Source organism: Nocardia sp. NPDC004568 (genome assembly GCF_040609955.1).
GTDB lineage: Bacteria > Actinomycetota > Actinomycetes > Mycobacteriales > Mycobacteriaceae > Nocardia.
Map to the genome: position 1 here is coordinate 1 of NZ_JBEXLL010000063.1, position 43,922 is coordinate 43,922.

Annotated in this window: 39 protein-coding genes, 1 tRNA gene, 3 pseudogenes and 1 riboswitch; of the genes and pseudogenes, 17 read left to right on the forward strand and 26 right to left on the reverse strand. The window is 67.9% G+C overall.

Translation table 11 applies throughout. The annotated features are described in order from the left end of the window. Positions 1–146: 146 nt before the first annotated feature. From ABZV91_RS24390 to ABZV91_RS24400, 3 genes and pseudogenes are all read right to left on the reverse strand, one after another. Positions 147–1,033, reverse strand: a pseudogene (locus ABZV91_RS24390) (IS5 family transposase). A gap of 464 nt (positions 1,034–1,497) precedes the next feature. Beyond that, complete coding sequence (locus ABZV91_RS24395) at positions 1,498–1,680, reverse strand: hypothetical protein (protein WP_355245938.1); 183 nt, start codon at positions 1,678–1,680, stop codon at positions 1,498–1,500. A 374-nt stretch (positions 1,681–2,054) separates the two neighbouring features. Then, a complete protein-coding gene (locus tag ABZV91_RS24400; protein ID WP_355245941.1) occupies positions 2,055–2,894 on the reverse strand; it encodes an exodeoxyribonuclease III in 840 nt (279 codons plus the stop codon). Between the two features lie 57 nt (positions 2,895–2,951). Here ABZV91_RS24400 and ABZV91_RS24405 point away from each other — a divergent pair, with 57 nt between their 5' ends. Continuing rightward, positions 2,952–3,800 (forward strand): alpha/beta fold hydrolase, encoded by an 849-nt coding sequence (locus ABZV91_RS24405; RefSeq protein WP_355245944.1) that lies wholly within the window; start codon positions 2,952–2,954, stop codon positions 3,798–3,800. Positions 3,801–3,863: 63 nt separating this feature from the next. Here the strand turns inward: ABZV91_RS24405 and ABZV91_RS24410 are convergent, their stop codons facing one another. Further along, entirely contained in the window at positions 3,864–5,111 is a 1,248-nt protein-coding gene (locus ABZV91_RS24410; protein WP_355245947.1) for an acyl-CoA dehydrogenase family protein, read from the reverse strand. Positions 5,112–5,798: 687 nt separating this feature from the next. Between ABZV91_RS24410 and ABZV91_RS24415 the strand changes: the two genes are divergently transcribed. Then, positions 5,799–6,788, forward strand: coding sequence for a hypothetical protein (locus ABZV91_RS24415; RefSeq protein ID WP_355245950.1), 990 nt, complete (start codon positions 5,799–5,801; stop codon positions 6,786–6,788). Between the two features lie 624 nt (positions 6,789–7,412). Here the strand turns inward: ABZV91_RS24415 and ABZV91_RS24420 are convergent. Then, positions 7,413–8,630 (reverse strand): NADP-dependent isocitrate dehydrogenase, encoded by a 1,218-nt coding sequence (locus tag ABZV91_RS24420; RefSeq protein WP_063060460.1) that lies wholly within the window; start codon positions 8,628–8,630, stop codon positions 7,413–7,415. Between the two features lie 275 nt (positions 8,631–8,905). Beyond that, positions 8,906–9,016: riboswitch (SAM riboswitch) on the forward strand. Between the two features lie 251 nt (positions 9,017–9,267). Between ABZV91_RS24420 and ABZV91_RS24425 the strand changes: the two genes are divergently transcribed. Next, a complete protein-coding gene (locus tag ABZV91_RS24425) occupies positions 9,268–10,413 on the forward strand; it encodes a homoserine O-acetyltransferase (protein ID WP_355245954.1) in 1,146 nt (381 codons plus the stop codon). A gap of 30 nt (positions 10,414–10,443) precedes the next feature. On the opposite strand, the gene ABZV91_RS24430 is transcribed toward ABZV91_RS24425, so the two are convergent. Then, positions 10,444–10,689 carry a DUF3017 domain-containing protein gene (locus ABZV91_RS24430; protein ID WP_084487403.1) on the reverse strand — a complete coding sequence of 82 codons (246 nt, stop codon included), beginning with the start codon at positions 10,687–10,689 and terminating at the stop codon, positions 10,444–10,446. 181 nt (positions 10,690–10,870) lie between these two features. On the opposite strand from ABZV91_RS24430, the gene ABZV91_RS24435 reads away from it, so the two are divergent. Beyond that, complete coding sequence (locus ABZV91_RS24435) at positions 10,871–11,461, forward strand: hypothetical protein (protein ID WP_355245957.1); 591 nt, start codon at positions 10,871–10,873, stop codon at positions 11,459–11,461. 130 nt (positions 11,462–11,591) lie between these two features. On the opposite strand, the gene cycA is transcribed toward ABZV91_RS24435, so the two are convergent. Next, positions 11,592–13,073 carry a D-serine/D-alanine/glycine transporter gene (cycA, locus tag ABZV91_RS24440; RefSeq protein ID WP_355245960.1) on the reverse strand — a complete coding sequence of 494 codons (1,482 nt, stop codon included), beginning with the start codon at positions 13,071–13,073 and terminating at the stop codon, positions 11,592–11,594. A 226-nt stretch (positions 13,074–13,299) separates the two neighbouring features. On the opposite strand from cycA, the gene ABZV91_RS24445 reads away from it, so the two are divergent. Then, positions 13,300–13,764, forward strand: coding sequence for a tRNA (cytidine(34)-2'-O)-methyltransferase (locus ABZV91_RS24445; protein ID WP_355245963.1), 465 nt, complete (start codon positions 13,300–13,302; stop codon positions 13,762–13,764). A 16-nt stretch (positions 13,765–13,780) separates the two neighbouring features. Here the strand turns inward: ABZV91_RS24445 and ABZV91_RS24450 are convergent, their stop codons facing one another. The 4 genes from ABZV91_RS24450 to ABZV91_RS24465 all read right to left on the reverse strand — a co-directional run bounded on the left by ABZV91_RS24450 (position 13,781) and on the right by ABZV91_RS24465 (position 19,029). After that, positions 13,781–13,999 carry a DUF167 family protein gene (locus ABZV91_RS24450; RefSeq protein ID WP_355246038.1) on the reverse strand — a complete coding sequence of 73 codons (219 nt, stop codon included), beginning with the start codon at positions 13,997–13,999 and terminating at the stop codon, positions 13,781–13,783. Between the two features lie 15 nt (positions 14,000–14,014). Continuing rightward, on the reverse strand, positions 14,015–15,160 hold the full coding sequence (locus ABZV91_RS24455; RefSeq protein ID WP_355245966.1) for a DUF4349 domain-containing protein: 1,146 nt from the start codon (positions 15,158–15,160) through the stop codon (positions 14,015–14,017). A 95-nt stretch (positions 15,161–15,255) separates the two neighbouring features. After that, a complete protein-coding gene (locus ABZV91_RS24460) occupies positions 15,256–18,570 on the reverse strand; it encodes an error-prone DNA polymerase (RefSeq protein WP_355245969.1) in 3,315 nt (1,104 codons plus the stop codon). A gap of 6 nt (positions 18,571–18,576) precedes the next feature. Then, on the reverse strand, positions 18,577–19,029 hold the full coding sequence (locus ABZV91_RS24465; RefSeq protein ID WP_355245972.1) for a hypothetical protein: 453 nt from the start codon (positions 19,027–19,029) through the stop codon (positions 18,577–18,579). A gap of 173 nt (positions 19,030–19,202) precedes the next feature. On the opposite strand from ABZV91_RS24465, the pseudogene ABZV91_RS24470 reads away from it, so the two are divergent. Then, positions 19,203–19,997, forward strand: a pseudogene (locus ABZV91_RS24470) (SDR family NAD(P)-dependent oxidoreductase); the annotation flags it as partial. A gap of 237 nt (positions 19,998–20,234) precedes the next feature. Continuing rightward, a complete protein-coding gene (locus tag ABZV91_RS24475) occupies positions 20,235–20,798 on the forward strand; it encodes a TetR family transcriptional regulator C-terminal domain-containing protein (protein WP_355245974.1) in 564 nt (187 codons plus the stop codon). An 18-nt stretch (positions 20,799–20,816) separates the two neighbouring features. On the opposite strand, the gene ABZV91_RS24480 is transcribed toward ABZV91_RS24475, so the two are convergent. Next, complete coding sequence (locus ABZV91_RS24480; protein WP_355245977.1) at positions 20,817–22,073, reverse strand: serine hydrolase domain-containing protein; 1,257 nt, start codon at positions 22,071–22,073, stop codon at positions 20,817–20,819. Between the two features lie 228 nt (positions 22,074–22,301). Here ABZV91_RS24480 and ABZV91_RS24485 point away from each other — a divergent pair, with 228 nt between their 5' ends. Then, positions 22,302–23,849, forward strand: a complete 1,548-nt coding sequence (locus tag ABZV91_RS24485; protein ID WP_355245979.1) for an MFS transporter — start codon at positions 22,302–22,304, stop codon at positions 23,847–23,849. Here ABZV91_RS24485 and ABZV91_RS24490 read toward each other — a convergent pair. Then, a complete protein-coding gene (locus ABZV91_RS24490) occupies positions 23,814–24,425 on the reverse strand; it encodes an SIS domain-containing protein (RefSeq protein WP_355245982.1) in 612 nt (203 codons plus the stop codon). The genes ABZV91_RS24485 and ABZV91_RS24490 overlap by 36 nt on opposite strands. Further along, entirely contained in the window at positions 24,422–25,144 is a 723-nt protein-coding gene (locus ABZV91_RS24495) for a hydrogenase assembly protein HupF (RefSeq protein WP_355245985.1), read from the reverse strand. The genes ABZV91_RS24490 and ABZV91_RS24495 overlap by 4 nt, the downstream gene beginning before the upstream one ends. Positions 25,145–25,579: 435 nt before the next feature. On the opposite strand from ABZV91_RS24495, the gene ABZV91_RS24500 reads away from it, so the two are divergent. Then, on the forward strand, positions 25,580–26,041 hold the full coding sequence (locus ABZV91_RS24500) for a nuclear transport factor 2 family protein (protein WP_355245988.1): 462 nt from the start codon (positions 25,580–25,582) through the stop codon (positions 26,039–26,041). Between the two features lie 220 nt (positions 26,042–26,261). Here the strand turns inward: ABZV91_RS24500 and ABZV91_RS24505 are convergent, their stop codons facing one another. Next, positions 26,262–27,233, reverse strand: a complete 972-nt coding sequence (locus tag ABZV91_RS24505; RefSeq protein ID WP_355245991.1) for a sulfite exporter TauE/SafE family protein — start codon at positions 27,231–27,233, stop codon at positions 26,262–26,264. Positions 27,234–27,417: 184 nt separating this feature from the next. Here ABZV91_RS24505 and ABZV91_RS24510 point away from each other — a divergent pair, with 184 nt between their 5' ends. Then, on the forward strand, positions 27,418–28,455 hold the full coding sequence (locus ABZV91_RS24510; protein ID WP_355245993.1) for an NADP-dependent oxidoreductase: 1,038 nt from the start codon (positions 27,418–27,420) through the stop codon (positions 28,453–28,455). A 77-nt stretch (positions 28,456–28,532) separates the two neighbouring features. Here ABZV91_RS24510 and ABZV91_RS24515 read toward each other — a convergent pair whose 3' ends face one another. Next, the gene (locus ABZV91_RS24515) at positions 28,533–29,156 is read right to left on the reverse strand and encodes a DUF6069 family protein (protein ID WP_355245996.1); all 624 of its coding nucleotides are present in this window, start codon (positions 29,154–29,156) and stop codon (positions 28,533–28,535) included. A gap of 122 nt (positions 29,157–29,278) precedes the next feature. Here ABZV91_RS24515 and ABZV91_RS24520 point away from each other — a divergent pair. Beyond that, positions 29,279–29,428: pseudogene (locus ABZV91_RS24520) on the forward strand (alkyl sulfatase C-terminal domain-containing protein); the annotation flags it as partial. A 63-nt stretch (positions 29,429–29,491) separates the two neighbouring features. Continuing rightward, complete coding sequence (locus tag ABZV91_RS24525) at positions 29,492–29,818, forward strand: helix-turn-helix domain-containing protein (protein WP_355245998.1); 327 nt, start codon at positions 29,492–29,494, stop codon at positions 29,816–29,818. Positions 29,819–29,910: 92 nt separating this feature from the next. Here ABZV91_RS24525 and ABZV91_RS24530 read toward each other — a convergent pair whose 3' ends face one another. Then, complete coding sequence (locus ABZV91_RS24530) at positions 29,911–30,666, reverse strand: helix-turn-helix transcriptional regulator (RefSeq protein ID WP_355246001.1); 756 nt, start codon at positions 30,664–30,666, stop codon at positions 29,911–29,913. A gap of 220 nt (positions 30,667–30,886) precedes the next feature. Between ABZV91_RS24530 and ABZV91_RS24535 the strand changes: the two genes are divergently transcribed. Together ABZV91_RS24535 and ABZV91_RS24540 are read left to right on the forward strand one after the other, a co-directional pair. Then, on the forward strand, positions 30,887–31,228 hold the full coding sequence (locus ABZV91_RS24535; RefSeq protein WP_355246004.1) for a hypothetical protein: 342 nt from the start codon (positions 30,887–30,889) through the stop codon (positions 31,226–31,228). A 288-nt stretch (positions 31,229–31,516) separates the two neighbouring features. Continuing rightward, positions 31,517–32,221, forward strand: a complete 705-nt coding sequence (locus ABZV91_RS24540; RefSeq protein ID WP_355246006.1) for a hypothetical protein — start codon at positions 31,517–31,519, stop codon at positions 32,219–32,221. Between the two features lie 376 nt (positions 32,222–32,597). Here ABZV91_RS24540 and ABZV91_RS24545 read toward each other — a convergent pair. From ABZV91_RS24545 to ABZV91_RS24585, 9 genes are all read right to left on the reverse strand, one after another. Beyond that, positions 32,598–32,671 (reverse strand) — tRNA-Leu (locus ABZV91_RS24545). Positions 32,672–32,728: 57 nt separating this feature from the next. Then, entirely contained in the window at positions 32,729–33,283 is a 555-nt protein-coding gene (locus tag ABZV91_RS24550) for a hypothetical protein (protein WP_355246009.1), read from the reverse strand. 5 nt (positions 33,284–33,288) lie between these two features. Continuing rightward, positions 33,289–34,767 carry an amino acid permease gene (locus ABZV91_RS24555; RefSeq protein WP_355246011.1) on the reverse strand — a complete coding sequence of 493 codons (1,479 nt, stop codon included), beginning with the start codon at positions 34,765–34,767 and terminating at the stop codon, positions 33,289–33,291. 39 nt (positions 34,768–34,806) lie between these two features. Beyond that, a complete protein-coding gene (locus ABZV91_RS24560) occupies positions 34,807–36,261 on the reverse strand; it encodes a peptide MFS transporter (protein ID WP_355246014.1) in 1,455 nt (484 codons plus the stop codon). A gap of 101 nt (positions 36,262–36,362) precedes the next feature. Continuing rightward, entirely contained in the window at positions 36,363–37,310 is a 948-nt protein-coding gene (locus tag ABZV91_RS24565) for a Ppx/GppA phosphatase family protein (protein WP_355246017.1), read from the reverse strand. Between the two features lie 120 nt (positions 37,311–37,430). Further along, positions 37,431–37,949: a DUF501 domain-containing protein gene (locus ABZV91_RS24570; RefSeq protein WP_355246020.1), complete on the reverse strand. Its 519-nt coding sequence runs from the start codon at positions 37,947–37,949 to the stop codon at positions 37,431–37,433. After that, positions 37,946–38,533 carry a septum formation initiator family protein gene (locus ABZV91_RS24575; protein WP_355246023.1) on the reverse strand — a complete coding sequence of 196 codons (588 nt, stop codon included), beginning with the start codon at positions 38,531–38,533 and terminating at the stop codon, positions 37,946–37,948. Before ABZV91_RS24575 ends, ABZV91_RS24570 begins: the two co-directional genes overlap by 4 nt. Positions 38,534–38,538: 5 nt before the next feature. Then, on the reverse strand, positions 38,539–39,822 hold the full coding sequence (eno, locus tag ABZV91_RS24580) for a phosphopyruvate hydratase (protein ID WP_355246025.1): 1,284 nt from the start codon (positions 39,820–39,822) through the stop codon (positions 38,539–38,541). A 129-nt stretch (positions 39,823–39,951) separates the two neighbouring features. Continuing rightward, on the reverse strand, positions 39,952–40,686 hold the full coding sequence (locus ABZV91_RS24585) for a lytic murein transglycosylase (protein ID WP_355246040.1): 735 nt from the start codon (positions 40,684–40,686) through the stop codon (positions 39,952–39,954). A gap of 238 nt (positions 40,687–40,924) precedes the next feature. Between ABZV91_RS24585 and ABZV91_RS24590 the strand changes: the two genes are divergently transcribed. The 3 genes from ABZV91_RS24590 to ABZV91_RS24600 all read left to right on the forward strand — a co-directional run bounded on the left by ABZV91_RS24590 (position 40,925) and on the right by ABZV91_RS24600 (position 43,832). After that, positions 40,925–42,112: a hypothetical protein gene (locus ABZV91_RS24590; RefSeq protein ID WP_355246028.1), complete on the forward strand. Its 1,188-nt coding sequence runs from the start codon at positions 40,925–40,927 to the stop codon at positions 42,110–42,112. Positions 42,113–42,127: 15 nt separating this feature from the next. Further along, on the forward strand, positions 42,128–43,351 hold the full coding sequence (locus ABZV91_RS24595) for a hypothetical protein (protein ID WP_355246031.1): 1,224 nt from the start codon (positions 42,128–42,130) through the stop codon (positions 43,349–43,351). 109 nt (positions 43,352–43,460) lie between these two features. After that, complete coding sequence (locus ABZV91_RS24600; protein WP_355246034.1) at positions 43,461–43,832, forward strand: protein kinase; 372 nt, start codon at positions 43,461–43,463, stop codon at positions 43,830–43,832. Positions 43,833–43,922: the final 90 nt, after the last annotated feature.

Genomic DNA, 43,922 nt, shown 5'->3' on the forward strand with positions numbered 1-43,922 from the left:
GCTCCGCACGATAGAAACGCCCCGCAACCAGCCCGAACAGATCATCCAGCCCAGCCACCCACGCAGCCAGGTCCTCGCCCATCGACACGACGAAATAACATACCGCACAACATAACCAAGTGCGGCTGGAGTACTAGAGAGTGTCCTCAAAGCCACATGAGCAGGGTGGCCAGGTCGAGCATCCCGCGGTAAGACGTGGCGGTCTTGTCGTAGCGGGTGGCGATCGCTCGATACTGTTTGAGCCGGTTGAAGCAGCGTTCGACCACGTTGCGACGCCGATAGGCCACCGGATCGAATACCGGTGGCCGGCCACCGGCACTGCCCCGACGACGCCGGTTGGCCTGCTGATCGACGCGTTCGGGGATTCGTTGCGGCGATACCACGACTTCGCAGATGGGCTCGGATCGCGCGGGTGGAGTATCCCTTGTCTGCCAGGACCCGCCGCGGTCGCTTCCACGACTGGCCTCGGCCGGGTTTCGGCATCCAGATCCCGGTCAAGACCTGGGTGAACATGGTGCAGTCGTTGATGTTGCCCGCGGTCAGCAGCAGCGTGAGCGGCCGACCGTGCCCGTCGCACGCGAGATGGATTTTCGTAGTCGGACCACCACGAGAACGCCCGATGGCATGATCAACTGGTTCGCTGTGCCCGCACCCGGATCCGTTGTCCCCCTGTGTGAACCACACGAGTGCGGGCACCGGCGGCGTGCTGATGAACGCGCACCAGCGAGGAATCCACCGACACCTCGCGATCGAGTTCATCGATCGCTTCGGCGATCACCTGCACTCGCTGCACGAGCATCGCCAGGGTGCCGCTGCGTGACCACCGCCAGAATCGGTTGTAGACCGTTTTCCAGGGCCCGTACCGTTCGGGCAGATCTCGCCACGCCACACCGGTCTTGGCCTTGTAGAGCATTGCGTTCAGGATCCGCCGGTCATCCACCCGCGGGCGGCCTTTTGCCCCCGAGACCGGCAACAACGGCTCGATCGTGCGCCACTGGTCCTCGGTCAACTCATGCCTACGCGCCACGACCACACATCAAATCAAATCGGCACCTCGACCGCCCAGGCTTTGAGGACGCTCTCTAGTGCTCCTTCGTCCAAACGCCGGCCAGGTTACGTACCGCTTGCGGCACGGCGTGCCCCTCCGCTCTCTCCGCTTCACTCTCTCCCAGCGTGAGAGCGCCGGTAATGTACGAGCGTCGAGAGATGACTGTGCAGGAACCGATTGAGGCTCATATGGCCAAGCCGGAAGCCGACACCGCCGGACCGGACGCGGAACGCACTGCCGAAGCTCCGCACCAAGAGGTCACGGCCGAGTTCGCCAAGGTGCGGGCTGGATTGTCCGGATGCAGGTCAGATATGTCGGACTTCCGATCCGGAGTCATGGACCGGCATTTCGAGGCCGTAATCCTGGCGCGAAATACTCGAGCGGCTGCCGCACGAGTAGACCGGCATGCAGACCGCCGAGCGAGGGTGGTCAGCACGCAAGTCGCACCGCTACTTCCGTCGCCAGCTGAACATCTTGTTCAGCTCTGCAAGGATGTCCTTCCGCTTCGCGGCGTCTACTCCATCCTCCCGCAAGGCCAGCCAGGCAACCGTGATCTTGGTTAGGGCAGCGAGCATCGCAGCGACGATCAGCCCGATGGCGGTCGGCTGCACATAGTCGATGAAGGTCGACACCTGGAGAATTCCTCTCTGACTTGGGTCGAGAGAGGGGGCGTGCGTGAACCTCAGCTCGACCAGTAGTACTGGTGAACCAAGGTCCCGCTCCGGCGGGCAGGAACTTGAATTACTCGACCGAAGCCGAAATGCGTTCATGCTCCTTGATCTACGCTGGTACCCGCTTGAGCGGGAGGGGCGCGCCGGGGCACCTTCCGCCTTGTCCCGCTCTGCTGCGAGACGCAGATGTACGGCAGGAACCGTACATGCCGACGGGTATCCAAGCAACCTTTGCAAGGCGTCCTACTCGACAACGGAGTACACGAGCGAAACTCTTGCTGTCGTGGAAGCAGTTGCCCCGCGACCAACACCCAGGCCGCCCCGCGCGGGGACATCTACTCGGCGCCGACGTCCACCAGAGCGACCGGGGCCGAGTCGGGTACCCGGCAGGGCCAGTCGAAGCCTACCGTTACCGGAGCATGATCCGACCAACGTTCGGCGTAGGTAGCTGCCTTCTCCGTCACGGCAGACACCACCGTGGATGCGATATCCTTCGTTGTGTAAACCGCGTCGATCCGCCAGCCGGTGTCGTTGTCGAACGCGCGCCCACGATACGACCACCAGCTGAACGGACCGTCACCCTCCGGGTGGAGTTCCCGGACGACATCGACGTATCCGGCCGCCAGTTGCCGGTCCAGCCAGGCCCGTTCGGCGGGGAGGAAACCGGACTTCTTCAGGTTCCCCTTCCAGTTCTTCAGGTCTCGTTCGGTATGCGCGATATTCCAGTCGCCGGCGATGACGAAAGCCCCGGCGCGGGTGGACATCCGGGCGGCGAGCTCGTCGAGGAAACGGTACTTCTCCTCCTGCCGGGGCGTATCGGCCTCTCCGGTATGGACGTACACGCTCGCGACGGTCACCTCGTCGAAGTCGACCTCGAGGTAGCGGCCGGTGGCGGCGAACTCGCTGTCGGGTTCGATCCCTACCCGCACCGCTCGCATCGGCCGCCGCGCCAGCACCCCCACCCCGGCCCGCCCCTTGGCGCCGGGCTCGGCGTGGGCGAGCGACCAGCCGTCGTCCAGCGCGGGCGCGAGCGCGGCGGCCACCTGGGCATCGTCGGCCCGCGTTTCCTGCAGGCAGACGATATCGGCCTCGGTCCGGGCCAGCCAGGCCAGCAGCCCCTTGCCCGCGGCCGCCCGGACCCCGTTGACATTGACAGTGGAAAGGATGTACGGCACCGATCGACCGTACAATGACAAGTCACCGCTACTTGCCAGGAAGGGGTGACGACATCGATGTCAGGCACCTCCGCAACCGCACTGCCCGAGCCGGTCGGGGCTCTGCACCTGGGTTCAGGCGCGCCGCTGCTGCTCCTCCACGGAGTCCTGCTCTCACCGCACTGCTGGGAGCGGACAGCCACCCTCCTGGCCGCCCGCTGTGAGGTCCTCGCCCCCGCCCTGGCCGGCCACTGGGGCGGGCCGGAATTCCCGGACGGCCGGTACGCCGCCGCCACCCTCGCCGACCGGGTGGAAGCGCAACTGGACGACGTCGGCTGGCGGACCTGCCATATCGCCGGCAATTCCCTGGGCGGCTGGGTGGGGTTCGAACTGGCCCGGCGCGGCCGGGCCCGCACACTCACCGCGATCGCCCCGGCCGGCGGCTGGAAAACTCCGTCGCCGCTCCAGCTCCGCGCCGCCGCCAAGATCGCGCCGATGATCCCGGCCGCCGAAATACTCCGGCGCCTGGGCGATTTCCCGACCGAGAGCCGAATCCTGCGGTGGGCCATAGCGCACCTGCTGACCAAGAACACCCGGGCGGTTTCCCGCGCGGACATCACGGCGGTGATCCTGGCCGCGCTGCACTGCCCGGCACTGCCCGCACTCACCCTCGGCACGCTGCGCGGGCCGGCACTGGCGGATATGTCCGATATCACGACCCCGGTCCGGCTGATCCTCGCCGATTCCGACCGGGTCCTGCCGGCCCGGGCCCACGGTGGCCGGTTCCTCCGCGAGCTGCCGCCGGCCGCGGACCGGATCATGCTCGACCGGGCAGGTCATGTGCCCATGCTGGAGGCTCCCGACCGGATCGCGAATCTCATCGCGGAACATATCTACGCCAGCCGCGACCACCTGCGCGCTGTGTAATCGGCGGCGCGGGGTCGAAGCCCCCTCAGTGCCGCCGCTCCGGGAGGCGGCGGCGGTCGAGTCTCAGTTTCCGAGCAGCCCTTTCGCCACGTGGGTCACCTGGATCTCGTTGCTGCCCGCGTAGATCATGAGTGATTTCGCGTCGCGGGCCAGCTGCTCCACCCGGTATTCCGACATGTAACCGTTGCCGCCGAACAACTGTACCGCCTCCATCGCGACCTCGGTCGCGACCTCCGACGAGTACAGCTTCACGGCCGAGGCCTCCGAAAGACTCAGGGGTTTACCGGCCCTCCCGCGCTCGATGATGTTGAACACCATGTTCTGCACATTGATCCGGGCGATCTCCATCTTCGCCAGCTTGAGCTGGATGAGCTGGAACCGGCCGATCTCCTGGCCCCACAGTTTCCGGTCGCGGGCGTAGTCGGTGCACAGCCGAAGGCATTCGTTGATCACGCCCAGCGCCATGAACCCGATTCCGACCCGTTCGGCCACAAAACTGGATTTGGCGCTCTCCCGGCCGTCGCCGCCGCGATGTTCCTCGGTCTCGCCGAGCAGCCGATCCCGGCCGAGGCGGACGTTGTCGAAGAACAGTTCCCCGGTGGGCGAGGCATGCAGACCCATCTTCTTGAACGGTTTGCCCTGGGTGAGTCCCTCCATCCCCGCGTCGAGCACAAAGGTGAGCACTTTGCGGTCGCGGGACGGGGTGCCGTCGCCCTCGTCCAGTTTCGCGTAGACGACCAGGGTGGCGGCGAAGGGACCGTTGGTGATGAACGTCTTCTGACCATTGAGGATGTAGTCCTCACCGTCGCGTCGCACAGAGGTCTTCATCCCACCGAAGGCGTCCGATCCGGAATCGGGTTCGGTGATGGCCCAGCAGGCGATCTTGCGGAGGCTGACGATGTCGGGCACCCACCGTTGCTGCTGGGCGAGCGTGCCCCGGGACAGGATGGTGGCGCCGCCGAGGCCGGTACTCACCCCGAGCGAGCTACACAGACCCATACAGACGCCGGAGAGTTCGCTGGTCAGCACCGCCATCATCGTCTGCTGATCGAAACCGCCGCCGGACCCGTCCTTGTCCGCCGCCGCCGGCTTCTCCGTCCCGTCGGCCGCCGCCCGCTTCGCCGCCAGCTGCTTGTTCAGCGCCTCTTCCGCCATGGCGCCGATACCGAAATCCGCGTACAGCTTCCGCAGGATCGGATAGGGCAGCATCTCCCCGCTGTCCAATGCGTCCACGTGGGGTCGCACTTCCTTATCGATGAACTTCCGCACCGCGTCGCGGACCATCAGGTCGGTTTCGGACCATTCGAACATCGTCGTTCCTCCGGTATTCCAGCTCACTGAATCGGCCGACCCCCGCACCGCGTGTGGGCCGCCTTGTTGACAGCCTGCCAGTTCTCGGGGCGCAGCGCTGCGAACCGCGGAATCCAGCCCTCCCGGCACAGGGCCTCGCAACAGGCGGCACCTATCCGGATTCCAGTCGGGCGCGTAACCGAACACTCAGCCGACAAGTCCGGACTCCCCCGGGCGAGCGGGCCGGCCACCGAACCCCCATGGGGCCGGGGTCCCTGGCCACAGACGAGCACCGGCGTCCCGACGCAGCGATTCGGGTAACCGCCCACCTCGCGGCGAACGCCCCGCGCCGACAGCGATCCGTCGACTTCTCACTGGCAGTCGACGCAACGGGCTCCGACCCGGCCGGACAGTATGATCCGTGGACGGCCCGATCGTTCTATCGCATTTCCGGCGTGGTCGATCATCGGGTCGTCGGCTTGCGGCTCCGAAGAGATTTCCGAGAGGGGTACCCGCCCGACCGGGAATGTGGTCGGGCGGGTACCCGATATGGTCCCCGACAGAGCCGCTGCCCCAGATCTGTCCGAGGCCGGCAATACTCGGCGGACCAGCGACACAGCGCGCGTGCGCGGGTCTGCGCCCCTCCCCCATGACTCGGGCGGTGCGGCGACAGGGCGACGTGCGTATTCGAAAGCGGAGTACATCGCCATGTTCGAAGCCCGGCGCTGTCAGCCGCTGTCGTGGTCGGAGAAGAAACTGCTCGATCTGGGTTGCATCGGCGCGACAATGGTGCGGTTGGGCCGCACCGGTATCGATCCACCTCCACTGCATCTCGCGTTCGCAGACGCTGGTGCCCACCGAGCGATCTCGGCGGCGGAGAAAATCCTGGGGCCGGGCGAGGTGAATACCGCCGCGGTCAACGGTATCGCGCGGGAACTCAGGAGTTATCGGGCAGCACTGAAGGCGGCCGACCCCGCCGCATCGGGCGAACTTCGAAAAAAGATCACGGATCTGGAACAAGTCTTCGACCGAGCCAAGGCGATCACACGAAGTTACTGGTCCGATGCGATGAAGTCATACGACATCACCGATCTGCAGAACAGACGTGATGCCGCGAAGGCCGAGGGCAACCGCCTTGCGTTCGAGAGAGCGGCCGGCATCGCCGACAAGTTCAACGAAATTCTTGCGGGCAAACCGAACAACGCCACCGAATTCGAGCGCATCGCAAGGCAGGACGAACAGCTGGCGGGCCTGCACGGGATCGCGGAGTCACTGCCCTCCGGCGATCTGACGGATGTCCGCGCGACGGTATTCAGCAAATACTTCTGGTCCGGCCAGATCGAGACTCTCGACGCGGCGGGCCAGGTGGCGCGAGATATATTCGGCAACCCGCAGGGACGGGCCGGCGACCTACCGGATCCGGACAGATTCGCTCCGAACGCGGACACCGGCCAAGTGGATATGTCCCGAGACCTCTACAAGGGAAAACCGGGATTCATCAAATTCGACTACGGATGGTACGACGAGCAGAACGGAAGCTGGTGGAATGCGAATCATGCCGAACATTCCGACGCGGCTCGCCGAGCCGCAGACCCGATGCGGTTCTACCAATGCGCGCCGGAGGTGTTCTTCGCCGGACTGGATGACTTCGATAGTTCTGTGATGTGTGTTGCTTTTACGCGAACCACGTTGACCTGATATCCCGAAGCCGGCACAGGTAGAGAATGGAAGCAATGGATCTAGCCGATTATCTCAACGAGGAAGTCGTACTCTACGGCATGGCGGAAACGCCATGTCGGGCGCTGTCCTGCGCTGCGGAACCAATTCCTACGTCTACACCGATGGGCAGACACCGAAAAGTACGGTGCGTTCGAAGTCACCGGAGTACTCGGCGAGGAGATCGACACCACGCCCGATATTCCCGCACACTTCGCGCATGCCCGCGAGCGATATTACGTGGTGAAGAATCCGGTGTGGAAACGCATAGGGTGAGCAGGCACCCCTGGTCAGCCGGGACTCCCCCAGGGGGAGCCGCGGAACGAACCCGCACCACCCCCGGCACGCACGGGAGCCCAGGACACGCACCCGAGCACGATCGGCGCCTGCGTCCCGGCGGCAGTGGCCGAACGGTCGGCACGGTGGTTCGGGGAATCCGATCCGGGCAGCCCTGTCTCCGGCGGTCCGCGTCGGGAGACCGAACTCCCGTTCCAGCCGGAAGTGGGCCGACGCCGTCCCACAACGGCGGGAGCCGCCGGTAACGACCACGCGATCCGCGGGATCGGCGATCGGCGTCCGCCTCGCCGGTCCCGCGGAGTCGGTCTGTCAGCGCAATGCGCGGGCCAGGTTGGCGTCCAGCGCGGCCAGGAACTCCTCGGTGGTGAGGTAGCCCTGGTCCCCGCCGACCAGCAGCGCGAGGTCCTTGGTCATCTGACCGCCCTCGACGGTCTTGATGACCACGTCCTCGAGGGTCTGGGCGAAACCGATGACCTCGGGGGTGTTGTCCAGTTTGCCGCGGTGTTCGAGGCCGCGGGTCCAGGCGAAGATCGACGCGATCGGGTTGGTCGAGGTCGGCTTGCCCTGCTGGTGCTGGCGGTAGTGCCGGGTGACCGTGCCGTGCGCGGCCTCGGCCTCGCAGGTCCGGCCGTCCGGGGTCAGCAGCACCGAGGTCATCAGGCCGAGCGACCCGAAGCCCTGCGCGACCGTATCGGACTGGACGTCGCCGTCGTAGTTCTTGCAGGCCCAGACGTAGCCGCCCTCCCACTTCATGGAGGAGGCGACCATATCGTCGATCAGCCGGTGCTCGTAGGTGAGGCCGGCCGCCTCGAACTGGCTCTTGAACTCGGCTTCGAAGACCGCCTCGAAGGTGTCCTTGAACATGCCGTCGTAGGCCTTGAGGATGGTGTTCTTGGTCGACATGTAGACGGGATAGTTCTGCTGCAGCCCGTAGTTGAACGAGGCGCGCGCGAAGTCCTCGATGGACTTCTTGAAGTTGTACATACCCATCACGACGCCGCCGTCCTCCGGCATCTGCACGACCTCGTGCACGATGGGCTCGCTGCCGTCCTCGGGGGTGAAGGTGAGGGTGACGGTGCCGGCCTGGAAGACCTTGAAGTCGGTGGCGCGGTACTGGTCGCCGAAGGCGTGACGGCCGATGATGATCGGCTTGGTCCAGCCCGGTACCAGACGCGGAACGTTGGAGATGATGATCGGCGCGCGGAAGATGGTGCCGCCGAGAATGTTGCGGATGGTGCCGTTGGGCGAACGCCACATCTTCTTGAGGCCGAATTCCTCGACCCGGGCCTCGTCGGGGGTGATCGTCGCGCATTTGACGCCGACACCGTGCTGCTTGATGGCATTGGCGGCGTCGACGGTGACCTGGTCGTCGGTTTTGTCGCGGTATTCGATGCCGAGGTCGTAGTACTCGAGGTTCACGTCGAGGTACGGGTGGATCAGCTTGTCCTTGATGAACTGCCAGATGATCCGGGTCATCTCGTCGCCGTCGAGTTCAACGACGGTGCCTTCAACCTTGATCTTGGACATGGATCTTCGTGTCCTCCTAAGACTGGTGCCCTCATTGCACGGCCAGGCGAACACGCTTGTGAGCGGACCCCAGCTGTTCAACAGACAACGTATACATCCCGCGTTGTCCACGAGACGTCTGGTGTAACCAAGACGAGCGTACTGCTTGCGGTGGTGTCACGGTGCAGCCAGCCCCGGTCGTGAGATCTCACAGGGGTGAGACTCGCCACAAGATTACCTGGTCGGCACGTATACCGATTTCGATCCGTATCGGCGCCCGGCTACCATATTCGGCAGGTCATGAGTGCCAGCACCAAGCCCCGGCTCGCTGGCCGGCAACCCTCCTGCTGCGGTGGGGTGCTCCGGGTGATGACCTGGCTTCCGAGAGCCGGGAGCAAGCGCACGTCAGGAGGTCGTCGATTTGTGCCGGTGTCGCTCGCGTTGACCGCGGCGTTCTCACGATTCGACGAGGAACCCCCGATTTTCTGGAGCACGACATGACCGATCACAGCATCCGTGGCGCGACCGCTACCGGAGCGACCCACCCGCACCCCGCGGTCGTATCCGATGCTCCCCGCGGCCGGGCAGCCGGATCCACAGCCGGGATTCATACGCTCCGGGCATCAGTACGGTCCGCCGTTTCCGTGGAAGCCCTCGCGTGAAGGCGGGCACCGAATCGACCACCGCTCGTCCGGTGGCCCAGTTACCGCCGTCCGACGGCACCCTCGGGTATGTGGACATCGGCGAGCTCACCCTGGAGAACGGCGCCCGCCTCCCCCAGGTCCGGCTGGCCGTGCAGCGCTGGGGGGAACTGTCCCCGGCGATGGACAACATCGTCCTGATCGAGCACGCGCTGACCGGTGACTCCCATGTCTCGGGTGACCCGAGCGAAAACCATCCCCAGGCCGGATGGTGGAACGGGATGGTCGGCCCGGGGGCGCCGATCGACACCGACGAGTGGTGCGTCGTCGCGACCAATGTCCTCGGCGGCTGTCAGGGCAGCACCGGCCCGGCCTCGCTCGCGCCGGACGGCGCACCGTGGGGCTCGCGGTTCCCGGGGATCTCCATCCGCGACCAGGTCGCGGCGGAACTCGAGTTGTTCGACGTGCTCGGAGTCCCCCGGCTGGCCGCGGCGATCGGCGGCTCGATGGGCGGTATGCGCGTCCTCGAATGGATGCTGCTCGCCCCGCAGCGCCTGGCCGCCGCACTGATCCTCGCGGTGGGCCCCCGGGCCACCGCCGACCAGATCGGCACCCAGAGCACCCAGATCGCCGCGATCACCGGCGACCCGGACTGGCAGGGCGGCGACTACCACGGCACCGGTCGCGCGCCGATGGCCGGAATGGGTATCGCGCGCCGCATCGCGCACCTCACCTACCGCACCGAGGTCGAACTGGACAGCCGGTTCGCCAACCGCCCGCAGGAGGGCGAGGACCCCTGGGACGGCGGCCGGTACGCGGTGCAGAGCTATCTGGAGTACCAGGCCGAGAAGCTCGGGCGACGTTTCGATCCGGCGACCTATGTGCTGCTGAGCGAGGCGATGAACCGGCACGATATCGGCCGCGGCCGCGGCGGGATCGAGGCGGCGATGGCCGCCACCGACGTACCGTGCATCGTGGGCGGGATCGACTCCGACCGGCTGTACCCGTTGCACACCCAGCAGGAACTGGCCGATGGGCTCGCGGGCTGCCGGCATTTCGAGGTGATCTCCTCGCGGGACGGCCACGATGCCTTCCTCACCGAGGCGGCGGCCATCGGCAAACTGCTGGTCCAGACGATGAACCTGGCCCGCGCCGGGCGCTGAGCAGCGGCGGGGCACACCCGTCCCGCGCGGTCAGCCCACGCCGAGCGTGTTGATTGTCGCGGCGAGGAAGACCACGGCGCCGCCCAGCAGGGTCAGCGCGCCCACATCGAACGGTTTGCTGCGTACCGCGAGGAGGCCGACCCGGGCGGTCGGCAGGCACAACCGGAACGCGGCCGCGATGAGGGTCGCGCCACCGAAGAAGAAGGCGCCCCGGCGCCAGCGATCCTGTGCGACGAACACCACGGCGATCAGCACCACCACCGCCACCACGACCATCGGCAGGTGGCAGCGCAGGAAACCGGCCCATCGGCTGCCGGTGCCGGGATCGTCGTGGGTCGGGGTCGCGGCGTCGGTCACGGAGGCGATTGTTCCAGATCCGGCCCTCCCGGGCCACGGCCGCCGGCCCGGCCAGCGGCACCTCGGCCCCGGTGTCGAAAGCGGACAGCCAGGCCGCGTCGTGCTGACCCATGATCGCGTCCAGCAGCAACAGCCGCGTCCGCAGTTCGGCCCGGCCGGTGGACCCGGCCGGATCGTCGGGGTCGCCATCCAGACCAATCTCAGTTGCCGCACCGAATGGCTGGGCGAAGCCGACCCCGACACGGTCCCGCTGTGGTGCACCTACCACCCCCCGGGCAAACGCCCTACCAGCGCTTCCTCGGCAAAACCCCGGGAGCTCGCCGCGGCCGGTATCCGGTTCAGCGTCGGAGTGGTGGGTCTGCCCGGCCATCTGGAGCACGCCCGCGGACTGCGCGCCGACCTCCCCGAGCACGTCTACCTGTGGGTCAACGCCGCCGAGGACCACACCTACACCGAGGCCGAGGCCGAGGCCGCCGACTGGACGCCATCGACCCGCTGTCCCCTACAGCCGCGACCCGCACCACTCCCTGGGCCGGGCCTACCGGACGGGGGCGTCGGTCCTCTCGGTCGACGGTGTCGGCACCGTGCGCCGCTGTCATTTCGTGAAAGAACCCTTGGGCAACCTCTACGACGGCTCCTACCGCGACGCCCTGCGGCCGCGGCCGCGGCCGTGCCCGCGCGCCCGCTGTGACCGTCCTATCGGCTACGTCCATCTCGGCCCGGGCCGGTGGCTCTGCCCCTGCCGGAATCACGGAACGCCTCCGGTACGTGAACACACGATTGCCCGCCCCGCCCGGGGCGGGCAATCGAAACAGCACAGATCAGCGCAGCGCGGCGTTTTCGGCGAGCACCTTCTCCCGGTGCTGCTCGCGCAGTGCGGCGTGGTGGGGACTGCGCCGCACCACCAGGTAGGCCAGGCCCAGCACCACGAACCAGATGGGGGTCACCAGCAGGGCCTGCAGGGTGTCGCTCTTCTGGGTGAGCGCCCAGATCAGGAATACGAAGAACGCCAGCACCGCCCAGACCGCCGGAACCCCGCCCGGCATCTTGAACGTCGACGCGGCGTGCAGATGCGGCCGCCGCTTCCGGTAGACCAGGTAGCTGGCCAGGATCATCGTCCAGACGAACATGAAGCACAGCGACGAAATGGTGGTGACCACGGTGAACGCTTCGACGATCGACTGTCCGGCGTAGAGCAGCACCACACCGATCAGCAGGAACGCGCACGAGAAACGCAGCGCGTTGGCCGGGACCTTGCGCCGGGACAGTTTCCCGAACAGCGCGGGGGCGTCCCCGTCACCGGCCAGGCCGTACACCATCCGCGAGGTCGAGTAGATACCCGAGTTCGCGCTGGAGGTGGCGCTGGTCAGCACCACGAAGTTGACCACGCTTGCGGCGACACCGAGCCCGGCCAGGGCGAACATCGCCACGAACGGGCTCTCGTCGGCCGAGACCTGCCGCCACGGGGTCACCGCGCAGATCACGATCAGCGCGCCGACGTAGAACAGCAGGACGCGCACCGGGATCGAATTGATCGCGCGGGGCAGGGTGCGCTCGGGTTCCTTGGCCTCGGCCGCCGTGGTGCCCACCAGTTCGATGCCGACGAAGGCGAAGACCGCGATCTGGAATCCGGCCACGAAACCCATGGGCCCGGTCGGGAAGAAACCGCCGTCGTTCCACAGGTTGGCCAGCGCGGCCGTGCTGCCGTTGTCACCGGTGAATCCGGTGATCACCATCACCAGGCCGGTGACGATGAGCGCGCCGATGGCGATCACCTTGATCAGCGCGAACCAGAACTCGGTCTCACCGAACGCGCGCACGGTGGGCAGGTTGAGCACCAGCAGGACGATGATGCAGACCAGCGCCGGTATCCACAGCGGCAGATCGGCCCACCAGTACGACACGTACCCGGCGATCGCCACCACATCGGCGATACCGGTGACCACCCAGCAGAACCAGTAGGTCCAGCCGGTGAAGAAACCCGCCCACGGGCCGAGCAGATCACCGGCGAAATCGCTGAACGACTTGTAGCCGGAGTTCGACAGCAGCAGCTCCCCCATCGCCCGCATGACGAAGAACAGGAAGAAGCCGATGACCATGTAGACGAGGATCACCGAGGGGCCGGCGAGCGAGATCGTCTTGCCCGATCCCATGAACAGGCCGGTACCGATCGCGCCGCCGATCGCGATCAGCTGGATATGCCGGTTCGCCAGCTGGCGGCTCAGCTTCTCCGGGCCGGCACCCGGATCGCTCACCCCGCTCGCGTCGTCGCCTGGATTACCGTGGCCCTGCAGCACGGCCATATTTCTCCCTCCGGAATGAATCGGACAGCCCATTCGACCACCGGAAGCGGATTCCTGCAGAGTGGGCGGCCCTACGGTACGCCGCCGCGATCCGTGCCGTGCGCGGCCCCCGCATCACCTCGGTGATCCTATTCGCTGTGGTCAGGGCGTCGCGACGACGGTAGCGCCCGCACCGGCGAGGTATCCCGCACCCGCGGCGCCGCCGCACCTGATTGACTGGTCGGCTGTGTTCCGATTGATGTTCCATGAACCTCGCATACCGGGAAATACGGGCAATGCCATCCGGCTCGCCGCCGGCACGGGCAGTGAGCTGCATCTGATCGAACCGCTCGGCTTCGATATGTCGGAGGCGAAGCTGCGCCGGGCCGGCCTGGACTATCACGACCTCGCCTCGGTGACAGTGCACCCGGATCTGGCGACCGCGTGGAAGCAGCTGCACCCCCAACGGGTGTTCGCGTTCACCACCCGGGCCACGACCCCGCACACCGATATCGCCTACCGGCCCGGCGACATCCTGCTGTTCGGCGCGGAACCGACGGGGCTGCCGGCGGAGGTGCTGACCGACGAACACATCGATACCGAGGTGCGCATCCCCATGCTGCCCGGCCGGCGATCGATGAATCTGGCCAACGCGGCCGCGGTCGCGGTGTACGAGGCGTGGCGGCAGCACGGGTTCCCCGGCGCTGTCTGACCCCGGTCCCGGCAGATCAGTCGGCGATCTCGAACCGTTTGTGCCGGGAGGTCGCCCCGCCGGAGAGCCGGACCGCGCCCTTCGGGACACCGAGATGCGCGGCCAGGAGTTCGGCCGCGGCCCGGTTCGCTTTCCCCTCGGTGGCCGGCGCCCGCACCCACAGGTGCAGCGTGCCGTCGGGCAGGGTTTCGACCAGCGGGCCCTTCCGGCTGTTCGGTGTGATCACCGCCCGCACCGTGGTGGGCACCGGTCACGCCCGGTCCGTGTCCGGGCCGTCCGGATCGACGGCGTCGTCCCCGGTCCCCGCGGACTCGTCCGCACCCACCGCCGTCCGGTCCGTGTTCTCCCCCGTCTCCCCAGGGCCGGTCGCCGCCCGGTCCGTCCCCTTCGCGGACTCGTCCACTTCCTTGGTGGTCCTGCCCGGTGCGTCCCCGGGTCCGGCAGCGGTCCGCGAGGTCCCGGGCACCGAAGTCTCGACCCGTCCGGTCGAATTCGCCGCCGCCGGGGCGGCAGTGCGTGCGCCGCCCAGCCGGCGCACCAGCCCGACGAGGGCGCCGACAATCGCACCGAGGAGGGCGAGGAAGATCAGCCACGGCAGCACCTGGCCGACGAAGACCACCGCGCCCTTCAGCCAGTCGAGCAGGGAGTTCCAGCCGTCCACGACTCCGTCCCGGAAAGTGGCCGGGCCGTCCTCACCCGACTTCTCCGCAGTGCTCTGGATATCGACCGTGAGGGTGGACAGCGAGATCTGATCGTCGAGATAGCGCCGCTGTCCGGTGAGGCTGTCCAGTTCGGCCTGCCGGTCGGCAAGCGCCTCCTCCGCGGCGATCAGGTCGGCGGTGTTGGCGGCGCGCGCCATGAGATCGCGCAATCGGTCCACCGAAGCCCGCAGCGCGGTGATCCGGGCGTCGAGATCCTGCCACTGCAGCGTGACGTCGTCACGGTTGGTGCTGATCTGGGTGACCTCGCCGAGATCGCTCAGGCCCTCGATGAACGCGTCGGTATCGGTGGCCGGGATCCGGACGACCAGATTCGCGTGCGGATCGTCGTCGGCGGTTCCGGGGTTCTCGGTACGCTGGTCGACCCGCCCGTCCAGTTCGGTCACCCGGTCGACGAGGGTCTGCGCGGCCGCGACCGGGTCGTCGGCGGTGAGATCCACCGTGCCGGTGACGACCTCTTTCCGCTCGGTGGCCCGGTCGGCCTCCGGGGCGGGCGAGGGAGCCTCTTCGCGGGCGGGCGCCTTCTGCACCCGGATCCCCGGCGCCGTGGCGGGTGCGGGCGCCCCGTCCTCGAAGGACATCGTGTGGTCTGCCGTGCCGGAGGAGGATTCACCCCCGCACCCGGCCAGCAACAGCGACCCACAGACAACCGTCAACAACACCCCGAGCTTGCGCATGCTGGCAGCGTAATGGGCGGGTTCGGGGTCGTGTACCCGATTCGGGTGCGATCGAGGTCTCGTCGTGGCCGTTAGGGAAACCGGGCGGCGCCGGACTATCTGAAGTCGCGGGAGCGGGAGGCTGTGCGCATGTCCAAGCGGCTCAGGTGTTCGGCGTAGATGCTCACCGCGCCTTCCGCGTTCTGGATCCGGCCGCGGATCAGCAGGGCCGGGGAGCTCTGCGCGGTGCGGCGGTAGCGGGTCCACAGCCCGGCCGAGCACACCACGTTCACCATGCCGGTTTCGTCTTCCAGGTTCAGGAAAGTGACCCCGCCGGCGGTGGCCGGACGCTGCCGGTGGGTCACCGCGCCGCCGACCAGTACCCGGGTGCCGTCGGGGACCGAGAGCAGGTCGGCGGCCGGGATCACCCCGAGCGCGTCGAGCCGGGGTCGGAGGAACTGGGTGGGATAGCTACCGGGTGAGACCCCGGTAGCCCAGACGTCGGCGGCGGCGTGTTCGAGATCGCTCATCCCGGGCAGGGTGGGTGTGGTGGTGGAGGCACCGGTCCCGGGCAGGCGATCGGGCCGTTCGCCGGCCGCCGCGCCGGCGGCCCACAGTGCTTCGCGCCGGGTGTATCCCAGACTGCCGAGCGCACCGGCGGTGGCCAGGGCTTCCGCCTGCGGGACGGTCATCTCCACGCGCCCGGTGAGGTCGAGGAACGACGTGTAGGGCCCGCCTTCGGCCCGGGCGGCCACGATCTTCTCCGCGAGGTCCGAACCGATGGAGCGTACGGCCGCCAGGCCCAGCCGCACCTCGGTCCCGCGCTGTTGCAGGGTGGCCTCGGCCTCGCCGGCATTGATATCCGGGCCGTGCACGGCGACCCCGTGCCGGCGGGCGTCGGCCACCAGCGACTGCGGCGAGTAGAAACCCATCGGCTGGGCGCGCAGCAGACCGGCGCAGAACGCCGCCGGATAGTGCAGTTTGAACCAGGCGGAATAGAACACCAGCGCGGCGAAACTCTGCGAATGGCTTTCCGGGAAACCGAAATTCGCGAAGGCACGGAGTTTCTCGTAGATGCGGTCGGCGAGTTCACCGGTGATGCCGTGCAGATCCCGCATGCCCTGGTACAGCCGGCCCCGAAGCCGTTCCATCTTCTCGGGGGACCGTTTCGATCCCATGGCCCGCCGTAGCTGATCGGCTTCGGCGGCGGTGAATCCCGCGACATCCACGGCCATCTGCATCAGTTGTTCCTGGAACAGCGGCACCCCGAGGGTGCGTTCGAGTGAATTGCGCAGGGCCTCGTGGTCGAAGGTGATCTCTTCCAGCCCGTTTCTCCGGCGGATGTACGGGTGAACCGAACCACCTTGGATCGGGCCGGGCCGGATCAGCGCCACCTCGACCACCAGGTCGAAGAACTCCCGCGGTTTCAAGCGCGGCAGGGTCGCCATCTGGGCCCGGGATTCCACCTGGAACACGCCCACCGAATCGGCTCGGGACAGCATCTCGTACACCCCGGGTTCGGCGAGGTCCAGAGTGTGCAGTTCGACCGTGACGCCGATGTGCTCGCGCACCAGGTCGATCATGTAGTGCAGGGCGGAGAGCATGCCCAGGCCCAGCAGATCGAATTTCACCAGACCCGCCGCGGCGCAATCGTCCTTGTCCCACTGCAGCACGCTGCGGTCGGTCATCCGCGCCCATTCGACCGGGCATACGTCGGCGATGGGCCGGTCGCAGATCACCATGCCGCCGGAGTGGATGCCCAGATGCCGCGGCAGTCCTTCGATCTCGGCGGCCAGTGCCAGTACCGGTTCGGGAATATCGGTCCCGGTTTCCGAACCGACACCCGTCCACCGGCTCACCTGTTTACTCCAGGCGTCCTGCTGGCCGGGGGCGAAGCCGAGGGCGCGCGCCGCGTCGCGGACCGCGGATTTCCCGCGGTAGGTGATCACATTCGCCACCTGTGCCGCGTTCTCCCGGCCGTACCGGCGATAGACGTATTGGATGGCTTCCTCACGACGGTCGGATTCGATATCGACATCGATATCGGGAGGTCCGTCACGTTCCGGTGAGAGGAACCGCTCGAACAGCAATTTGTTCGCGACGGGATCGACATTGGTGATTCCGATGGCGTAGCAGACCGCGGAATTGGCGGCAGAGCCCCGGCCCTGGCACAGGATGTCGTGCTCATGGCAGAAACGCACGATATCGTGCACCACCAGGAAATACCCCGGGAAACCGAGCCGGGCCACGACCGCGAGTTCGTGTTCGAGCTGCCGATAGGCGGCCGGGTTCGCGGCGGGCGGACCGTAGCGGGCGGCGGCGCCGCGCCGGGTGAGTTCACGCAGCCAGGAGTTCTCGTCGTGGCCAGCGGGCACATCGAAGGGCGGCAACCGGGGCGCGATCAGCCGCAGATCGAACGCGCATTCCCGGGCCAGTTCCACCGAATTCGCTACGGCCGAGGGGTATTCGGCGAACATCCGGGCCATCTCCGCGCCCGACCGTAGATATCCGGATCCGGTGGGGGCGAGCCAGCCGGCGAGATCGTCGAGGCTGCGCCGGGCCCGGATGGCGGCCAGGGCCGCGGCACGGCGGCTGCGATCCGGGGTCGCGAAATGCGCGGCGGTGGTCGCGATCACGGGCACCCCGACGCGCTCGGCGATCGCGGCCAGCGCGGTATTGCCTTCGTCGTCGGTGGGCAGACCGTGCCGGGTGAGTTCCACGGTCACCCGGTCGGGGCCGAACCGTTCGCACAGGTCCCGGAGCGCCGCCTCGGCGCGCAGCGGCCGGCCCCCCGCGTGCAGATCCTGGGCCAGCGCCCGCCGCACCTTGCCTTTACGGCAGCCGGTGAGGATCTGCCAGTGACCGCCGGCCGCCGCGGTGAGAGCGTCGAGGTCGTAGCGCAAGATCCCTTTCTCCCCGGCCGCCATATGCGCGGCCGCCAGTTGCCGGGACAGCCGGCGATAACCCTCCTGCCCACGGGCCAGGACCAGCAGATGTTCGCCGTCCGGATCGGGTTCGCCCGTGCGGGGCGCCGAGTCGGTGTGCCGGGCACCGGATTCCACGAGAGTCAGTTCGGCCCCGTACACCGCGGCGATGCCGTGCTCGGCGGCGGCTTCGGCGAACCGGACCACCCCGTAGTAGCCGTTGTGGTCGGTGAGCGCGATCGCCGAGAGCCCCAACCGCGCGGCTTCGGCGACCATCTCCTCCGGCTGTGATGCCCCGTCCAGGAAACTGAATGCCGAATGCGCGTGCAGTTCCGCGTACGGCACGACCGGGCCGGGCGGGTCCACCGGCCCGGCCCGGTACTCACCGCGACTGCTGCTCCAGGCTGGGGCGTCACCGCCGTCGCCGGGAAACTGTCCGGGCTTCGGCCGGCCGGACAGCACCCGTTCCAACTCCGCCCAGCTCGGCGGACCGTGGCTCCATCCCATATCGCGTCAGCAGGCCACCCGTTCGGTGGACTGCGCCTCCAGCAGTGTCGCCACATGATCGACCCCGGCCCGGATCACCCGGCCGTAGGCATCGTCGGCGAGTACGTTCGCGTGCCCGCGCGCCAGCGCCAGCTGCATGCGGGCCTCCTCGAAATCGCCGACCAGCCGGTGGCTGTCGGCCAGGCTCAGATACAACGACGGGAGAAATCCCAGGAGTCCTTCGCCCAGCGGCACGCCGGGCACGAAGGCCGAGTCGAGCGCCCGGGTGTCCCAGAACAACGCGCCTTCAGCGGTCTCCTGGACATCCGCCAGATGATGGGCCACCACGCTCCGGTACAGCGGCTCGCCGGCCGGCCCGAGCTGATCCCACAGCAGTTGCAGCGCGTGACGCGCCGCCTCCCGATCCGCCCCGCCGAGCCGCACCGCGGCATAGATATCCGCCATCCGATCGTCCGTCATGAGATCGAGTATCGCACATATGTTCGAATATCGAGAGTCGAAATCGAACCTGTTTTCGAACACCGGACCCACCCTGGCACACTTTCTTACTTTGGAGTAAGTTCGGCCGGGAAAGACCTGCGCAAAAGGGGCTGTTCATGAGCGATTCCGGGACCGACCAGGCCGAACACGAACTCGCCGGACGGCATGTCCTCATCACCGGCGCCTCGTCGGGCATCGGACGGGCCGCGGCGCTGGCCGTCGCGCGGAAGGGCGCCGTGGTGTTCCTGCTCGCCCGCCGCGAAGACGAACTCGCCGCCGCGGTGGCGGAGATCCGGGCCGCGGGCGGCCGCGCCTACGGCTACCCCTGCGATATCACCGACTCCGCCTCGGTGGAGGTCACCCTGGACAAGCTGCTCGGCGAGCACGGCCGGGTGGACATGCTGGTGAACAATGCCGGACGTTCCATCCGCCGGGCCATCCACCGCTCCACCGACCGGCTGCACGATTACGAACGCACCATGGCGGTCAACTACTTCGGCGCGCTGCGGCTCACCCTGGCGTTGCTACCGCAGATGCGCGAACGCAAATTCGGCCATATCGTCAACATCAGCAGCGCGGGCGTGCAAGTGGCCACCCCGCGGTACTCCGCCTATCTGGCGAGCAAGGCCGCGCTGGACAAGTTCACCGAGGTCGCGGCGGTGGAGACCATGGCCGATGGGGTCACCTTCACCACCATCCACCTGCCGCTGGTCCGGACCCCCATGATCGCCCCGTCCGGCGACCAGGGTGGCCGGGCCGAATCGCCGGAATGGGCGGCCGCGACGATCGTGCGCGCGCTCACCCAGCGCCCCCGCCGCATCGACGTACCGATCGGCACCCTCGGCGAGTACGGTGCGATGTTCGCCCCGCGCCTGCGGGACTTCGTCCTGCACCGCTACTACCGGATGATCCCGGACTCCCCCGCCGCCCGCGGCGAACAGACCGAATCCACCCCGGTCACCGCACTCGACGCGCAGACCTCCGAGGAGAACACGGCCGTTGTGCACCGCATCGGCGGCGAGCACCCCGGACCGCGGCGACGGTCGAGACGCGCTCCACTCCCCCGGGCCGGCGCGCGGGTGGCCCGCGGTACCGGAACCGCGCTGCGGCGCGCGGCGCGCTGGGTCCCGGGCACGCACTGGTGAGCGGGACCCGGCGGCCGGCCGCGGAAAGGAGCGCCGATCGTGACCGATGAGCACATCACCACATTCGACGCCGTCCTGGATCTGGTGACCTCGCGCGGGATCACCGAGACCACCCTGCGCCGGGTGGCCGACCACAGCGGCCTCGACGGGAAGACGCTCCGCCGGAAATACGGTGACCAGTACGGATTATTGATGGCCGCCGCCAAGGAACTCGAACTCGATCGAGACCGCCGGCTCGCGGCGGTCGGCAACGGACCACGCAGCGACTCGGTGGCCGACCGGCGGGCCTACCTGGAGGCGGTCACCCGCGCGCTACTACTCGACCCCGCCGACCGGCGGCGCCTGCTGCTGCGTACGGAGATCGTCGCCAGTGCCCGGCTGGTGAACGGGATGGAAGCCGAAACCGAGTCGATGGGCACCTCCGGCCGCGCCATCGTCGCCGCCGCGCTCACCCGGGCCGGGGTGGCCGACACCGAGCTCGAAACCGAACGGCTGCTCGCCCTGATCAGCGGTCTCGCCTTCGAACTCGCCTATCCGCACGGCGCGGGCGAGGGAACCGCCGATCGCGTGGTCCGCCACCACATCGCTTCCCTCGTGCGCTGACCGCCGGCGAGCGCGGCCTCAGAGCTCGAAGATCCGCTCCGCGCGCGCCAGGGGCCGGAATGCGCCCGAGATCTGGGCCACCAGCTGCCAGGGCCGTTCGCCGTCCACCGAGGATTTACCGTTGGTCAGGATCGCTCCGCTCAGCCCGCGTGCCGGATCGGCCCAGCCGTATTGCGTGGTGAACCCGCTGCGGCCGAAATGCTCGGTCGTATCGTGCCCGAATTTCGACCGGTGCCCGCCCAGCTCGAAGCCGGCCCGGCTCACCCGCCCCGCCACTCCGGGGACCCGGGGCGCGGGACGCACCGCGTCGCGCACCGTCTCGGCGCGCATGATCCGGACGCCGTCGAGTTCGCCACCGCGGGCGAGGATCTCGTAGAACCTGGACAGTTCGGCGGCGGTGGTGACCAGATTCCCCGACGGCAGTTCGGCGGTGAGGAAGGATCGATTCGATTCCCGGTTCACCGCGTCCGAGGCGAACCCACCGCCCAGCGCCCGTCCGGCGATGAAGGACGCCAGCTTCGACGGCGGGGGTCCGGTTTTCACGCTCGGGAGCACCGCGTCCACGTCCTCGGGCCGGACACCCAGATCGGTCCACCGGAAGCCCAGCGGTTCCAGCACCTGTTCGGCGAGATGTTCCTTGAGCCGCTTACCGGTGGCCCGCTGCACCAGTAGCCGCTGGATGAGCCCGCTCGTCAGGGCGTGGTACACGCGGAAGCGTCCGGCCGGGTAACTCGGCTTCAGATCGACCAGCCCGCGCAGGCACAGCTCCTCGTCGAAAACCATTTCGTGCCCACGGTAAGGACGGGTCACGAACGGGACGCCCGCGGTATGGGTGAGTACGTGTCCGATGGTGATCGGCGCCTTGCCGTTGGCGGCGAACTCGGGAATGTAGTCGCTGACCGGATCGTCGAAGGCGAAGGCGCCCTGTTCGATGAGCATGAACATCACCGCCGCGGAAACACCCTTCGCGGTGGAGAATCCGCAGAACGGCGACTCGGTGGTCACCGGGACCCGCTCGGCCTCCGGGCCGTCGCCGGGCGCGTTGCCCCGGCTGTGGCCGATCGCCCGGTTCAACACGATCCGCCCATTGCGGCGCAGGCAGATCTGGATCGCGGGAGTCGCGCCCAGCCGGTACCACGCCTGTACCGAATCCCAGATCGATTCGAGCTCCGCCCGGCTCGGCCCGCCGGGTCCGGCATCCTCCTCCGGACCGACAGCGGTGATGTCGTCCAGTTCGGCGGCGACCGGGACCAGGAGCGCGGTATCTGCCTTCACACGCCCCAGGGTAGCCATGCCGACCAGGCGGCGACGGCCGTCGGACGACCCGGGCGCGGTCGGTCGGCATTCCGGTCGGCGCGCGTCGCGCGCCCACCACCCACCACCGGTGACCAGGCGGTCGACCGCCCATGCGGGGCAGTGACGGAGATCACCGGGGGTCACCCCCGGGCATTGTGCTCTGATCAAGGGAACAACCGCTTGTTCCCCATCTGCCGGGAGGTGGCCATGACATCGGTGAACGCGCGCCTGTCCCGGGCGCACATCTGGTTGCTCACCCTGTCGTCGATGGCCGTCGCGCTGGTCATCGCCGCCATGGCCGCCCTCTACACCGCGCTCCCCGAGATCGCCGCCGATACGGGCGCCACCCAGCAGCAGCTCACCTGGGTCGTCGACGGCTACACCCTCGCGCTGGCCTGTCTGGTCCTGTTCTCCGGCGCCCTGGGCGACCGGTTCGGCCGCCGCATCATGATGGTGCTCGGCCTGATGGTGTTCGCGATCGCCTCCGCGGTACCGCTGGCACTGGACGAGCCGCACTGGATCATCGCTTCGCGCGCCGTGGCGGGGGTGGGCGCGGCGCTGGTGATGCCGTCCACTCTTTCCCTGCTCACCGGCGGGTTCCCGCCCGAACGGCGCGGGGTGGCCGTCGGGTTGTGGGCGGGCGTCGTCTCCGGTGGGGCGGTCCTGGGCATCCTCGGCTCCGGCCTGCTGCTGCAGATCTGGACCTGGCAGGCCATCTTCCTCGCGATGACGGTCGCCGGCGTCGTCCTGGCTATCGCCGGCTGCACGGTCCCCGAATCCGTGGACGACACCCGGCCCCCGCTGGACTTCTGGGGCGGTATCACCGCGTCGGTCGCCGTGGGCGCCGTCGTGATCGGCGCCATCGAAGCGCCGGTGCGCGGCTGGACCGATCCACTGGTCCTGGGCTTGTTCGGGGTCGGGGCCCTCGCCGGCGTCGGATTCGCGACGGTCGAGTTGCGGGTGCCTCATCCCCTCCTGGATGTGCGGCTGTTCGCCGACCGCGGCTTCGGCAGCGGCGCGGTGAGCGTCGGCGTGCAGTTCCTGGTGGCCTTCGGCTACTTCCTGCTCTTCGTCCAGTACATGCAACTGATCTTCGGGTACTCACCGCTGGTATCCGCGCTGGCGATGGCACCGATGATCGCGCCCCTGATCGCTGTCTCGGTCGTCGCCCCGCGGCTGGCCGAACGGTTCGGCCTGCGCCTGCCGACTTTCATCGGTCTGCTGTGTGTAGGCGGTGCGCTCATCCTGGTATCCCGGATCGCGGTGGACAGCACCTACCTCGATGTGCTCTGGCCGCTGCTCATCCTGAGCACCGGCCTGGGTCTGTGCACCGCCCCGGCGACCGCCGCGATCATCAATGGCACACCCCCGGAGAAGCACGGGGTGGCGTCCGCGGTGAACGACGCCTCCCGGGAGGTCGGGGCGGCCATCGGTATCGCGATCTCCGGCAGCATCCTCGCCGTCGGTTATGCCGACCGGATCGCCCCGGCACTGCCCCGGCTACCCGAAGCGGCCCGCGGCCCGGTCGGTGATTCGCTCGCCGCCGCACTGGAGGTCGCCGAGCGAGGGGGTCCGGCGGCCGCCCCGCTGGCGGCGTTCGCCGAGGAAGCCTTCGTGCACGGCGCCGCGCGGGCGGCCCTCGCCCTGGGCATCCTCACCGTGGTGATGGCGTTCGTGCTGGGCGCGTGGGCTCCCGGGCGCCGCACCGCCCGCGCCGATTCAGCCGCCGAGGACGCCGTGCTGATGAACCGATAGCCACAGCGCGTACCCCAGCAGGGCCTGCGTCTCGTGGATGCGGTGCGGACACCGCGAATCGACCACCAGGCAGCGGTCCACCGTGTCACCGTGGACGAACGCGCCGCCGTCGCAGCCGGCGAAACCGACCGTGTACATCCCGCGTTCCCGGGCCTCCGCCAGCCCCGCCAGCAGATCCGGCGAGTCGCCGCTGGTCGACATGGCCACCGCGATATCGCCGGACTGTCCGCGCGCGGCCAGCTGGCGCGCGAACACCGATTCGAAGCCGCAGTCGTCGCCGACGGCGGTGAGTACCGCCTCGTCGGCCGACAGCGACCACGCCGGCAGCGCGGTACCGTCCGGCGGCCGGGCGAACAGGGTCGCGAGGGTGGCGGCATCCGTGGCGCTGCCGCCGTTGCCGAAGGTGAAGAGCCGGCCGCCGCCGGTGAAGCGACGCGCCATCTCCCGGGCGGCCCCGGCCACCGGTTCCGCGTTCGCCGCGAGGGCCCGCGTCCGCACCTCGATGCTCTCCGCGGCCCGAGCCCGCGCGCACGCGGCCAGTTCGCCGAGCAGCACACCCGCCTCGTCCGACGTCATCGCTCCTCCTCCACTCCGGCCGTGCTCACCGCTATACCGGCGTGCACCAGCACCAGATCCCCCGGCCGTACCGGTTCGACGAAGGTCGTCGTGACGGTCTCGGTGCCCAGCGGCGTGCGGATACGCGCCGTCCCGTCACCGAGCGGAGTCACCACCTCGCCGAGCCTGCCCTCTTCCCCACCGAGCTCTCGGCGCCGCGGCCCCCGCTCCGGCGCGACCAGGCCGGGATACCCGAAACATCGCTGGGTGAGCTCCCACAGCAGGTGGTAGAGCAGTACCAGATCGCCCGCTACCGACAACCGGGAATCCGGGCCGTCCAGCCACAGCAGATGGTCGGCGAGCCCGGTGGCCGGCCGCGGGCCCGACCCGATCCAGATGGTGTGCACGCCCCAGGCCGGGCTACGCACCAGCAGCGACCGTACCTGCGGCTCATGCGCGGCGGCGACCGCGAGCACCATATCGCCGGGCCGGGCCGAGACCCGAGCGGTATCCACGAGATTCGGCCCCGTCAGAGCGGCAGCGGACAGGGTACGCCCTCCGGTGGCCGCCGGATGCACGAATTCGACGGCGATGTGCTGGGCGTGTGGTTCCCAGGAGGGCGCCACACACCACAGCGTCGCGCCGGCCGCGAATCGCCGGGCCAGCGCCAGCGCCGCAACCGCCAGGGCTTCGCCCAGATCGGCACGAAAAGGTGTGGCCGCCAGAGGATCGCTCACCATGGCACCACCCCATCGACAGCCACGACCGGGGCTTCACCACCGTAGTCGGAGCTCTCGCCGATCCGGCCCGGTATGCCCCAATACATCTCAGTCCTCCTCCAGCGACGCGGACACGATGACCGAAACACGGTGGCCTACCGACGTTTCCGTCCACCGACCGTTGTCCAGCCCTATCGGTGCGGTACTACCCGGCTGTGACGAAAATACGAATCCCGGTCGCGGGCCGCGCTCTCACGCCGATTTGCCGGGCAGGCACAGATCGTCACAGGCACTCGCGGGAAAACGGCCGAGGCAGGTCGGAGTAGTAGCCGAACACGACTTTCACCACCTGATCTCGGAGGCCCTGGTCGACCCGCCCGCGTAAAGTCTCGTGAGTTCGAGTCGGCGCTCGAATGAATTTCGTCTACATGTCCACCCGAACGGAGCTCCACCGCCATGCCCGACACCACCTCGGCCGATCTCGGTCCGCGTGAGATCTTGGCCCGTTACCAGCGGGCGATGCTCGACAAGTCCGCGGACGACCTGGCCGACCTGTACGCGGTCGACGCCGTCCACGAGTTTCCCTTCTCCTTCCCCGGCATGCCTGAGCGCTACCAGGGACGCGAAGAGGTCCGCGCCGGCTATCGAGCGGCCTGGGACGCGAGTCCGGCGCAACCCCGGGAGATCCGCGAAGCCGTAATCCACGAGAGCACCGACCGAGAGGTGATCGTCGTCGAGCAGGTCGTCTCCGGAACCGTGACCACCACCGGCGGGTCCTTCGCCATTCCCGGTCTACTCGTGATCCGAGTCCGGAACGGCCGGATCGTGCATGTCCGCGACTACATGGACGGGCTCGGCGCTGCGCGCGCGATGGAACGACCGACCTCCCCGGCCGCCGATCTCGAGAACCGCGACTGAGCCCCGACATCGGACCGGTCCGTCGATGCCTGCGACGGTGTCGGTTGCTTCTGGGCGGGGCCGGTCAGGGACGGGTAGCTGCGGTGTCCCCGTCGTTCGGACCCGCCGATCGCGCAGACAGAGAAGGCGCCCGGCCGCCCGGACATGTTGTCCGGGCAGCCGGGCGCTGTCCCTCACCCTCCGGTCCTACCGCCCCGCGGGCGAGCCGGGCGACCGGCAGCTACCTGACCGGCACCTGCGTCGCGTCCGGGGAGCCGTCACCGGCGGCTTCGGTGTCGGCGGGCTCTGTCACCGCGGGGTCGGCAGCGTCCACGGTGTCGGCAGCGGGGGCGGTCCGGGACTTCCGCCACGCGTGGACGGTGAGCGCGACCGCCACCACGACGATCAACACATAACCGATCGTGCGCGGCGCGCCCTCGATATCGAAGTGCTTGAACAGCGTGCGCGCGTTGGTGAGGACCAGCAACCCGCCGACCCCGGTGCCCAGCACACCCGGGGTGATCCGGCTGACCAGCCACGCGGCGATCGGTGCGGCGATCACGCCGCCGAGCGCCAGACCCGCGATGATCAGCAGGTTGTCGAAGAAATCCGAGCCCAGCCCCAGCAGGAAGCCGACACTGGCCGAGGCCGAGACGATGAACTCCGAAGCGCTCACCGAACCGATCACCGTGCGCGGCGCGGACCGTCCCGTGGTCAGCAGCGTGCTGGTGGTGACCGGGCCCCAGCCGCCGCCACCGCTGGCGTCGATGAAGCCGCCGAACAGGCCGAGCGGGGTCAGGAACTTCGCGGAGTGCGCTGTCTTCTCCGAGGCGGCGAACTCCACCGGGGGACGCGAGGAGAACCGGATCACCAGGAAGACACCGATCGCGAGGAGGATGCCGGCGGTGATCGGCGCGGCGGATTCGGTGGAGATCCGGGACAGCACCGTCGCGCCCAGGAAGGCGCCGATACCACCGGGCACACCCAGCCGTAATACGACCCTCCAGTCGATATTGCCGAATCGCCAGTGCGATGCCCCGGAGGCCAGGGTGGTGGCGACCTCGGCGAAGTGGACCGCCGCGCTCGCATGCGCCGCACCCGTGCCGCTGAGGACGAGCAGCGTCGTCGCGGTGACGCCGAAGGCCATCCCGAGCGTGCCGTCGACGATCTGCGCGCCGATACCCACAAGGGTGAAAACCAGTAACTTGATCATGACGGTGTGCTCCCCGAACCTGGACCGAAGATCCGAGGGTACGACGTGGTCACGCGGTTGACACGGGTTGCGATCACCGTGAATGCAATACTGCCGGACTGCCCCGTCGGCATCCGGTACGGCGCCCCGAGGGCGCGGAAAAAGAAGGCGACACCGGTGGCGTCTCTCGGGCACACTGTCCGCCGTGACCGACCGCACCTTCCGTCAGATGGTCCTGCGCGAACGGCCGGCCGCCGGGATCACTGCCGGTACTTTTGCCGAAAAGCGTAGCCCCTTCCCGGTATTGGAGAACGGCGAGGCCCTCGTGCGGGTGGAGTGGCTCGGTATCGACGCCACCCAGCGCACCTGGCTCAACCCCGCGACGACGTATACGACACCGGTCGGCGTCGGCGAGGTGATGCGCGGCAGCGGGGTGGGGCGGGTGGTCGCCTCCCGCGACCCGGCGCTACCGGAGGGCCAGTGGGTCTACGGTGAGCTCGGCTGGCAGGAATACACCGTGGCACGCGCCAGTGGATTGTTCGGCGTGAATCCGGTGCCCCCGGGGATCGACCCCCGCCATATGCTGACCGTTTTCGGCGTGAGCGGGTTGACCGCCTATATCGGGATCACCCGGGTGCTGGAGGTCGCGGAAAGCGACGCGGTGCTGATCACCGGCGCGGCCGGCAGCGTCGGATCGCTGGCCGGACAGATCGCGCGGCTGCTCGGGGCGCGGGTGCTCGGCACCGCCGGTACCCCGGAGAAAGTGGGCTGGGTGCGCGAAACCGCCCGTTTCGACGCCTGCCTGGACTATCGCGCCGACGACGTCCCCGCCGCGCTGCGCGCTTTCGCACCCGACGGCCTGAACGCGGTATTCGACAATATCGGCGGCACCCTGCTGGAGAACGCGCTGGACCACCTGGCCCTGCACGCCCGGATCGCGCTCTGCGGATCGATCTCCTCCGGCTACACGGCCGCCGGCTACGGTGCCGGACCCGCGAATTATATGCAGCTGGCCTTCCGCCGCGCCCGTATGGAGGGCTTCATCTTCTACGACCACCACGCCGATTTCCCGGCGGCACTGAGCCGGCTCGCGAACTGGGTGGCGGCGGGTGAGCTGGTCTGGGCCGAGGACGTCGTAGACGGTCTCGGTAACGCCCCGGCGGCCCTGCAACGCCTCTTCGACGGGTCCAACCTCGGTAAACAGCTCGTCCGTGTCCGGCCGGAAGACGCCGCGCCCGACTGAGACCGCCCGTATGACGCACCTGGGTCCCGGGCGCCCACGACACCCGGGACCCGGCGCGACGGCACCGGACGGAAGACTCAGTACTGGGACTGCGGGCGCCGGATGATCGCCCCGGACCCGACCCCGCCGAGCAGCGAGATGATGCACAACCCCGCGATCAGATTGATCACGGCCGTGGCGATCTTGGCATCCACCCCGGCGACCAGGGTGAACGGCACCAGCGTCGCCAGCGCGGTGACCAGCCCGGTGATCCAGTAGAAGAACTGCATCGGACTCGGCATCAGGGCCAGCAGCAGGTTCAGCAGACCGGTCGCGGCGATCGCGGCGGCCCCACCGGCCACGGCGTACGAGGTGGTCGAGACGGTGCCGTAGGCCCCCGCGCCCTCCGGCGAGAGGACCGCGATGTTCAGGATGCCGCGCACCAGCATGATCAGCACCACGATCACCAGCGCGACAACGATGGCCGTACCGACACCGCCCGCCCACAACCGGCCGACATTGATCTTCGGTTCGTTCGACCGCTCGGTCGATCGCTCGGGCTGATCCGACTGGTACCCGTATTCGACCTGGTGCCCGTACTCCGGCTCCGTCGAGTAACCCTGCTGCTGGGGATAACCCTGCTGCTGGGGGTAGGCCTGCGTCCGAGGGTAACCCTGGCGGTGAGGGTCCTGGCGCCCGTAATTGTGCGGCGGTTCCGTCATAGGGGGAAAGTACCCCGCCTGAGCTCCGCGACCCACCCGAATCGGTAGGCGCATGTCGGGCACGACACCGGCCGGATTCATCCGTACCGGGTAAGGGCACCCGCCCGGCCGGCCCGAAGGCCGCCCTGGCGGCGCTACTGCTGCAACCGAAGACGGCGCGCGAGGTCATCGAGAAGCACTCACTGCGCGCCGACGGAGACAAATCCGTCTTGGCCGCGCTGGCGGAGGTGGTCGACGAACTCGACCCCCACTTCGATATCCTCACCCCGTGACCAACCCGCTGCGGGCACGGGTCGATCTCGACACCACACCTTCGTGGTAGCGAAACTGTGCGAGTGAACCACAGGCACTGGAAGACGCTCCAGGAACGCGAACTCGCACAGGGCTACAGCGAACCGACGCATATCGCCGAGGTCCGTCGTGAGATCCGGCTTTCCATGGCACTGGCCGAAGCCATCTACGAACGCCGCACCGAACTCGGCATGACCCACCAGACCCTCGCCGAGCGCGCCGGGCTCGAGCAGACCGGAATCTCTCGGATAGAAGGCTCCGACATCGTGCCGAGCCTTCTGCTGCTGGCTGATCTGGCGAACGCCCTCGACGCTACCGCCAGCATCACTCTCGACACCGATAACATCCGTGTCGTGTTCGTCGGCCACTGACACAGCCTGATCCGCCGAACTTTCAAGCATTGGCATCGCACCTGTGACGGGCGACGAACCCACCGCCCCTCGACAACGCCCCGATCAGCCGCTCAGTCGTCGAGTGGAACGGGATGGCTGTATGCATCGATGGCCGCCTTGGCCGTCGAGGGCTCCTGCATCAGGAGTTCCCACGGCCCGGTGTTGATCTCGAAGTTCTTCCCGAAGCCGACCCACTTCCCGGCCATCCGGTTACCCGTCAACTCGACGAGCAGTTGGATGGAACCGTGGTATCGCGCCCCTCGGTAGTAGCCCTCCGCAGCGGTGCGCTCGCTCCACACACCGGTGGCTATATGCCCATCGACGGTCAGGTCCATCTCCAGTGCGGACGGTGACGAGCCCGGAATGCTGCGAATCGTAAGGCGGTCGTCGTGCTGAAGGATGACCGCATAGTGAGCTGCGGTGAATGTCGCGTCTCGGCCGCTCGAGTAGTATTCGTACCGCGACAACCACACTCCGGCGTAGTTGCCCGGCGGGCGTGGGCGCGCAGTAGCGGTGCTCGTCGGCCTTTCCGAGGGCACTCGGCCGATGGAGGATTCGACTTCGCGGCTTCCGTCCTCCGCGCCCGAGAGAGCGCGCCCCGCCATCACGGCGCCGAAGCCGAGCGTTTCGATCGGTAGACCCATCACCTTCTCCAGTGCTCGGGCGTGCACGGGACGCGGGTTGACGGTGTGCCCGGCCTCCCAGCGCTGCACCAAGCGCTTTGTGGCACTGAGGCAACCGGCTTCCCGCAATGCGCGCGCCAGATCGTCCTGACTCATCAACCGGGCGTTCCGCGCTGCCCGCAGCGCCGTGTTCGGTCCCGTCATGCGCTCACAATAACGGTTATGACGCCTAAATGTCGCCCTGTTTCGGCACCTGATCGTCGCCCTTTCCGTCGCCGCTTTTTCCAGGTCGGACCATCAGGCTCCAGACAGCAGCCGTCGAGAAGCGCTATATCCGGCTTTGTCGGCGTCGCAACTTCCAAGCATCTGGACCGAGAGAGGACGAAGTGGAACAGCAAACCCAGCGCCGACTGGTGGGCGCACCGTGGAGGTTCTCAAACACGCCATCGGAACTCGACACATGAAGCGGACAGTTGCCCTGCTGCACAACGACCATGGTGCATCCGGATTGGATGCACTATTGCAGCGGAACGGCCTCCGGCTCGTCTTCACTGTGCGGACGGACTCTCCCGCCGTTCTGGCGGCCCTGATCGCCGTGCAACACGCGCTGGAGCATGCCGCCGAGGTGGTTGTGATTCCACATCTGGGATCACTCGAACCCGATACACCCTGGTGGGTGATAACCGACGTGGCCGAACTGATCACCGGGACTCACGTGTATCCGCCGCGAGCCGGCATCTTCGACATGCCCGGGAATGGGTCATGATCTGGAGCCCAACGCTGGTCGTACTCGCGATTGCCGGAATCGCTGTCTTCGTAATCGCGGTCACCCTGCCGGGGCCCAGGGACTGATGAGGATCGGCACGAGCGCTGCGGCGCACTCGAACGGCATGCGTCCAAATCCGAATACATTGGCGCCGCTGCGATGCGTTGTGGCCCGAGGTTCCATGTCGGCCCTCGTAACAGGCTGGACCAGGATGACGACAACGCAGATCCTCGCAACGGCCCCAAAGCACTTGACCGCGCTGTCAACCGACGCCGCATCGAGTTCGACATGTCCCGGGTCGACCTCGCCGAGCAGGTTGGCGCTCAGCCGCAGCGAATGATCTCGTTCAGCGGGCTCCAACCCCACCGGGTGCCCCGCTATGGTCTTCGGGTGCCACGACCTTGTTCTTCGGCCTTGCAGCGGTGGAAGAGTGACCGCTGGAAAGCGCTCGACAGCCTCGAATCAGCTCATACCGCAGTGACCGGCGGACGGCGCGGCCGTCAGTACGCCACCGAACATCTCAACCTGGCGCTGTTCGTGAGCCTTGCTGCGGAGTTCCAGGGGTTCTGCCGCGACTTGCACGATGAAGCAGCAGAAGCCATAGCCAGCCAGGTGGGGCCGCCGGGTGACGCAACTGTTGTACTCTTCCAGAGCGCGTTGACCCGGGCTCGAAACCTGGATAAAGGGAATGCACAGCCGGGCGGGCTGGGCAACGACTTCTACATTCTCGACATACCGCTATGGGCGGACCTGGAAGTCAGGTACCCAACTCGTAAGAAGCAGTGGCATACGACCTTGACCAGCCTCAACTCTGCCCGTAATGCGATAGCTCATCGCAATGATGACCAGTTGGCGAAGGTGAAGCTCCAGCAGCCGCTGAACCTTGCGACCTTCAGGAAGTGGAGGTCATCACTGAACGGCGCTGCGTCTGGTTTCGACTACGTTGTCGGCGCATACTTGAAGGATTCAGCGACTGTCGGCTGGCACGCGTAGGAGGTGAACAACGATGGCTCGCAAGTCCGTGAAGAAGACGGATCGCACTCTGAAGCCGGGCGATCATGTTCGTGCCCGTATAGGCCGACGCGAGGTAGAGGGCACCGTGACCAGCTCCAGCGGGGGCCGAGTCCATGTCACCTTCAAGGTGGCGGGCGCTGATGAGCCTGTCTCCAGGCTGTACCGCGAGACCGAGCTCCGGTCGGTGTGAGGTTCAACCGACAACGAACCTAGTTTCCGATTCAGCCGCTCAGTTGCATCGCCCTGGGCAGGGTCGTGTTGTCGCGAACCGACGGGAACCAAATCCAACCTCACCAAGCGAGCTGAACTCGGTCGAGTACGTCGCAAACACCCTGTCCGACCTGCGGCATAGCAGTGCCCCCAGTGGGACTCGAACCCACACTTGGCGGATTTTAAGTCCGCTGCCTCTGCCAATTGGGCTATGGGGGCGTGCGGACCACACACTACCGACTCGTACACCCGTACCGGAATACCCGTGAGTGGGAGTCACACTGTGGGATCTGTCTGAATCGCCTGGCATGCCTCCACCAGCACATCGGCGGCCAGCAAACCCGACTCCTCCGCTGCCTCGCGCACCTCATCGGATAATTCGTAGTCCGTGGTCACCGCCAGCAACGCCAGTTGCAGGGCTTCGCCCAGCCGGCCGAGCCGGCGGGCGATCACCAGTTCGTCCATCTCGGCGCCCATGTTCTCCCAGCCCACCGGTTGCACCCCGTCGATACGGTAGCGGCGCAGGGTGTCCTCGCCGAGGACCTTCATGAAGTCCACCGCCGAGGCCATACAGCGGTTGTTGGCGACCCGGTACTCGGTGCGGTCGGCGATCTTCTCGATGAGGACCGCGACGATGGTCGCGGCGGTGAACATGCCGTCGCACACCCGGGCGGGTGCGGCGACGGCTGGACCCGGCGGGGCGGTGGCCAGACCGGTGGTCACCGCGTCGATCCATTCGACCACCAGGTCCGTGCCGGACGCGTCGTCTCGGACCGGCAGATGCACGGGCTGTATCTCCCGGCGCCGGAACCACCGCCACGATAGACCCATCGCGATCACTCCTGTTCGGAAGCGGACCTACCGACCAGCGAATGCCGTCGGCCGTATGCGAAGTACATCACCAAACCGAGCAGCATCCAGACTACGAAACGCAGCCAGGTTTCGACCGAAAGATTCACCATCAACCACAGGCACGACAGGACCGCCAGGATGGGCAGGAACGGCACCAGCGGCACCCGGAAACCGCGCGGCAGGTCGGGCCGGGTGCGCCGCAGGACGACCACCCCGATGGAGACCAACAGGAAGGCGAACAGCGTGCCGATGTTCACCATTTCCTCGAGGGTGCCGAACTCCACGAAACCGGCCAGGATCGCGCACACCACACCGACGACGATGGTGATCCGCACCGGCGTGCCGCGCTGACCGGTCCGGGCGAGCCAGCGCGGGGTGAGGCCGTCGCGCGACATTGCGAACAGCACCCGGGTCTGGCCGAGCAGCATCACCATGACCACGGTGGTCAGGCCGGCCAGGGCACCGATGGAGATGATGTTCTTGGCCCAGGTGGCGCCGTGCACCGCGAACGCGGTCGCCAAGGTGGCGTCGTCCCCGGCGAGCTCGGTGTAGGGGACCATGCCCGTCAGTACGATCGAGACGGCGACGTAGAGGATGGTGACCACGACCAGCGAGCCGAGGATGCCGCGCGGCAGATCCCGCTGTGGGTTCTTGGTCTCCTCGGCGGCGGTGGCGACCACGTCGAAGCCGATGAACGCGAAGAACACCAGGCTGGCCGCGGCCAGCAGGCCGTACCAGCCGAAGGTGCTGTTACCGCCGCCGGTCACCCAGGAGAACAGCGACTGTGTCAGCCCTTGGCCCTGCTCGGTGGGCTGTGCCTCCGGGATGAACGGGCTCAGGTTGTCGGCGTCGAAGAAGGTGAGCCCGACAATGATCACCAGCAGGATCACTCCGACCTTGATCGCCACGGCGACCGCGGACACCCGCGAGGAGAGTTTGGTGCCGATCGCGAGGAGGGTGGTGAGCACCGCGATCAGCAGCACCGCCCCCCAGTCGAAGGTGACACCGCCTATCTCCACGACCGCCGCGCCCTTGTCGAACACCTGACCCAGGTACTGCGACCAGCCCTTGGACACCACGGCCGCCGCGAGCGCGAACTCGAGCAGCAGGTCCCAGCCGATGATCCAGGCCGCGAGCTCCCCGAAAGTGGCGTAGGAGAAGGTGTAGGCGCTGCCGGCCACCGGCACGGTGGAGGCGAACTCCGCGTAGCACAGGGCGGTGAGGCCGCAGGCGATGGCGGCGAAGACGAACGCCAGCGAGACGGCGGGCCCCGCGGTATTGCCCGCGGTGCGGGCGGTCAGCGTGAAGATACCGGCACCGATGACGACAGCGACACCGAAGATCGCCAGGTCCCAGGCGGTGAGGTCCTTGCGCAGCTTCGTGCCGGGCTCCTCGGTATCGCGGATCGACTGCTCCACGCTCTTGGTGCGGAACAGTGAATTGCGGCTGGTCGGCGTCGTCACTGCGGCCTCCTGATCATTCCGGCGCGAGTACCGGGAACGCTAGTGCACTCCCGCCATATATCGGGATATCCACGACGACAGTCCGGCAATCACGACACCCGCCGCGATCGCCACCAGCCCGGTGATCCCGAAATAGGCGAACTCGTCGTCCGGCGAGTAGAAACGTGCCAGCACACCCGACAAGGTGGTGCCCAGCGCGATCGACAGAAAATAGAGCGCCATCATCTGCGCCCGGAAATGCTCGGGGGCGAGCTGGGTGCTCACCGCGAGACCGATCGGGGAGATCAGCAGCTCCGAGACGGCGAACACCGCCATGATGAACAGCACCGCCAGCGCCGGCACCGACCGGCCGGTGCTCCCGGCGAGCGGGACGAACAGCAGGAACGCCGTCCCCATCCCGATCACCCCGAGCGCGAATTTGCGCGGAGTACTCGGTGCCCGGGTACCCAGTGTCGTCCACAGCGCGGCGAACAGTGGCGAGAGCGCGATGATCCACACCGGCTCCACCGAGCCGATCCAGTTCGACGGCGCGGTCCAACCGAAGATGTTCCAGTTCATCCGTTCGTCGGAGTACACGGCGAGCACGGTGAAGATCTGCTGGAACAGCGCCCAGAACACGACATTGGCCAGGAACAGCGGGACGAAGGCCCGCACCCGGCTCCGTTCCACCGTGCTCACCCGCCGATTGGTGAGCAGAACGGCGAAATACGCCACGGCGGCGACGACGATGAGGGCGGTGGTGACATCGGGCAGGTTGTCCACGGTGACCAGCCCGGTCACCAGCACCAGCACGATCACCAGGATCGCCGCGAGCACCACCGCGGCGAGCGGCCCGTAAGCGCTACGCGGCAGCGGGTCGGCGGGCCGGCGACCGGCGGTGCCCAGGTTACGGCGGAACGCCACGTACTGGATCAGTCCCAGCGCCATCCCGACCGCGGCCGCCCCGAAGCCGGCATGGAAACCCCACTCCTCCTGCAGCAGCCCGGTGATCAGCGGGCCGACGAAGGCGCCGAGATTGATCCCGAGGTAGAACAGCGTGAACCCGCCGTCGACCCGCGGATCCCCCTTCGGATACAGGGTGCCCAGCAGTGCGGACGCGTTCGATTTCAACGCGCCACTGCCCAGCGCCACCAGCACCAGGCCCACGCCCACACCGGTGAGCCCAGGGATCAGCGCCAGCGCGATATGCCCCGCCATCACCACGACGCCGCCGTAGAAGACGGTCCGCTCCATCCCGATCAACCTGTCCGATACCCAGCCGCCGATGATCGTGGAGAGATAGACCAGACCGCCGTACGCGCCGACCAGGCCGACGGCGACATCCTGGTCCATCCCGAGACCACCGTCGGTGGCCGAGTAGTACAGGTAGTAACCGAGGATGGTGAGCATCCCGTAGAAGGAGAAACGCTCCCACAGCTCGACACCGAACAGGTTGACGAGTCCGATCGGGTGACCGAAGAAGGTGCGTTCGGCGACGTCTGGTACTTCGGACATGCTCAGACTGTCCCACGCGCCCGGCCCGGCGCGTGGGATACCGGGCGAACCGATACCGCAGTTTCACGAACGCCCCGCCCCGGTAACGGCGCGGGCCCCGGTCAGGCGATCGAGAGCGCGATCCCGTCCAGGATGTCGTGCTCACTGACGACCAGTTCGGTGATCCCGGCCCGCCGCTTCAGCTCCGCCGCCAGCACCTCGGTGATCACCGCGCCCCCGCCGATGACATCGACCCGGCCCGGATGCATGGGGCCCAGCGCGGCACGCTCGTCGTGGTTCATCCCGATCAGCCGATCGCAGACCGCGTTCAACTCGGGCAGCGGGATCCGCGCCAGATGCGTTCTCGTCGAATCGTATTCGGGCAGGTCCAACGCGACGGCCGCGAGTGTGGTCATGGTGCCGGCCACCCCCACCCAAGTGTGCGCGCCGTCCACCGGGACGTGGGTGAACGCCTCGGTCAGCCGTTCGGTCGCGAACTCCCGGGCCGCGGCCACCTCGCCGGCCTCCGGCGGATTCCCGCGCAGGCACCGCTCGGTGACCCGTACACAGCCGATATCGGCGGAGAACGCCGCCTGCACCCCGTCACCGTCTCCGACCACGAGTTCGGTGGACCCGCCGCCCAGATCGACCACGACGAAGGGCCCGTCCGCCGCCGCCAGCTCCCCGACCGCCCCGCTGAACGACAACCGCGCCTCCTCGTCGCCGGTGATCACCTCGGCGCTCGCGCCCGGCACCACCCGGCCGAGCTCGGCCCGGGTCATCGCGAAGAAATCCTCCCGGTTCGACGCGTCGCGGGTGGCGGAGGTGGCGACCATGCGGACCCGGCTCACCCCGTGCTCGAGCATGAGCGACACGTAGTCGGCCAGTGCCACGCGGGTACGTTCGATCGCCTCCGGGTTCAGTTGCCCCGTCGCGTCGACCCCTTTCCCGAGACGCACGATCCGCATCTCCCGGTGCACATCGGTCAAGGTCGAATCCGCGCCGATATCGGCGATCAGCAGTCGGATCGAATTGGTGCCGCAGTCCACGGCAGCGACCCGGTCGGTCATAGCAACTCCTTCGTAGCCTGTACATACGGTCCGCGGAACCCGCAGCAAAGGCGGAGGTACCGCCTCACGATCCCTCCCTCGAAGCCGGCACACCCGGTCGGCGCAAGCGGAGGTATCGCCTCATTCGTCTTCGGTCGCCGCGTATTCCGGCCAGTCCGCCGGGATCGCGCTCCCGCGCAATCCGTTCGCCGCCGCCAGCGCCACCGCCTCGTCACCGAGCGGATTGACTCCGGGGCCCTTGGCCAGCGCGTGCGCGATCAGCACATGGAGGCATTTCACCCGGTCCGGCATGCCGCCGCCGGTGAAATCGGTGCCCAGCGACTCGATCTCGTCGCGTTCGGCCAGATAACTCTCGTGCGCGGCGCGATAGGCGGCGGCGAGTTCGGGATCGCGGCCGAGCCGATCGGTCATCCCCTTCATCACACCCGCGGACTCCAGCCGGCTGGCCTCCGCCGTCAGCCGCGGGTCGGTGAGGTAGTAGAGAGTCGGGAACGGGGTGCCGTCGGGCAGCTTCGGCGCCGTCTTGACCACCGCGGGCAGGCCGTCGGGCGTCCGGTAGGCGATGGCGAGCACCCCGCGCGGCGCGCGGCCCAACTGTTCGGCGACGATCTGCAGATCTCGGTCGTCGGGTGTACTCACCTGGGTCCTTCCGGCTGCGGCGCGGGTGTTTCGGTTTCGGGGGGCGGCTCGGAAATGCTCCGCCACAGATCCGTGTACCACGGATCCGGTTCGTGCCGGGGGGCCTGCGGATCCGGGATCGCCGGCACTTCGATCCCCGGAACCTGCACGATATAAGGGGTTTCGCCCGGCATCACCAGGCGTAACCGGTCGCGCGCCTCGGAGCGGATATAGGCCGGGTCCTCCTGCTGGGCGCGGCGGTCCTTCAGCCGGTCGATATCGGCCTCGAGCGTCCGGCGTTCGGCGGCCAGCTGATCGGCCTCGGCGCGCTGGGTGAAATAGGTGCGCATGGGGACGGCCAGTGTCATCGCCAGCGCGCACACCACCATCGCCAGAATGATCGCCTTACCGGCGGACAACCCCAGGATGGTCCGCTCCGACCAGTCCCGCGCGCCGTCCGCGCCGGCTCTGGTCCGGCGGGTGGTGCGCCGCACCCGTTCCGCCCCGCCGTGCACTTCGGCGGCGGGGCGGCGCGACGGCGCGCGCGACGTGCGGCGGTCGCCCCGTCCCGCGGGACTGGTACCGCGCGCACGCCGCTCCGACATCTACCTCAGTCCTCGAAGGTGAAGCGCGGGAACGCCACGTCACCGGCGTAGCGAGCCGAATCGCCGAGCGCGTCCTCGATCCGCAGCAGCTGGTTGTACTTGGCCACCCGCTCGCTGCGCGCCGGGGCGCCGGTCTTGATCTGGCCGCTGCCCACCGCGACGGCGAGGTCGGCGATGGTGGTGTCCTCGGTTTCACCGGACCGGTGCGACATCATCGTCTTGTACCCGTTGCGGTGCGCCAGTTCGACGGCGTCCAGGGTCTCGGTGAGGGTGCCGATCTGGTTCACCTTCACCAGCAGCGCGTTGGCCGCGCCCTTGGCGATACCGTCCTCGAGACGCTCGGGGTTGGTGACGAACAGGTCGTCGCCGACCAGCTGCACCTTGTCGCCGATCTCGTCGGTGAGCGCGACCCAGCCGTCCCAGTCGTCCTCCGACAGCGGATCCTCGATCGACACCAGCGGGTAGGCGGCCCGCAATTCGGTGTAGAACTTCGCCATCTCGGAGGCCGAGCGTGCCGAACCCTCGAACTGGTAGGCCCCGTCCCGGTAGAACTCGGTCGCCGCGACGTCCAGCGCCAGCGCCACATCCCGGCCCAGCTTCAGGCCGGTCTTACCGATCGCGACGCTGATGAGATCCAGCGCCTCCTTGGTGCCGGCGACATCGGGCGCGAAACCACCCTCGTCACCCAGCCCGGTGGCCAGGCCCTTCTCCTTCAGCACCGCCTTGAGCGCGTGGTAGACCTCCGCGCCCCAGCGCAGCGATTCCTTGAACGTCGGCGCGCCGATCGGCGCCACCATGAACTCCTGCACATCCACCCCGGTATCGGCGTGCGCGCCGCCGTTGAGGATGTTCATCATCGGCACCGGCAGCACATGGGCGTTCGGTCCCCCGAGATAGCGGAACAGTTCCAGACCCGAGGACTCCGCGGCCGCCCGCGCCACCGCCAGGGAGACACCCAGCAGCGCGTTGGCGCCGAGGCGCGATTTGTCCGGGGTCCCGTCGAGATCGAGCAGCGCCTGGTCGACGGTGCGCTGTTCGACGGCGTCCAGGCCGATCACGGCCGGAGCGATCTCGTCGAGCACCCCCTCGACGGCTTTCTGCACGCCCTTGCCGTTGTAGCGGTCCCCGCCGTCGCGGAGTTCCACGGCCTCGTGCTCGCCGGTGGAGGCACCGGAGGGCACCGCGGCGCGGGTCAGGGTGCCGTCGTCGAGGGCGATCTCGACCTCGACGGTGGGGTTACCGCGCGAATCCAGGATCTCGCGAGCTCCGACCTGTTCGATGATGGCCACGAAACAACACTCCTTCGGCTGGTGGCACGGTAGTTATCGGGACGAGCCGTGCGATTGCGAGCCTAATAGGCCCGGTTGCGGCCAGTCCATCCGCCGCCCCGCAGCACCCGCGGCAGTTCCCGCGCCACTTCAGACGCGCCGGCCGACGCTGTAGGCCGCGGCCCGATCGCGAACCACTGTCATATAGCTCTCCGACCTGTTGTAGGTGAACAGCGCCCGGCTCCACCCCTCGGCAGTGCCCAGGGCTCCGCCGCTCACGCACAGATACCTCGCCGCGGTGAGCGCCGCGTCATCGATACTGTGCGGATCGGCGACCCCGTCCCCATTGGCATCGACTCCCCATCTGCGCCAGGTCTCCGGGATGAACTGCATCGGCCCGACCGCCCGATCGAACACCCGGTCCCCGTCGAGCAGCCCCTCGTCGGTATCCCGGATCTCCGCCACCCCCGGCGCCCCGTCCAGCGGGATCCCGATGATCGAGGGCTCCACCAGGCCGTCGTCGCGCACCTCCGCCCCGCGATGCCGGCCGTGATCGCTCTCCACACTCCCGATCCCCGCCAGCGTCGTCCAGCCGATCCCGCAATTCGGCCGCGCCCGCGCCATCACCGCCGCCGCGTACCCGTACGCCTCGAGCGCGGCCACCGGCATATCCAGCGCACCGGCGTGCTCGGCCGCCCACGGTTTCAGTTGTGCGGCGGCCCGTCCGGGAGCGTCGATATCGATGACGGGCACGGGCGCCCCGGGTCCGGGCGGAATCCCCTCGGGAATGGGCACCAGATCCTCGCCGGCCCCGCACCCGGTCAGCACCAGGGCAACCAACGAAGCGGCGACGAGGCCGAACCTGCGGAAACACACACCATCCATCATCCAGACGGGCAGGTCCGGGGAACCCCGGGTGAAGGATCCGACAGCACAGATCACAGTGGCCGTGGCAACGGTCGCCCGGATGTCTCGATACCGGGCGGTCCCGGCAACTGCCCTCGTCCCGCCACTGTCCGGCTCGATCGCTCACACGTAACCCGTTGAGCCGCCACACCGTGCAGTACGATTCCGCAGGATCGCGATTCGTGAGGGGGCCGCAATGCACCGACCGGGAGGGGCTGTGCTGCGCGGAATCTGCACCGCGCTCGCGGCCGGGCTGCTGCTCCCGACCCTCGCGAGCTGCGGTGCGGTGGTAGCCGGTGAAGCGATCCGTGCCGCACCGGATCTGTCGGGACTCGACGTGGGGAACTATCCGACCGAACCCGTCGCGTTCGGCACAGCGGACGATGACGAGGCCGCTCGATACCGGGAAGGTCAGCGACTGGGCGATTTCGTGGCTCTCCCGTTCGAAATAGATCCGAGCTATGTGAACCGGGTCGCGGGCACGGGCGGACCTGTTGTACTGGATCGCCGCGATATGCAGTCCCTGGTCATCAACGACACCTTCGACGAAGTCGCCGCGGATCTGATCACGGGCTGGGTCCATACCTGGTCGACCGACGGAGACCCGGGCACCGCACAACAGCTCAGTATCGCCGTTCTGATGTTCCCCGACGCCGCCACCGCCGGCTCCGTCGCCGGCGGGCTGGAACACGACGATTTCACCTTCAATTCCGACAATCGACCGGTACAGCTGCCGAAATACCCGCAGTCGAAGGCACACTGGCGACCGGGTCACGCCTCATTGGGAAGCTGGACCGCTCACGACCGCTATGTCGTCTTCGTCAAGTACGACGACCGGTCCGAAAAGGCCGACCTACCGGCAATGGCGCAGCGCACCGAATCCGCACTCGACGTTCAGCTTCCCTTGCTCGACGAATTCGAGCCCACCCCGGCGGAACAGCTGGACGACATCGACCTCGACCCGGACGGCGTGCTGGCCCTCGCCCTGCCGAAGAGCCCGCGGATGGTCGCGATGTACGGCCCGCCGGACGCATTCCGCGGCCGCGGTGCGGTGTACGCCCTGAGCGGCATCAGAGATCTGCAGTTCCTGGATTCCGGCCGGGTCACCGGCATCGCGCTGGGCGAATCGGTGGTCATGCGCAGCGAGACGGCGCAGGGAGCTCGCACGCTGTGGGACCACTTCCGGCCCGATACCCACGATGCGGCGGGCAGCCGGATGATCGAGGCGCCCGAGGGAATCGACGGACAGGTCGCGTGCTTCAGCAGAGAGGTGGCCGCGCACCTGAATCCCTCGGCGTTCTGCGTACTCCAGACGGGAAGATACTTCGCGCAGGTGGAGGGCGGCCAGATCCAAGATCTTCATCAGAAGACCTCGGCGCAGTACGCCCTGCTCCTGCGTGGATAGGGGGAAGAGTTGCGGTTGTCGGACACTCACAGATCTACCGGGCCCGGTAAGCGAATACTGCTCGCGCTGGTCACGCTGGCCGCGGCGGTGGCGAGCACCGCCTGCGGGGGCACGATCACCGGCCGGGCAGCCCCCGGTGCCACCCCTGTGGACCTGGGAAAGCTCGATGTCGGGCTGTTCCCCACCGAACCGGTGGCTTTCGAAATGGATATCTCCACGGACGCGGATGTGTACTCGCTCGAGGCGCGGCGGATGCTCGGTTTCCTGATCTCACCGCACGACGTGGACCCCGAACTCCGCTACCTGAACGAGACCCAGCTGGCCCTCCCCGGCACCACGCCCTCCCTGCTGCCGGAGGAATTCACGCCGATCTCTGAGAAGAACTACCTGGTCGCGGGGGTCGTGACCGCGCGCGGCAACAACAACCCGCGCACGCCTCAGGAGGGTACCGTCGCACTGCTGAGATTCGGCAACGACGAGTACGCCCGAGTGGCCGCCGCCGAGTTCGGCGCGGCCATGGACAAGCGCACCCCTGGTCGCGAGAAGCTCCCGATACCGGGGCACGAGCAGGCCCACGCCGGCCGCGTCCCGACCCGCGATCGCGCGCAGGTCTTCGCCGCCTCGGGCCCCTACGTCGTGGCCGGCTCGATCTCCGCCCCCGCCGATCGAGCAGACCGGATGGCCGATCAGTTGAAACGACTGCTCGACCTGCAATTCGCGGCAATGCGGGAGCTGACGCCCACGCCGCCGGACGATATCCTCGACCTTCCCGTCGACCCGGAGGGAATCATGAGCACCGCGCTGGCGCCGGAGTACGCGGGCAGCGCGGCGTACAACGAACTGGCCGGCGCCTACTCCCCCGCGGCCCATATCCACTTCGAGAACGACGCCGATCAGCTACCCGGCTACGCGAGATACGGAGTGGACCTGGTCGCGCGCAACGACGCCACCGTCTATCGCACAGCGTCTGCCGAACAGGCCTTCACGTTGCAGTCGACACTGTCCCGGCCGGCCGAATACGACGAGGAGATCCCGGGGCCGTCGGGCCTCGTCGACGCCCGGTGCGTCCAACGGTCCACCACCGCGATCATGTCCGACCGGTTCTTCTGCGTCACCGTGTACGAGCGCTATGTGGCCGTGGTCGGTTCCTACGGACTCGGCGATCTGCCGGCACCGGAGTTGTACCAGGCCACGGCCGCCCAGTACGCCGTACTCGCCAACAGCGGGATACCCGGATGACCCGGCGCCGCGCCGCTGCCGACACCACGCCGGGCGGGACACACTGCGCTCGTGAACCGAGACGACGACAGCACGCCCGGTGGGCGGTCGTAGGGACGAGGAGGAACGAATGGTGTTGCCGCCCGGTGCCGTAGTCGGCGGCTATCGACTGACTCGGCTGCTCGGCAGCGGCGGTATGGGTGCGGTCTACCTGGGGCAGCATCCCAGCCTGCCCCGCCAGGACGCGATCAAGATCCTCGACGAAGACCTGTCCGGTGATCCCGAATTCCGGGCTCGGTTCGAGCGTGAGGGTGATCTTGCGGCAGGACTCGACCACCCCAATATCGTCCCGGTCTACAACCGCGGCGAAGAGGACGGACGGCTCTGGATCGCGATGAAGTTCGTCCCGGGTACCGACGCGTCCGAGGAAGCCCAGAAGGGCCCCGCGGGCATGACCCCGGCTCGCGCGCTGCACATCATCTCCGGAGTGGGCAGGGGCTGACTGGGCCCCGGTGGCGGATCCACCGATCATGCGAGTTGCGGTTGGTTGAACTCGGTCGGTGTCCATTGCTGCCGGAACGCTTCAGGAGTG

What these genes read in the sequence shown, in the direction of transcription:
- ABZV91_RS24500 (WP_355245988.1), top strand. Translation starts at nt 25,580, where the DNA reads ATGCCCGACACCACCTCGGCCGATCTCGGTCCGCGTGAGATCTTGGCC.
- ABZV91_RS24490 (WP_355245982.1), bottom strand. Translation starts at nt 24,425, where the DNA reads ATGACGTCGGACGAGGCGGGTGTGCTGCTCGGCGAACTGGCCGCGTGC.
- ABZV91_RS24505 (WP_355245991.1), bottom strand. Translation starts at nt 27,233, where the DNA reads ATGATCAAGTTACTGGTTTTCACCCTTGTGGGTATCGGCGCGCAGATC.
- ABZV91_RS24430 (WP_084487403.1), bottom strand. Translation starts at nt 10,689, where the DNA reads ATGGTCGTGGTGGCGGTGGTGGTGCTGATCGCCGTGGTGTTCGTCGCA.
- ABZV91_RS24585 (WP_355246040.1), bottom strand. Translation starts at nt 40,686, where the DNA reads ATGGATGGTGTGTGTTTCCGCAGGTTCGGCCTCGTCGCCGCTTCGTTG.
- ABZV91_RS24540 (WP_355246006.1), top strand. Translation starts at nt 31,517, where the DNA reads ATGTCCCGGGTCGACCTCGCCGAGCAGGTTGGCGCTCAGCCGCAGCGA.
- ABZV91_RS24485 (WP_355245979.1), top strand. Translation starts at nt 22,302, where the DNA reads ATGACATCGGTGAACGCGCGCCTGTCCCGGGCGCACATCTGGTTGCTC.
- ABZV91_RS24465 (WP_355245972.1), bottom strand. Translation starts at nt 19,029, where the DNA reads ATGACGGACGATCGGATGGCGGATATCTATGCCGCGGTGCGGCTCGGC.
- ABZV91_RS24460 (WP_355245969.1), bottom strand. Translation starts at nt 18,570, where the DNA reads ATGGGATGGAGCCACGGTCCGCCGAGCTGGGCGGAGTTGGAACGGGTG.
- ABZV91_RS24410 (WP_355245947.1), bottom strand. Translation starts at nt 5,111, where the DNA reads ATGTTCGAATGGTCCGAAACCGACCTGATGGTCCGCGACGCGGTGCGG.
- cycA (WP_355245960.1), bottom strand. Translation starts at nt 13,073, where the DNA reads ATGGCCGTGCTGCAGGGCCACGGTAATCCAGGCGACGACGCGAGCGGG.
- ABZV91_RS24420 (WP_063060460.1), bottom strand. Translation starts at nt 8,630, where the DNA reads ATGTCCAAGATCAAGGTTGAAGGCACCGTCGTTGAACTCGACGGCGAC.
- ABZV91_RS24565 (WP_355246017.1), bottom strand. Translation starts at nt 37,310, where the DNA reads ATGACCGACCGGGTCGCTGCCGTGGACTGCGGCACCAATTCGATCCGA.
- ABZV91_RS24495 (WP_355245985.1), bottom strand. Translation starts at nt 25,144, where the DNA reads ATGGTGAGCGATCCTCTGGCGGCCACACCTTTTCGTGCCGATCTGGGC.
- ABZV91_RS24550 (WP_355246009.1), bottom strand. Translation starts at nt 33,283, where the DNA reads ATGGGTCTATCGTGGCGGTGGTTCCGGCGCCGGGAGATACAGCCCGTG.
- ABZV91_RS24405 (WP_355245944.1), top strand. Translation starts at nt 2,952, where the DNA reads ATGTCAGGCACCTCCGCAACCGCACTGCCCGAGCCGGTCGGGGCTCTG.
- ABZV91_RS24455 (WP_355245966.1), bottom strand. Translation starts at nt 15,160, where the DNA reads ATGCGCAAGCTCGGGGTGTTGTTGACGGTTGTCTGTGGGTCGCTGTTG.
- ABZV91_RS24560 (WP_355246014.1), bottom strand. Translation starts at nt 36,261, where the DNA reads ATGTCCGAAGTACCAGACGTCGCCGAACGCACCTTCTTCGGTCACCCG.
- ABZV91_RS24515 (WP_355245996.1), bottom strand. Translation starts at nt 29,156, where the DNA reads ATGACGGAACCGCCGCACAATTACGGGCGCCAGGACCCTCACCGCCAG.
- ABZV91_RS24415 (WP_355245950.1), top strand. Translation starts at nt 5,799, where the DNA reads ATGTTCGAAGCCCGGCGCTGTCAGCCGCTGTCGTGGTCGGAGAAGAAA.
- ABZV91_RS24575 (WP_355246023.1), bottom strand. Translation starts at nt 38,533, where the DNA reads ATGTCGGAGCGGCGTGCGCGCGGTACCAGTCCCGCGGGACGGGGCGAC.
- ABZV91_RS24530 (WP_355246001.1), bottom strand. Translation starts at nt 30,666, where the DNA reads ATGACGGGACCGAACACGGCGCTGCGGGCAGCGCGGAACGCCCGGTTG.
- ABZV91_RS24600 (WP_355246034.1), top strand. Translation starts at nt 43,461, where the DNA reads ATGGTGTTGCCGCCCGGTGCCGTAGTCGGCGGCTATCGACTGACTCGG.